At 57.0% G+C, this 57,671-nt stretch carries 38 protein-coding genes and 3 pseudogenes (2 of these 41 only partly in view); 24 read left to right on the top strand and 17 right to left on the bottom strand.

Annotated elements, in window-relative coordinates; all coding sequences use genetic code 11:
- Positions 1-78: the final stretch of a putative bifunctional diguanylate cyclase/phosphodiesterase gene (locus AC4OR5_RS24950; RefSeq protein ID WP_003121292.1), read on the top strand. The gene continues 1,599 nt to the left of window position 1, outside the view; only the last 78 of its 1,677 coding nucleotides appear in the window; its start codon lies off the left edge, out of view; its stop codon occupies positions 76-78.
- On the opposite strand, the gene AC4OR5_RS24945 is transcribed toward AC4OR5_RS24950, so the two are convergent.
- Positions 1-1,456, bottom strand: partial view of a NorM family multidrug efflux MATE transporter gene (locus tag AC4OR5_RS24945; protein ID WP_058160294.1) — the 5' portion only. It extends 11 nt beyond the left edge of the window; only the first 1,456 of its 1,467 coding nucleotides appear in the window; its start codon is at positions 1,454-1,456; the stop codon falls past the left edge of the window. The two genes, AC4OR5_RS24950 and AC4OR5_RS24945, sit on opposite strands and share 89 nt — an antisense overlap.
- 148 nt (positions 1,457-1,604) lie before the next feature.
- Here AC4OR5_RS24945 and AC4OR5_RS24940 point away from each other — a divergent pair, with 148 nt between their 5' ends.
- A complete protein-coding gene (locus tag AC4OR5_RS24940; protein ID WP_004352313.1) occupies positions 1,605-2,522 on the top strand; it encodes a LysR substrate-binding domain-containing protein in 918 nt (305 codons plus the stop codon).
- A 150-nt stretch (positions 2,523-2,672) separates the two neighbouring features.
- Positions 2,673-3,722, top strand: coding sequence for a phosphorylcholine phosphatase (gene pchP, locus AC4OR5_RS24935; RefSeq protein WP_003110458.1), 1,050 nt, complete (start codon positions 2,673-2,675; stop codon positions 3,720-3,722).
- 42 nt (positions 3,723-3,764) lie between these two features.
- On the opposite strand, the gene betT is transcribed toward pchP, so the two are convergent.
- On the bottom strand, positions 3,765-5,750 hold the full coding sequence (gene betT, locus AC4OR5_RS24930) for a choline BCCT transporter BetT (RefSeq protein WP_058160295.1): 1,986 nt from the start codon (positions 5,748-5,750) through the stop codon (positions 3,765-3,767).
- A 124-nt stretch (positions 5,751-5,874) separates the two neighbouring features.
- Positions 5,875-6,339 (bottom strand): annotated as a pseudogene (locus AC4OR5_RS24925) (magnesium chelatase subunit ChlI family protein); the annotation flags it as partial.
- Between the two features lie 85 nt (positions 6,340-6,424).
- Between AC4OR5_RS24925 and AC4OR5_RS24920 the strand changes: the two are divergent.
- From AC4OR5_RS24920 to AC4OR5_RS24905, 4 genes are all read left to right on the top strand, one after another.
- Positions 6,425-8,521, top strand: a complete 2,097-nt coding sequence (locus AC4OR5_RS24920) for a hypothetical protein (protein WP_034082927.1) — start codon at positions 6,425-6,427, stop codon at positions 8,519-8,521.
- Positions 8,521-10,485, top strand: a complete 1,965-nt coding sequence (locus tag AC4OR5_RS24915; RefSeq protein WP_010794470.1) for a site-specific integrase — start codon at positions 8,521-8,523, stop codon at positions 10,483-10,485. Before AC4OR5_RS24920 ends, AC4OR5_RS24915 begins: the two co-directional genes overlap by 1 nt.
- Positions 10,469-10,978: a hypothetical protein gene (locus tag AC4OR5_RS24910; protein ID WP_124083333.1), complete on the top strand. Its 510-nt coding sequence runs from the start codon at positions 10,469-10,471 to the stop codon at positions 10,976-10,978. The genes AC4OR5_RS24915 and AC4OR5_RS24910 overlap by 17 nt, the downstream gene beginning before the upstream one ends.
- 215 nt (positions 10,979-11,193) lie before the next feature.
- Positions 11,194-12,348: a tyrosine-type recombinase/integrase gene (locus tag AC4OR5_RS24905; protein ID WP_169311248.1), complete on the top strand. Its 1,155-nt coding sequence runs from the start codon at positions 11,194-11,196 to the stop codon at positions 12,346-12,348.
- Between the two features lie 463 nt (positions 12,349-12,811).
- On the opposite strand, the gene AC4OR5_RS24900 is transcribed toward AC4OR5_RS24905, so the two are convergent.
- Positions 12,812-13,723, bottom strand: a complete 912-nt coding sequence (locus AC4OR5_RS24900; RefSeq protein ID WP_023082132.1) for a hypothetical protein — start codon at positions 13,721-13,723, stop codon at positions 12,812-12,814.
- Positions 13,724-13,798: 75 nt separating this feature from the next.
- Between AC4OR5_RS24900 and AC4OR5_RS24895 the strand changes: the two genes are divergently transcribed.
- Positions 13,799-14,347 carry a 3'-5' exonuclease gene (locus AC4OR5_RS24895; protein WP_031300006.1) on the top strand — a complete coding sequence of 183 codons (549 nt, stop codon included), beginning with the start codon at positions 13,799-13,801 and terminating at the stop codon, positions 14,345-14,347.
- Here the strand turns inward: AC4OR5_RS24895 and AC4OR5_RS24890 are convergent.
- The 4 genes from AC4OR5_RS24890 to AC4OR5_RS24875 form a co-directional block, all read right to left on the bottom strand.
- The gene (locus AC4OR5_RS24890) at positions 14,344-14,739 is read right to left on the bottom strand and encodes a Mov34/MPN/PAD-1 family protein (RefSeq protein ID WP_223719956.1); all 396 of its coding nucleotides are present in this window, start codon (positions 14,737-14,739) and stop codon (positions 14,344-14,346) included. The two genes, AC4OR5_RS24895 and AC4OR5_RS24890, sit on opposite strands and share 4 nt — an antisense overlap.
- Before the next feature lie 92 nt (positions 14,740-14,831).
- Positions 14,832-15,650, bottom strand: coding sequence for a ThiF family adenylyltransferase (locus AC4OR5_RS24885; RefSeq protein WP_224429319.1), 819 nt, complete (start codon positions 15,648-15,650; stop codon positions 14,832-14,834).
- A 949-nt stretch (positions 15,651-16,599) separates the two neighbouring features.
- Positions 16,600-17,850, bottom strand: coding sequence for a nucleotidyltransferase domain-containing protein (locus tag AC4OR5_RS24880; RefSeq protein WP_031656629.1), 1,251 nt, complete (start codon positions 17,848-17,850; stop codon positions 16,600-16,602).
- Complete coding sequence (locus AC4OR5_RS24875) at positions 17,850-19,025, bottom strand: SAVED domain-containing protein (protein WP_023082129.1); 1,176 nt, start codon at positions 19,023-19,025, stop codon at positions 17,850-17,852. Before AC4OR5_RS24875 ends, AC4OR5_RS24880 begins: the two co-directional genes overlap by 1 nt.
- Before the next feature lie 491 nt (positions 19,026-19,516).
- Between AC4OR5_RS24875 and AC4OR5_RS24870 the strand changes: the two genes are divergently transcribed.
- Positions 19,517-19,696: a hypothetical protein gene (locus tag AC4OR5_RS24870; protein WP_021263336.1), complete on the top strand. Its 180-nt coding sequence runs from the start codon at positions 19,517-19,519 to the stop codon at positions 19,694-19,696.
- 179 nt (positions 19,697-19,875) lie between these two features.
- Here AC4OR5_RS24870 and AC4OR5_RS24865 read toward each other — a convergent pair.
- Positions 19,876-20,730: pseudogene (locus AC4OR5_RS24865) on the bottom strand (transposase).
- A 132-nt stretch (positions 20,731-20,862) separates the two neighbouring features.
- Here AC4OR5_RS24865 and AC4OR5_RS24860 point away from each other — a divergent pair.
- The 4 genes from AC4OR5_RS24860 to AC4OR5_RS24845 are packed head-to-tail and all read left to right on the top strand — an operon-like array spanning position 20,863 to position 27,638.
- A complete protein-coding gene (locus AC4OR5_RS24860) occupies positions 20,863-22,317 on the top strand; it encodes a DUF3375 domain-containing protein (protein ID WP_021263338.1) in 1,455 nt (484 codons plus the stop codon).
- Positions 22,314-23,069 carry a DUF4194 domain-containing protein gene (locus AC4OR5_RS24855; RefSeq protein ID WP_033987070.1) on the top strand — a complete coding sequence of 252 codons (756 nt, stop codon included), beginning with the start codon at positions 22,314-22,316 and terminating at the stop codon, positions 23,067-23,069. The genes AC4OR5_RS24860 and AC4OR5_RS24855 overlap by 4 nt, the downstream gene beginning before the upstream one ends.
- A complete protein-coding gene (locus AC4OR5_RS24850) occupies positions 23,062-26,448 on the top strand; it encodes an ATP-binding protein (protein ID WP_033987074.1) in 3,387 nt (1,128 codons plus the stop codon). The genes AC4OR5_RS24855 and AC4OR5_RS24850 overlap by 8 nt, the downstream gene beginning before the upstream one ends.
- Positions 26,445-27,638, top strand: coding sequence for a DUF3322 domain-containing protein (locus tag AC4OR5_RS24845; RefSeq protein WP_023082125.1), 1,194 nt, complete (start codon positions 26,445-26,447; stop codon positions 27,636-27,638). The genes AC4OR5_RS24850 and AC4OR5_RS24845 overlap by 4 nt, the downstream gene beginning before the upstream one ends.
- 145 nt (positions 27,639-27,783) lie before the next feature.
- On the opposite strand, the gene AC4OR5_RS24840 is transcribed toward AC4OR5_RS24845, so the two are convergent.
- The 8 genes and pseudogenes from AC4OR5_RS24840 to AC4OR5_RS24805 form a co-directional block, all read right to left on the bottom strand.
- Complete coding sequence (locus AC4OR5_RS24840; protein WP_023082124.1) at positions 27,784-28,878, bottom strand: hypothetical protein; 1,095 nt, start codon at positions 28,876-28,878, stop codon at positions 27,784-27,786.
- A gap of 141 nt (positions 28,879-29,019) precedes the next feature.
- Complete coding sequence (locus tag AC4OR5_RS24835; protein ID WP_158147701.1) at positions 29,020-30,480, bottom strand: UvrD-helicase domain-containing protein; 1,461 nt, start codon at positions 30,478-30,480, stop codon at positions 29,020-29,022.
- Positions 30,416-30,652, bottom strand: a pseudogene (locus AC4OR5_RS24830) (YfjT/YkfB family phage-associated protein); the annotation flags it as partial. The pseudogene AC4OR5_RS24830 and the gene AC4OR5_RS24835, both read right to left, overlap by 65 nt.
- A 737-nt stretch (positions 30,653-31,389) precedes the next feature.
- Entirely contained in the window at positions 31,390-33,480 is a 2,091-nt protein-coding gene (locus AC4OR5_RS24825; protein ID WP_012077906.1) for a dynamin family protein, read from the bottom strand.
- Positions 33,477-35,720: a dynamin family protein gene (locus AC4OR5_RS24820; protein WP_012077905.1), complete on the bottom strand. Its 2,244-nt coding sequence runs from the start codon at positions 35,718-35,720 to the stop codon at positions 33,477-33,479. The genes AC4OR5_RS24825 and AC4OR5_RS24820 overlap by 4 nt, the downstream gene beginning before the upstream one ends.
- A gap of 13 nt (positions 35,721-35,733) precedes the next feature.
- Positions 35,734-37,446 carry a dynamin family protein gene (locus AC4OR5_RS24815; RefSeq protein WP_012077904.1) on the bottom strand — a complete coding sequence of 571 codons (1,713 nt, stop codon included), beginning with the start codon at positions 37,444-37,446 and terminating at the stop codon, positions 35,734-35,736.
- A 58-nt stretch (positions 37,447-37,504) separates the two neighbouring features.
- Positions 37,505-38,521, bottom strand: coding sequence for a helix-turn-helix transcriptional regulator (locus AC4OR5_RS24810; RefSeq protein ID WP_012077903.1), 1,017 nt, complete (start codon positions 38,519-38,521; stop codon positions 37,505-37,507).
- Between the two features lie 741 nt (positions 38,522-39,262).
- Entirely contained in the window at positions 39,263-40,105 is an 843-nt protein-coding gene (locus AC4OR5_RS24805) for a plasmid pRiA4b ORF-3 family protein (protein WP_079281389.1), read from the bottom strand.
- Positions 40,106-40,301: 196 nt separating this feature from the next.
- On the opposite strand from AC4OR5_RS24805, the gene AC4OR5_RS24800 reads away from it, so the two are divergent.
- The 11 genes from AC4OR5_RS24800 (at position 40,302) to AC4OR5_RS24750 (ending at position 57,553) form a co-directional block, all read left to right on the top strand.
- Positions 40,302-40,523 (top strand): hypothetical protein, encoded by a 222-nt coding sequence (locus tag AC4OR5_RS24800; protein WP_223696373.1) that lies wholly within the window; start codon positions 40,302-40,304, stop codon positions 40,521-40,523.
- 65 nt (positions 40,524-40,588) lie between these two features.
- The gene (locus AC4OR5_RS24795; protein ID WP_012077900.1) at positions 40,589-41,236 is read left to right on the top strand and encodes a hypothetical protein; all 648 of its coding nucleotides are present in this window, start codon (positions 40,589-40,591) and stop codon (positions 41,234-41,236) included.
- Positions 41,237-41,628: 392 nt separating this feature from the next.
- A complete protein-coding gene (gene hsdR, locus AC4OR5_RS24790) occupies positions 41,629-43,995 on the top strand; it encodes an EcoAI/FtnUII family type I restriction enzme subunit R (RefSeq protein ID WP_012077898.1) in 2,367 nt (788 codons plus the stop codon).
- Positions 43,996-44,033: 38 nt separating this feature from the next.
- Positions 44,034-45,353 carry an HNH endonuclease gene (locus AC4OR5_RS24785; RefSeq protein ID WP_223865783.1) on the top strand — a complete coding sequence of 440 codons (1,320 nt, stop codon included), beginning with the start codon at positions 44,034-44,036 and terminating at the stop codon, positions 45,351-45,353.
- 2 nt (positions 45,354-45,355) lie between these two features.
- Positions 45,356-46,825, top strand: coding sequence for a type I restriction-modification system subunit M (locus AC4OR5_RS24780; protein WP_012077896.1), 1,470 nt, complete (start codon positions 45,356-45,358; stop codon positions 46,823-46,825).
- Positions 46,822-48,465, top strand: a complete 1,644-nt coding sequence (locus AC4OR5_RS24775; protein ID WP_116271283.1) for a restriction endonuclease subunit S — start codon at positions 46,822-46,824, stop codon at positions 48,463-48,465. Before AC4OR5_RS24780 ends, AC4OR5_RS24775 begins: the two co-directional genes overlap by 4 nt.
- Before the next feature lie 17 nt (positions 48,466-48,482).
- On the top strand, positions 48,483-49,559 hold the full coding sequence (locus tag AC4OR5_RS24770; protein WP_012077894.1) for an endonuclease NucS domain-containing protein: 1,077 nt from the start codon (positions 48,483-48,485) through the stop codon (positions 49,557-49,559).
- A gap of 52 nt (positions 49,560-49,611) precedes the next feature.
- A complete protein-coding gene (gene zorA, locus AC4OR5_RS24765) occupies positions 49,612-51,738 on the top strand; it encodes an anti-phage ZorAB system protein ZorA (RefSeq protein WP_012077893.1) in 2,127 nt (708 codons plus the stop codon).
- Positions 51,738-52,502, top strand: a complete 765-nt coding sequence (locus AC4OR5_RS24760; RefSeq protein ID WP_012077892.1) for an OmpA/MotB family protein — start codon at positions 51,738-51,740, stop codon at positions 52,500-52,502. Before zorA ends, AC4OR5_RS24760 begins: the two co-directional genes overlap by 1 nt.
- On the top strand, positions 52,499-54,511 hold the full coding sequence (locus AC4OR5_RS24755; protein WP_023096322.1) for an EH signature domain-containing protein: 2,013 nt from the start codon (positions 52,499-52,501) through the stop codon (positions 54,509-54,511). Before AC4OR5_RS24760 ends, AC4OR5_RS24755 begins: the two co-directional genes overlap by 4 nt.
- Positions 54,512-57,553, top strand: coding sequence for a DEAD/DEAH box helicase (locus AC4OR5_RS24750; RefSeq protein WP_021263740.1), 3,042 nt, complete (start codon positions 54,512-54,514; stop codon positions 57,551-57,553). It abuts the gene before it with no gap.
- Positions 57,554-57,671 lie beyond the last annotated feature (118 nt).

The raw sequence follows: 57,671 nt of genomic DNA, 5'->3' as shown, positions 1-57,671 counted from the left end.
CTGCCGCTGGCGGAACTGGCGCGTTTCCTGGGCATCGGCGAACGCTCGGCGCACCGCGGCCAGCCGCTCGGCAATTGAGCGCCGACGTCTCGCTGGCCGTGGCTTTCGGCAGCAACCGCGCGGTCTTCCACTCGAAGGCCAGGGTCAGGCCGATGGCTGCGCAGGCCAGGCCGCCGGCCAGCCCCCACCAGACGCCCGCGGCGCCCCAGCCGGCCGCGAACGCCAGCAGGCAGGCCAGCGGCACGCCGACCAGCCAGTAGCAGGCCAGGCCGACCAGGAAGGTGGTGCGGGCGTCCTTGAGACCGCGGATCGCGCCCATGGCGACGTTCTGGGTGCCGTCGAACAGCTCGAACCAGGCGGCGATCGCCAGCAGCGAGACGGCCATCGCGGCCACCTCCCGGTTGGCCGGGGCGTCGCGGTCGAGGAACAGGCCGATGATCGCCTCCGGCATCCACCAGAAGAGCCCGGCGAAGAGCAGCATGCACAGCGCGCCGAAGCCGATGCCGACGCGCCCGGCGCGGCGTGCTTCGAGCAGGCGGCCGGCGCCGAAATGCTGGCCGATGCGGTAGGTGGTGGCGTACGACAACCCCACCGGCACCATGAACGCTACGTATACCGCCTGGATGGCGATCTGGTGCGCGGCCAGGGCGTGATCGCCGATGATGCCCATGCACAGGGTGGCGACCGTGAACATCCCCGACTCCACCGCGTAGGTGCCGCCGATGGGCAGCCCCAGGCGCAGGATCTCCTCGACCATCGCCCGCTGCGGCCGTCCCAGTCCGCGCAGCAGCGAGTACTCGGCATAGGCCGGCTGCCGGCGGATATACAGGGCCAGCAGCAGCGGCATGCAGTTCATGACGAGGGCGGTGACCAGGCCGATACCGGCCAGGTCCAGGCGCGGCAGGCCGAACAGGCCTTCTATGAAGGAATAGTTGAGAGCCAGGTTGGCCAGCGCGCCGAGCACGCTGATCGCCATCACCGGTCCGGCGCGGTCAATGGCGCTGGTGAAGCCGCGCAGGACCATGAAGGCCATGTAGCCGGGCAGGGCGAATGTCAGGCTGTGGAGGAACTGCATGGCGCCGTCCACCGTCTGCGGCGCCTGGCCGAAGAGCAGCAGCAGCGGCCGCAGGTTCCATAGCAGCAGGCCGGCGGCCAGGGCCAGCGCGGCGCCGACCCAGAGTCCGGAGCGAGCGGCCGCGGCGGCGCCAGCGGCGTCGTCGCAGCCGTGACGGATCGCCACCAGGTTGCCGACCGCTGCCACCACGCCGACACAGAACGTCGAGACGAAGGCGTAGCTGACCGCGCCCAGGCCGCCGGCGGCCAGCGCGTCGGGGCCGAGCTTGCCCATCATCACGGTGTCGGTGAAGACCATGGCGACATAGGCCAGCTGGGCGGCGATCAACGGGCCCGCCAGGCGCAGGATGGCTTTGAGTTCGACGAGGGATGGCGAGGACATGGATGAGTAAGGCTCAGGAGGAGATGGTTGCCGCGATGGCCTGTCGGCGTTGAGAATGCGGCTATTCTCGGTGCGACTGGCATGGCTCCACAAAAGGAAAAACAAGATGCCAGGCATGAGTAAAAGTCATGAAAGAGGTAATTCCCCAATGACCCGTCGCCTGCCCCCGCTGTATGCCCTGCGCGCCTTCGAGGCTGCCGCCCGGCACGCCTCTTTCACCCGCGCCGGCGAGGAACTGGCGATAACCCAGAGCGCGGTGAGCCGGCACATCCGTACCCTGGAGGAGCACTTCGGTTGTCGTCTGTTCGAGCGCCATGGCCGCCAGTTGCAGCTGACCGAGCCGGCACGCCTGCTACTGCCTGGGCTGCGCGACGGCTTCGATGCGCTGGAACGGGCCTGCACCGCCCTGCGCGTGGACGACGCCACCCTGCGCCTGAAGGCGCCTTCCACCCTTACCCTGCGCTGGCTGCTACCGCGCCTGAGCCGCTTCCGCCACCTGAACCCGGATATCGAGGTGCAGCTCACCAGTGCCTGGATGGATGTGGACTCGGTGGATTTCCAGCGCGAGCCTTTCGACTGCGCGGTGTTGCTGGGCAGCGGCCAGTTCAGCCCGGAATGGGAAACGGCAGCGCTGTTCGCCGAATGGCTGGTGCCGGTCTGCGATCCCGACGAGGCCGTGGAGCCCTGGACCCTCCAACGCTTGCGTGACAGCGAGTTGCTGCATCCCACGCCGGATCGTCGCGACTGGCGACGCTGGCTGCAGCGGACCGGGCTGGGGGACGAGGTGTCGCTCAAGGGCGGCCAGGTGTTCGACACGCTGGAACTGGGCATCGTCGCCGCCGCACGAGGCTATGGCGTGTCCATCGGCGACCTGGTGATGGTCGCCGAGGATGTTGCCCAGGGCCGCATCGGCCTGCCCTGGCCGGTGGCGGTGGCCAGCGGCGAAAGCTATCACCTGGTCTGGCCTCGCGCCCGCAGGGGACAGGAACGCTTCCAGCGATTGCGCGACTTCCTCCTCGCGGAGGTGGCGGCGATGCGTCTGCCCGTCGTCGAGCGGCTGGCGTGACGCCGCCGGACAACTCCTGGCGCTGACGCGACGTTACAGGTCGCTGCCGTCGCTGGGCCGGGCGCAGGGTTTGCGCTAGGGTCGTTGGTCGTTGCCTGTCGGGAGCGACAGGGGACGGAGCTTCCTTCCAACCGCCCAAAGGAACCCGCCATGACCTTCGCCAAAGGAATACTCGCCGCGCTGGCGCTCGCCGCCGCAGTCGGCCAGGCCAGCGCCACCGAACTCGAGCACTGGCCGGCCCCCGCCGCCAGGCAACTGAATGCGCTGATCGAGGCCAACGCGAACAAGGGCGCCTACGCCGTGTTCGACATGGACAACACCAGCTATCGCTACGACCTGGAAGAATCGCTGCTGCCCTATCTGGAAATGAAGGGCGTGCTGACCCGCGACAGGCTCGACCCTTCGCTGAAACTGATCCCGTTCAAGGACCAGGCCGGGCACAAGGAGAGCCTGTTCAGCTACTACTACCGGCTTTGCGAGATCGACGACATGGTCTGCTATCCCTGGGTCGCCCAGGTGTTCTCAGGCTTCACCCTCAGGGAGCTGAAGGGCTATGTCGACGAACTGATGGCCTACGGCAAGCCGATCCCCGCCACCTATTACGACGGCGACAAGCTCGCCACGCTCGACGTCGAGCCGCCGCGCGTGTTCAGCGGCCAGCGCGAGCTGTACAACAAGCTGATGGAAAACGGCATCGAGGTCTACGTGATCAGCGCGGCCCACGAGGAACTGGTGCGGATGGTCGCGGCGGACCCCAGGTATGGCTACAACGCCAAGCCGGAGAACGTCATCGGCGTCACCACCCTGCTGAAGAACCGCAAGACCGGCGAGCTGACCACCGCGCGCAAGCAGATCGCCGAGGGCAAGTACGATCCCAAGGCCAACCTCGACCTGGAGGTGACCCCCTACCTGTGGACCCCGGCGACCTGGATGGCTGGCAAGCAGGCTGCGATCCTCACCTACATCGACCGCTGGAAGCGGCCGATCCTGGTCGCCGGCGATACCCCGGACAGCGACGGTTACATGCTGTTCAACGGCACCGCGGAAAACGGCGTGCACCTGTGGGTCAACCGCAAGGCCAAGTACATGGAGCAGATCAACGGCATGATCAAGCAGCATTCCGCCGCCCAGGCCAAGGCCGGCCTGCCGGTGACGGCGGACAGGAACTGGGTGATCGTCACCCCGGAGCAGATCCAGTAGGCGAAACGGCGAGGGGCCGGCATTGGCCGGCCCCCGCATCCCTCAGCGCACCACGTGCAGGAAGTGCATGTGCCGCTCGTACTGGTCGAGGATGTCGCCGATCACGCCGTCGCGGCTCCAGCCCATGATGTCGTAGTCCTGGCCGCCTTCCTGGAGATGGACCTCGGCGCGGAAATACTTGCGCGACTCGCTGCTGTCCTCGGTGTCGCGCATCACGAAGCTCGGCGTGGTGAAGGCGCGCGGACGCACCTCGTAGATGAAATCGACCTCGCCGCCGTGGCTGACTTCCAGCCGAACCCGGCCGTCCTCGCCGTCCTGCACCTGGACTTCGTAGCCCTGCTTGCGCAGTTCGGCGGCGACGTCCTCGCAGGCCGGTCGCGCCACATCGGTGATGAAGCGGTTGACGTGGCTGCGCCTTGGGAACATGGCGATGTTGCGCAGGCGGCGCTGCCAACCGTCGCCCTCGCTTGCGCCGCTGCGCGTGGTGGGGCGGGAGAAGGACAGCGCCTGGTAGCGGATGCCGCGCTTGGTGGCATCCAGGTGCAGCGCCTTGAACAGGCCCCAGATCGACGCCAGGAGCACGATGGAGAATGGCAGCGCGCTGGCGATGGTCGCGGTTTGCAGCGCCTTGAGGCCATCGGCGAGGAGCAGGGCGATGGCCACCACGCCCATCAGCACCGACCAGAATATCCGCTGCCAGAGCGGCGAGTGGTCCTTGCCGCTGGAGGCCAGCATGTCCACCACCAGAGCGCCGGAGTCGGCCGAGGTGATGAAGAACACCACCACCATCAGCACCGCCACCAGCGAGATCACGCTGCCCAGCGGGAAGTGCTCGAGGAAGGCGAACAGCGCCACCGAACTGTCCTGGTTGACCACTTCGGCCAACTGGGTGAAGCCCTCCTGCAGGATCATGTGGATGGCGGTATCGCCGAACACCGTCATCCACAGCAGGGTGAAGCCGGCCGGGACGAACAGCACGCCGCAGACGAACTCGCGGATCGTGCGGCCGCGCGAGATACGGGCGATGAACAGGCCGACGAAGGGCGACCAGGACAGCCACCAGCCCCAGTACAGCAGGGTCCAGCCGCCGATCCAGTCGGTGGGCTCGTAGGCGTACAGGTTGAAGGTCTTGTTGACGATGTCGGACAGGTAGGCCCCGGTGTTCTGCACGTAGGTCTGCAGGAGGAACACGGTCGGCCCGAGGACCAGCACGAAGAGCAGCAGGATCACCGCCAGGCTCAGATTCAGTTCGGACAGGATGCGGATGCCGCGGTCCAGTCCGCTGGCCACCGATAGCGTGGCGAGGCCGCAGGTGGCGGCGATCAGGGCGATCTGCACGGTCTGGTTCACCGGCCAGCCGAACAGGTGGTGCAGGCCGCTGTTGATCTGCAGCACGCCGTAGCCGAGCGAAGTCGCCACACCGAACACGGTGCCGATGATCGCGAAGATATCCACCGCGTGGCCGATGGGGCCGTAGATACGTTCGCCGATCAGCGGATACAGCGCCGAGCGCAGGGTCAGCGGCAGGCCGTGGCGATAGCTGAAGAAGGCCAGGATCAGCGCGACGATGGCGTAGATCGCCCAGGCATGCAGGCCCCAGTGGAAGAAGGTCAGCTTCATCGCTTCCTTCGCCGCCTGCACGGTGTTCGGCTCGCCTACCGGTGGGGTGGTGAAGTGCATCACCGGTTCGGCAACGCCGAAGAACATCAGGCCGATGCCCATGCCGGCGGAGAACAGCATGGCGAACCAGGTGGTGTTGCGGTAGTCGGGACGACTGTGGTCGGGGCCGAGCTTGATGTCGCCGTAGCGGCTGACGGCGAGGAACACCACGCTGATCAGGATCAGCGCCACGGCCAGTACGTAGAACCAGCTGGCGTTGGTGATGATCCATTGCTGGACGTGGTTGAACAGCGATTGCGCTTCTTCCTGGAGGAGCACGGTGAACAGCACCAGGGCCAGGATCAGGGCGGCGGAGGTATAGAAGACCGGAGGATTCAGGGTGCTCCGGGGGGTAGTGGGTGTCTCCATGTAAGCTAGCTCTCCTTGTGATCGGATTGCCCGCCGAAGGCGGAAGACGAAACAGCTTAACACATCGTGATAGCTAATTTGATTCGGAAAGCCTTAATCGATAGCTTTGCTGAATTATTACGCTTCACGTGGAGGTCGTTGCCCGATACTGCAGGGCTTCCGCCAGGTGCCGGCGTTCGATGGCATCGATGCGCTCCAGGTCGGCCAGCGTCCGGGCCACCTTGAGTATGCGATGCAAGGCGCGCAAGGAAAGTTCCAGGCGCTCGCCGGCCGCTTCCAGCCAGCGGCGGTCCGCTTCGGCGAGTGCACAATTGCGGTGCATCGCCTGGAGATCGAGATGGGCATTGGCGCAGCCCTGGCGGGCCAGTTGCCGTTGCCGTGCGGCGCCAACCCGTTCGCTGACCTCGGCGGTAGCGGTTTCGCCGTGTCCTGGCTGCAGGCTGGTGCTTTCGCGGAGCACGCTGACGTGCAGGTCGATGCGATCGAGCAGCGGTCCGGACAGCTTGCCCCGGTAGCGCTGGACCTGTTCCGGGGTGCAGCGGCAGCGGCCGCTGGGATCGCCGAGGTAGCCACAGGGACAGGGATTCATCTGGAGCTTTTGTTAGCAAGCCCTGTTGAGGGAAATAGAACCGTCGTGGAGCATGCGCCCGAAACTCAGCTGCTAGAGAGCAAAAATGGTTAGGCACGCACGCTCCACCAAGGGAAAAGCTTCATCAGGGAAAAAGAAGTCTGGGCTAGAACTGAAGGTCAGGAACGATGGCCGCCAGTCAGGATGTACGGTCGTCAGCTTTGACTTCCTGACTGATTGGTTGGGTGAGGATGCAGAAGACTTTTTGAAAGGCATTTCGCGCTTCTCTAGACGCTACACAAGTGCGGCCCCTACATACGCTATACGGCGTATTCTCCAGTATTGGGCAATGATGCATAGAAAGAGAGGCTGGAAAAAACCTAAGGACACAGATGCGAATAACTTCAAACTTCAACTATCTGAGCTTCGGAGAAGCTTTTATACCGATGAGACAGAAAAAGGGTTGGCCCTCATAACGACCTCAAATAAGTGGATGTCTTTCGTAAGGCTAATTGAGGTTCTAGTAGTTGCAGAAGTTATCCCAAAGATCACTATAGGTGCATACGTTCGAGCTCCAGGAAAATCAGAAATAATAACTGAAAGGCAATCAGTGGTTGATGGTGCCGCGGTTGTTTCGGTACCAAAATCATTTAGACCGGATAAGAACTCATACAATGACGATCTTTTTGAGTCAATATCTTTAACTGCTTCTGATGAAAAGTACCTGACCGAGTACACTGCTAGAATAAATCGTGTGCTGGATACAATTAAGTCGTGCGCGCTAGAAGACTTTAATCTACTAAAATCGAAACAGGCAGAGGGAGATGCGCTGATAAAGAATACCGGCTGTGGTTATCTGACGGATATGAAAGAGAACCCTTGGCTTATGAGGTATTTTGATTTTTCCACTAGGCGCCATTACTTTGAGGCAGACGGTGGACATCCTAACTTGCTTGGAAACCTACTTTCTGTTGTTCATCATGAGATGGGGGGGATCCCTAAGCCTCATCGAAAATTCAAGTCGAGTGACAGAAGGCCGGTATCGAACAGCGGAAATTCTCATTGGCAATATGTTGCTAGATACGGAAAGAATAAGCTCATCCCGTATTTAGGATTAATGAATAGCGAGGCTGCGGCAGTTTGCATGCTCTTGATAATGATAGAGCACCCAAGGTTCAATTCGACTTCATTGTACAGAGCTAAAATTGAAGATGCGGATGGATTCGCAATCCTCCTGTCGTCTGCTGATGGAAATAATTTGCGCCTTACGGTTAAAAAGCCGAGAGCTAGGGAGCAGAAATCAGAAGTATTGAGTGACTTGGCGAGAGACGTTATTTCGAAAGTAATGGAGTGGACTGCCCCTATCCGGGAAGAGTTGAGAAAGCAGGGGCGAAACGAGGAGGCCTCAAACCTTTGGGTGGGAATAAGCTCTTTGAACTATGACTTGAAGTCCTTTTCTGAGAAGGCGTTGGTAGGAGCGCTTTATATGAATCCAATTTGGCGTTCGACAGGTAAGGAAGAGTTTAGTACAAGGGCGTGTTCATTTGTAGATAGACACCCGGTACTCATGCCGTGGAGAGATAAGATCAACTTTAAGGCAATTCGTGTCAATGTGGGTGTGGCAACATATCTTAATACGGATGGCGACTTGGTTGCTACAGCTAAAGCATTTGGCCACAAGCACATTAGAACCACTATTAATAATTATATTCCGCTTGCGCTGCAGCGTGCAATTTTTGAGCGGCAGATCCGTAGGCATCAGAATCTACTAATTACTTCAGCGATGAATGAAGAAAGCGAAATGCTGAAGATATCGGACTTTAGAACAGTGGAGCAATTACATGAGTTTCTTAAGTCCATCGATAATTATTTGTTTGAAAGTGAGTTGGAAGCGCAAAGAAGGGAAACATCCGAAAAAATAACCATTGATATTGCCACCTTGTCCAGGCTCGTCATATCTAATGATCCTGAAGCGCTTGCGGTTGCAATGCTTTATCGGGATGCTCTCGACAAAGCAACCCCAACCTTCCTAAATAGGCCAGACAGTCTTACTGGAGTCACGCCAAAATTTTGGATGGACTTCATTGACGCAGTTATGGCACCTCTTCCGTTGTCAATGAGCGATTTAAGTAATCTTGTTAAGAAGGCGCTTTTGAAGAAAGAAGCGATGTCGGCTATGGTTGTCCTACCAGAGGTGGGGTGATGAGTCGACACAAATTACCGATCGGGGTCATTGACTTTTTTGAGCGAACAACTAGAAAAATAAATCATATATACAGACCTGCATGGCTTCTTAATGAGTTGGAAAGTTCTACATGGATCGTAGACTCAGGGGTGGTTGTTCGGAATGTAGACGGCACCCTTAAAGGTGGCGTTCGTCTAAATTGGGACAGGCTTTTGCCAAGCGGAAGCTTCACAAGCCCTGTTTATGCGGTTCCTTTGGAACAGGCAAAAATGATAGTGGTGTGCGCCTATGATGGAGCTCTTAAAGTCGCTAGATCGTTAAGAGGCATTCTTCACTTTCATCTATATCTGTTGTGGCTAGCTGAGTTTCTTGCTGTTCGATATGGAGACAAGTTTTCTGAAGAGGGTTTTTCTATTTTTGGGGTGGATGACGTAGTTGAGTTTCTTGGAGCGGCAGAGGTAGGAGGTGTTAGTGGAACAGCGGCTTTCATACAACGCTGGGAAGATTATCTATCAAATTCCAAGGATGGAATTGAGCCAATACCACTTTCCGAGCATCTGGGAAAACTAGGAGCACTGGATGGTGACGGTAATCTAAATCTGCGCTTCGCTGCGGCTGCTTTGGGGGTTGACTACAAGCGGTTATCTCAATCTACCGAGTTCAGAAGATACTTGACGCATGGGTTTGATTGTGAGGCTGGAGGTAAGTCCAGCGAGAGCGGGGTATCAAGAGCCACAACTGCTCTGTCAAATTGGATGGTTAATTTCTGTGAGCTGCTATCCTCTCTGCCTATACAATCGCATGTAGAGATAGGTAATCCTTACTTAATATCGGATATTGTGCGGCCTTTCCGCATCGGAGGAAACGGTAGAACAAGAACTTTGCCTCTTTCTACGGGAAGAAGACTTATGTTCGGTTGCGGCAAATGGATGATTGATACGTATCCGGTGCTCAGCTATTACTGCAATGAAATTATTCCTCTTTCACGATCGATAATGAATGAGTCGAATGTTTCAGTATTTACGGCGTTATCCATATCAGAAGAAACTGTTCCGATACCAGATGGACTGGTCTCTGCTTTTGATGTTTACAGACGAATGCAGGTGGATCCTCTTATCTCTGAGGCAAAAATTAGAACTCAGTTTCCATTCTCGATTTTCTTGTTGAGGCTTCATACGGCTGTCTGCTTCTGCTTGATCGGTGTCCTGACTAGTTGTCGCAGAAGTGAGCTGGTTGATCTGGATGGAAGCGCTAGCTATGAGGTTGACGGTAGATTCTATCTTTCTGTTTTACTGAGGAAAACTGGGTTTGATAATATTCGTGAACCGATGGAAAAGCCGGTTCCGCGCCTTGTTTATGAGTGTTTATTATCTTTGAATGCGCTAAAAGAACTTTGGCAAATCATAGTGCCTTCAAGTGATGTTTTATTTAAGTCGCAGGCGTTTTTTAAAGTTAACGTCAGAGGTGCCTATCCACTAAGTGTGGCTGATGCTTATGTTTTTCTAAAGGAACTTAGTGAGTTCCTAAAACTGGTTGATAACTCGGGAGAACGATGGGTGGTGCTCCCACACCAACTTCGCCGCTATTTTGCTGTGACATTTTTTCACTTCGGAGGATTGGAGAATTCCTTGCCGGCGCTTTCTTGGTTTATGGGGCATGAAGATGTTGGGGAAACCTGGCGCTACATTAAAGAAAGCTTAACAGGAAAAGAACTCAGTGCATCCGAAGCTGCTTTGGCTACTTCTGCAGTTTGCTCAGATGATCAATCTCATGGCGTGCAGCAACTCAGGAATATCCTTGTTAAGCATTTCGGCACTGAAAAAATCAACGTCATGCATGAGGATGAGTTAAGAGATTACCTAGAGTTACTGTCGGAAAAAGGTGTATACACCGCTACCCCGATTCAGATTAATGTTGGAAAAAGAAAGAGGTATACGGTAGCAATTTCAGTTAGGGAGGGTGCCGATGCCTCGACTTGGTAAAGGCCAAATTGCACCAAGCATCAAAGTGCTATCTGAAGCTGCCGCTAGGAGTGCTGCTTGTAGAATCTCTGAGTTTGACAGAATTAGAACATCTCCTTCCCCTTCTAAGAGTGAGTTATCAGCTTTCATCTCTGTTTCAAAACTAGCTGCTTGGGATGATGAGTCTCTTGGAATTACCCCTTTAAGTCATAAAACGTTACGAAAATATGTGAATGGGCTGTATGAAGGTGGACTCTCCCAGCTTCTACGTGATGCTGCTTTGGTCATTGGTGATACCCGAAAGCTGATTCGAAAAAAGCCTTCTGATGATGTTGATGCTTGGAGGTTAAGTTCTCAGTTAGCGGTAGATGCTGCGCTAGACATGAGCGCTAGATACTTGGATCTGCTTGAACGGCTGAAGAGATTATCGTTGCGGTCAGATATAGCAGAGTCTGAGTTACAGCGGCATTATCGGCGATATGAGAAAAATCCGCACATTAAGGTTGTGAAATGACTTCAGTTGGTCGGCTTTGGCGCACTTCCTCTAAAGAATTTTATTTGCCTGGATATGATAAGTTTAGGAGGTCGGAGCGATGGGCGGCCCCCGAAATGAGGGTGATGTATTGGCCAGATGGTTGTATCTGTTGGCAGCTTAATGTTTATTTCCTTCATCTTAGGCGCTCAAATAGCGCTATTTCCACAATTAACACTTATGCATCGGAGCTATCCTTGTTTGTACGTTTTTTATTTGAGTCTAAGGTGGTGATTGAGGACGTGTGTGATGATGTGCTGGTTTCATTTTCAGACTGGTTAGTTAATCGCAAAAAATCCTCTGGGAACCACATAAATAGAATCTTGTTGCGGGTTATATCGTTCTTAGAGTGGTATCAAACTTTGTTGGTTGGAAGGCGTCTAGTGGGTTCATTAGGGCAGGGGGCTCAAGTAACAATTTCTTTGCGTTCGTTGAAGAGTAAGCAAGGTGTTGTAAGGGTTCGAACCCAGCATCATGCGATGGTGCCTGCAAGCATTCCTCGTACAGTTCGCCCTATTTCTTCTAATATCGTATCCGCTCTGCTGGATTCTTGTGAATGGGCTGCCAAAACTAATTTTCGTCGCAGCCGTGATCGATGTATGCTTGTTCTCCTTGCAGATACGGGCATACGCAGAGAAGAGCTAACTTGGATCCGAGTTTCGGATGTTGTAGGGGCATCTGCTGACCGAAAACTGCCCGTAAGGACATCTAAAAGAAAAGGCAATCCTTACAGATTAATACCTATCTCAGACGAAACGTTCAGAATGCTCTTGGAGTATATCGATGTTACTCGCTCTATTCAGGTTAGGAGATTAAATAGGAGGAAGATTGGTTTCAAAGATCAGGGCTGGCTGTTTTGCACCAGAGAGGGGTTCAAGATGGCGCCCTCAACAGTGTCACAGTTGTTTTGTGATCTCCGGGCAGAGGCGGGTCTTACTGAGCGGATATCTGCTCACATGCTTAGGCACCGATATATTACATTGCAGGTCATGGCTAGGCTTCGATCTTTGAGCCGCCGGGGTTCAATTGGCGTTGAGGCACTTACTACTGTTCTCTCAAAAATTGCGAGTCTCAGTGGTCACTCTTCGCTTGATAGCATGTGGCGCTATGTAGATTGGGCATACGAAGAGCTTGAGGCTGAGTACAAGGATTCCGCAAACGTCGCAGACGAGGCGTTAAGTGTTATTGAAGCTTTGATGGGTGAAGCGAAGAGTAGTGAAAATAGGGCTCTAGCAGAGTCACTTTTAATTGTGAGAGAGGCTGTTTCGCAACTAAGAACGAAGAGTTATGAGTTGCCAAGTGTGGTGGCCCATTCCCTTCGTAGCTCCGCCGCTCAGTCTCGACATGGATAGTCTTGCCTGCGTCGTTTCGGCTTTCTTATTTGCAAGTGGTCACAATAACCTGATTCTTTCTGTTGTTACTGAGCTCGCTTTATGACCGCTTCAGTCCTTCTGAGCAGCAGCGAAATGCTCCTGCATCAAGGCACTGCGGACCGCTTCTTCAGCCCCTTGTACCCACTTGGGCACGCCACAGGTTGCCCAGGTGGGTGCGCAGTACCAACCTTGATGAAGAAGTCGTAAGTAGCGGGCATCCGTTGCTACTTGCCTCAAGGCTTCCGCGGTGGAGGATGCCAACAGGCCACGCAGATGTAGCCAGTCCACCGACGGGGCACCCGTGAATTGTAGTTGTTGCCGAAACTCTGAGATCCGTTGAACTTCGCTGACAATCAACTGGCGCTTGGCACTGCGGATCTTTCCTGTGGAAAGAAAACCGCTAAGAACACCTGCCAGGTCAAGCTCCGTCTGAGGTGTGAGCTTACCTCCGCGCCGTCCGCGAATATGCGGGGAACACGAGTTCGTCGTGTAAGGTGCAAATAAGCCTATGGTCCTGCACATGGAACAGTGCAGGTTTTTTTGCGTCTTGATTGCCAATGAAGAAGAGAAAGCTGCGAGATGCCTGCTTCGCTTTTTTGGCTTCCATCCCCTCCTTTCGGGCTACTTCCAGCTCATTCTTGAGCCGGCCGCGTGCAACCGCTGACCATTCTAACCAGTGGACGATCACTTGGTAGGGCGTAAGCTTTTCATCTTTCCACTCTCCCGCATTGAGCGAAATGGTCAGGTATTCGGACGACTCTACGGCCTGAGACCATGCCAGCTCTCCATAGAACACACGCGCTTGAGCGAACTGCCCCAACCCATCCGAACGAAGTTTCTTGAAGGCCGTTTGATACGTATTTGGAGCAACGCCGGGGACCTCGAGCGAGAGGTGCCGATCGTAGGGAAAGCGCAAAAATGCACGGCAAATCGGGCGAATACTATTTGCAGCGCGCCGTCCTTCTCTGCGTGCTGTGTTGCCCATAGTGTCCTGCCGACCAATGCTCTGTGTATGTTGCTCTGTGCGAGGCAAGGCGGGGTCGACGATTGTTCGAGTATTAATCAGTTGCAAGCGGGCAGGCGATAAACCGGGGGAGGTCTCTAGCTCCTTCTGTACACTGCCGCGCTTGCCCTGAGCTATAACTTTGCTCTCTTTCTCCGTCTCACAATCTGGGCTATGAGGGTCGCGGATCTGAAAGTGAGCGCGCAATAGGTTTTCCGGGCGGTAGGAGCGCGGGAAAGCCTGAGTTTCACAGCCGGTGCACTGGTAGCCATAGGTGTCCACCACTGCCAACAGCTTGAGGTCTTCGGCCTCAACAATTTCCTTGGTCACACAGTCACGAGCGTTATCCACGACGACTTCTCCATCGAGTTGGGGGTGTTAGCCTTGTTCAACTCCCAGCATACTGTTCGAAATATAGGGAGCAAGATGATGAGTGATGAGCTTTATGTTTCCGTCGATGTCGAGACTTCGGGACCGGTGCCGGGCATCTATAGCCTGCTTTCCATCGGCGCTTGCGTCGTCTCAGAGCCCGCTCAGTCAATCTATCTCGAGCTCCAGCCAGACGGCCTACAACACGATCCGGAGGCTGTCGCCGTAACTGGCCTTGACCTCGCCAAGCTCAAAAACGAAGGGCTAGCCCCACAGACGGCGATGCTCAAGCTGGAGCAATGGTTGAAGCAGGTATGTTCGGCAGATCAGAAAGTCGTTTTCGTGGGGCTGAATGCCCCGTTTGACTGGTCGTTCATCAACTACTACTTCCACAAGTATTCTGGGGCGAACCCCTTTGGGTTCACCGCACTCGACATGAAGGCGTATTACATGGGGGTTACCGGATGCCGCTGGAAGGAAACTAAGTCCTCTCAAATGACCGCTCGTTTCAACCCCCAAAGCGCACCCAATCATAACGCGTTGGACGACGCACGGTTCCAGGGGGAACTTTTCGCTCTCATGCTGGCAGAAGCACGTAACCGCTAACCTGGCCAACGGCTCCAGGTTGCTTCAACATAATGCTCATCCCTGAAGGACCAAGCCTTTATGCCTTCGTGGCTGCTGGAGTTGCCCACGATGATTGCCAACGGGTACGGCAGCTCTTGCGTATAGTGCGCGGCGAATCTGGAGAAACTCCCGATATCAGTGGGGGAGATCATAGGAATGCTTTGCGGGTGCGTATGCCAGTACCCCACTAGGCGGAGGCCTGCAGCATTGGCTAGCTCAATTTCCTTTCGGCAGCGACGAGCATTCAAATCCAGCCAAGTCCTGCCAGCCCGGTCATCTTTATGAGGGGGAGTCGCCAAGGCGAGTACCAATCCGGCATCGCTTGAGGGGTCGACGAATAGCTGGCCCCCACGTTCTACATCAAAGCGCATTTGCCTATACCCCTCCAGCAGGCTCGCGACCTCCTGCGATACCAATAGAGGAGTGTTCAGCCCGGGCCAGCTCCATTGCCAGGCGATCGCCGTCATTTACTTCTCTCCAATGTTTCCGGCCAATCGCGCTCCAGCTGGGCCTGTTGCATTCCGGCAGGTAGCTCAGGCCCGAGGTAATTACCTCCCAGCGTAACCACGTCATCAGGTCTATTGATGCTGCTGACCCAGCTCGGGCTGCCGATGTTGCCGCTCAACACTCGTAATGCAGCTTGAGAAACCATCGAAGCAATGTTCACCATCCCGAGTGAGCCTCCTGGGATGAAACTCTCCCCGCAGGCGGGAAGGGCGACGACCCCACCTTCCGGCCACTCGGTGAACTTGTGCTTAAAATCACCGTTGTCTGTGAATAGGCTTCGAGCATCAAAAGCACCAGATGGCGCTAGGAGCACATGCCCCACTTGTGTATGAGGCTCACTCCAGGCCTGGAGTAAACCCCAGGAGGTGCCATTCGACTTGGCCCCCCACAGCGCCACCTCCGACTGCCAGTCCGCGGTAGTAACTACTACCAGATCCGCTTTATCAAAAACCTCGGGATTCTTGTACATCACCACTTCGGCGAAGGTGGCGAACGCCGCGACTTCAGTAGTGGGCAGGTCTTTGCGAATTTTTTCCTGAAGCGCTTCGGCCTTGGGGAGGCCGAGGTCATCGGCACCGAGCACATGTCTGCCAAGATTTGCCGAGACCAAGTGGTCCGGGTCAATGAGTGTCAGATGACCAACACCCGAACGCGCCAACTGTAGGGCAACGGTGCTACCCAATGAGCCTACCCCAACGCAAACGACGCGAGCCCCTTCTAGTTTCTGCGCCACGCCACTGAGATCACGGGATAAAATCTCTGTCCGATCAAGCACATCCAGCGTCGTTGCTCGGATCAGAACTGGGGGATGATTGACTGCAACTGCAGGCCGGCGCCGCGCTGATCGCAGGTAAAATCTTGATCCTCGATCCAGCTGTGGGCCATATGCGCGAACGTTCAAGCAGTAGATTGGGGCGCTGGCATCCCCGGGGAGCTCTAAAGCGATCCAGCGGTTGGGCAGTGAGCCACGCTCATTGAACCAAGCTAACAACTGAGCGCTGTCGTCAGGAGCAAGGTGTGGCATGAGCCATGTAAGCAGCAGCTCAGGGGCTGGAAGGCGAAGGTCCGGATAACTCTGAAGCTTCGCGTAAAATCCGGGGGTCTCCGGGGCACGCATCCTTGGAGAACGTCCAATCGTGCGCCTGTAGTGGCTTTTGAGTGATGACAGATCTGTTGCGAGCCAGACTGTCTCCTGGCCAGACGGCAATGCTTGCCTAGGGTCGCTTAGGGCAAACAGCTTCGAGGCGGCCTGGGGGCGATCGAGAAGAATTAGGTTCTGTAATGACAGCCCCTGCTGCCTAGACCAGTAGGATGTGATTTCGCGCCGAAATTCGGAGTTCCGAGTAGCTGCGCATGATCCCATACGGGACAGATCAACGATCTTGCGTAACCGAGCAAGGCTGTCCGATACAACATATTCAGGGGTGCCCATCACTGGACGCTCCTGGAAGCCATGAAGGCAAAGCCCGGCTTCCATGGCGTGGGGCCATATAAGCCATGGCGAAGGCTCGACAGTAAGCCTGAGCCCGCTGCGGGGGAAATTCCTCGGAAAGCCGATGCGTAGGCGCCGCTCCGTGCCCGTATAGTCCACTGGCAACGGAAAATAGTAACTCGCAGCTTCGTCAGGCCGTGTGGCCACAGGCCGAAGCAGTGCTAGTGCGGCATCTTCGCCAAGAGCGCCTCGCAGCGCGGCTATACCGCGCTGCAGAGACGGATCGGTGTGATCAACCAAGACGCCCAACTGGCTTCACATCCTCTTGAGAGCTCGCTGTTCCGCTGAAACCACCAAACAGTGCTCCCATCGACGTGGAGTTTCGGGTGGTTCCGTCCGGGCGGCCAGGCATCGTCCAATTGGAAGGGATTTCGCTATTCACTGTCGAAATGAACGTAGGGCCCATGCCAAAGTTTTCCTTCACTGCTTTGGCAAAAGCCTCTGCGGATTCGAAGCTTTCAAGCCCCAGTGACACTGATGCGCTGGCATTCTCATGCCACTCCTCGAATGCGCGGCGGTAACGGTGCCCGTCAAGCGGCCTATTCCATTTCTCAGCGAAGTTTTCGCCGTTATCCGCCGGGTTGCAAACCAGGCATTCATTCCCCTGGCGTTTGACGTGATCCGGCATCCGCCGGACGATTTCGAGGATGGCGTCCAGCGGCTTTAGCGGCGCCGTCTGAGACTCTTTCGCCACTTCAAGGTAGGCATGGGTAGCGAGTGTGGTGATGACTGCCGAAATCGGGCGATGGTCTGCATTTTTGGTACGGATGGCCCACTCATCTCGATGTCGCTTCAGCAGCTTAATCGTTGCCCGAAGTGGGTCTTGATCGAGGTAGTCTTCATACTGCGGCAGGGGATCCTGAGTGGCAGCATCAAAGGCACGCTGACTTTTTGCGACGGCCAGATGCTCCAACGAAATCGTCTGTTTTGAAGCCACTTGCAGCCAGTTGGAGTAGGGGATCGGGCTGCTCGCCTTCCAGCCAGTTACCCGATCTGGCACTTCCAGCTTACCTTCGCCATTGCCCTGAGAATTCCCATTGATGGCACGCGCCGGTGTGACATCGATGTGGAATCCGGGGTTTTCATCGGCATAGATGATCCGGATGCCCCGGCGTAGCTGCTTGATTTCTTCCTGGACGCGGCTGCCAGCTTTGAAGCGTTCCTCAATGGCATCCAGAACTTCTTGAGCTCCAGCCCCTTGTGCATGAGGGAGCCAAATAATGGCGTCCGCATCGATGGTGTCCAGATCCTCTGGAGCGCCAGAAACGGGTTTGATTGTCGTCTTCAGGCGCATGGAGCCTTGGACAAAAATATGCGCCTCCGCCAGTAGTGGATTGTCGGAGGCGTTGAGGATTTGCTCGAGCTGGGAGTATCGATCGTTGATCTTCTCGTACTGTGCTTCCGACAGTGAGATCTCCCTCGCGGCGCGGAGCAGAAAGTGCTCCCAGCTCCCGCGCTTGGTCTGTTCATTGCTCATGGACATCAACGAACCTCCTGGGCTTGGTGACCCAACTGTAGTGTTGGCGTGAACCTGTTTTGGTTGTCTTTATCTCGATCAAAAATCAGATAGGCGTGTTGGTGTTGTGTGGTGAGCAAGGCACCGAACTCAATTGCCAAAGCAGCGGGAATCGCCGCAAACACATGGATTGTGTCTGCAGTCATGGCTTCAAGCCGGCTCAAGTGTGTTTGTAGAGCGTCGCGAAACGCGTGTATCACGCGACGGTTCTGAACCATCGCATAGCTGGGCACTGGGATGGTCAGCTCTGCGATACGTGCGCCAGGTAATGCATCTTCGACATCGCGAGTGGGAACTTGCGCGGAGATAGACAACACGAGAGCAAGCGGACCGTCACCATCCGCGGGCGGGGTGAATGCAAATTCCGGAGGCTCGGCTGACTGGTCAGGCCAACGTAGTTGGTGCTCGCGATTGAACGAGAAAAGCAGGCGCTTGGAACGATCACCTAAAGACTGCCCTAGCATGATCAGCGCGGGGATATCTGCCACGCCCACTACGGCCAGCGCAGGAACATCACCATAGGATCCTCCGCGGCGCTTTAGCTGCTGCTCTAACTCGTGCTGAATATTGTCTTGAATACTCTGCCAATAGTGGGCATCCCTGCCACGATGGCTCGGGGGCGGAAAAGTGATCTTGATGGGATGATCGAATGCAGTCAGTCCCTCTGAGGACATCGCCACCAACAGATCACGAACGGGTATGTCGTTGTTCGTCGCGAAATGCTGGCTTTGGACAATTACTGGAATCGCTCTTCCACCGTCAGGAGTTGTTGCCGCCAGCCGGACTCGTTCTAGGTAAGCTTGGTGCAGGCCGCTCAGATCGCTTTCCGGATATCCATCAGCATCCCGATCGATTTTGTCATGGCAGCCGGGGCAGAGGAGCATGAGATTGGCTGGGTCGTTCGTAAGCGACGCGGCCTTGCCCTCGTCATGGTCAGACCGACCCCGTGGCCCCTTTGGACTAGCTGGCAGGATGTGGGCTACCTCGCCCCAATTCATGGGCTTACCTGCACGGTAGTCGTACATGAGGTCGGTACCGCACAACTCACAATGGCCTGCAGCCTGAGTCCACACGACACGCTTCGTCACGTCGTCGGTGTTGTAGCGACCGGTGGCAACATTGGCTTTTTCTTGTTTTCCCACGAGGCCTCCTTGAGACATCAGGAACACTGATGCGTAATGGCTCTTTGAAATCAGATAGGGGCGCTAAGTCGGAATTCAAGGCCGGGGAAGCGAAGAGGCTAAAATATATCTTCGACGCCACCCAGCCGTTGGTTGCGAGCTGCTACCGCATGCGCATGAGTCGCCATCTCCAAGATTTCGCTCGGTTCAGCAACTAGTGTCTGGACAGATGCCATGATGACCGAGGAAGTGAGTCCACCCTCTGCCGTAGTGACCTGCAAGCCTCACCGGCGGTATTTGGTCGCTAGCTGCCCCAGGAGGCGCCGGCCCGAAGCCCGGCGCCAACGAGGGAACATGGTTAAACCTCTGTCTGCTCCGCCATCTCCAGAGCGTCGTCGACCTCGATACCCAGATACCTAACAGTGCTCTCCAGCTTCGTATGGCCGAGCAGCAACTGCACTGCTCTTAGGTTCTTCGTTCTGCGATAGATCACCGCGCAGAATTCCAACTATGTGGGCTATCCCAACGGCAACAAGGACGCCACCGCCCTGATCGACGCCCCTCTGCGCGACAACCCGGCGCTCTACCCGTCCAAAGAGATCATGAGCCCCCTCTATCCGCTGGAAACCCTGCCCCTGCGGCTTGAACGCGTGCGTACGCGCAGCTGGACCAAGATCAAGACCGGCACCTGATCGGCCTGGAGTCAAAGCAAAAGAGGTCGATTTCTGCTGGTTGTTGCCGGCAGGAATCGGCCCAGGCTGTGTGAAAACAGCAAAGGGCTTACACCAGAGGTGCATTTGGAATTGAGCCCCGAAGGTGCATGCGACGATATCGACCACAGGCTGTTAGCCGCTGCCAGAGTCTTCTGGGGCTATCTACGGCAGTTTGTGGTGGAGAGCCGCAGGAAAATGGCAGGCCTCAGGCCCCGCAGTGCCTCTATCGCACCGGCAACGCCGAAGATGTTCACCAGCCGTTTGAGGTTGTAGGCCAGCACATGCAGGCTCATTTCCGTGCTGACTCGGGGCAGCGTTCGGGTCAGGAAGTGTGTCGCGCCCATCCAATGTTTGAGCGTGCCAAGCGGGTGCTCCACGGTCTGTCGGCGCACGCTCATCATCTCTGGTTCGCGATCAAGCCGTTGCTGCATGGCTTCCAGGATTGCTTCGTGCCGCCAACGCTTGAGTCGACGGTAACTGCTCGTGGTGCAGCTGCTGCGTATCGGGCAGCTCGGGCAGGCAGAACTCTAGTAAGCATCCAGCTCGAGGCCATCTTCCACCGTCGAGAAGCGCTTGATTGCACGCTGTCCAGCAGGACATTGGTACTCATCATCAGCGGCTATGTAGACGAAGTCCTGCTTACCAAAACGCCCTTCCGCCTTGCTGCTGGAGGTCATCGGCTTGGGCACGAAGGGGGTAATGCCCGCCTGCTCGCACGCCAGGATTTCCACCCCGCTGAAGTAGCCTCGGTCGGCAACGATGCTAAGGCGTTCAGATCCGGTGGCTTCGCGAGCCTGCTCGGCCATCGTGGCGAGCGCTGCACGGTCATGGCCGACGTTGGTGACTTCGTGCGCAACGATCAGGTGATGCCGGGTATCGACCGTCGTCTGCACGTTGTAGCCGACTATGCCGGTGCCCTTCCCGAATTGTCGCGGCGCGCCTCTCACCGGTCGCGTGGAGGTCCCTGGTCGACTGGCTGCTGGCCGAAGTTTATGGCACGGATGGTGCTGGATCTAGTCGGTAGGATAGGCCATGGTGTGGCTATCTGACCTGCTGAAACCCAGCATGTTTCGAGATATGGTGTAAAGAGCCGGGACGTCTCAAAGACCCGCACCTGACGTAATTCGATACACAAGGAGGTGTCGATGAGCTTGCACGAGCAGCAGGCGCGTTTTAGGCGATTGCTCTCCGAGCATGCAGCTTGGCGTCTGCTACGCGCTGAGAATGCGTCCATCGTTCTTGCCTTCATCAATGATCTATTCGCTCAAGACAGCGAAGTGCCGTTTGGGAAAGCACGTGTCGCGCTGGAGGCCGAGCTGCTGATCTGGCAGGAGGTCTATGGCCTGCACGATAACGCGGGCACCTATCTGCGCCAATGGATCCAGGCGGGCTGGTTGCGTGAGCTTGATGACAAGCTCACGCGAACCGATGCCTTCGAGTTAGCACTGCGCTTTGCCCAGAGCCTGGATCAGCGAGACAGTAACGCCACGGCCTCGCACCTGCGCATTGTGCAAGACGCCGTACGAGACTTGGCTGTCGCCCTGAGCCCAAACCCTGAAGAGCGAATCACTCTGCTGACTGCCCGCCGGCAGGAACTTGATCTGGAGATTGAGCGCTTGCAGATGGGCGAGGTGCCAGAGCTGAGCGCGCCGGAGCAGCGAGAGCGCATCCGGGGACTGTATCAGTTGACGTCAGTGCTCACGGGCGACTTTCGCCGGCTGGAGGACGAAATTCGCCAACTCGATCAGCGCATGCGGATCCGCATGATCGAGTCGGAGTCTGGGCGCGGTGAAGTGGTGAAGGCGCTGATAGAGCATGAAGGTGAACTGCTCCAGACCGATGCCGGACAGGCCTTCGACGGCTTCTATCAGTTGCTCTGTGATCAGAATCGAATCACTGAGTTCCGTGAGCAAATCCGGTCGATCTTGGCACGTCCGGCATCCCAGTATCTGAAGTCAGACGAACTGCGTTACCTATCCCATCTGGTCCGCGAGTTGGGCAAGGAAAGTGAGCGGGTATTCCAGGTTCGGCGCCGGACCGAGGAGAGCCTGCGGGCTTTTGTAGAAAGCGGCGTTCAGCAAGAGCGTCGTGCGGTCGAACGACTGCTTCGCCAACTGGAGCGGCTGGCGGTGAATTTCAAGGACCAGGAGTTGAGCCTGCGCGAGCCGGTGGTTGTGGACGTCCCCACGGGCAGTCTGCGCGTGCGTTCTCCGTCCAGTATTCACCTACGACTACCTGAAGAACGCCTGGATACCCGGCAGGTGGCCGCAAATACCAATAGTCACGTCGCCAGTCTCGGCATGCTGGATCACCTCAACACGGTCAAGGTGCTGGAAGTAGCCCAGGATGTGAAGCAGTTGCTCACTGAGCACGGCCCGATGACGGTGGCGAGCATCGTTAGTCACCGCCCCATCACCGGAGGATTGGAAGAACTGGTGGCGCACGTGCGGATCGCCAAAGCAGTCAGCGCTGTGGTGTTGGAACACCCAGAAAGTCTGGTGGTAGTGGATCGGACCGGCAATTGGATTCGGGCCAATATTCCCTCTTTGCTGATGTCCGCCGAGCAGTTTCCAACGGATTTGGAGGAACTCGCCTTATGAACGAAGAAGAGCAGCATTCCCAACAGGCCCCTGCCCTGTTCGACCAGTATCGAACGAATCGGCCTGAAACGCCGTCAATCAGCGGCGAGGTGGAGACGTTTGAGGATGCTCCCGTTGAGCGGCCCGTCGTTGGGGGGGCTGAAGTCGGCATGCCACTGGAAGCCCGGCGCGCTCTGGTGCTGTTACTTCGCCAAGGGGTGGTGATGGCCGAAAGCAAACGTCTGGCGTTCGAAGCGCTGTGCCGGCACGAGGTCCTCATCGCAGAGCACTTGGGCAACATGTTCATGCGCATGTTGCTGGACATGAAGGCCGGTATCGCCATCCTGCTCCAGCAGGAGGTGGCAGAGCAGGACGAGGAGACTGACGAAGCGTCACGCTTGATCAACAAACGCACGCTCAGCCTCTATGACACGCTGCTGTTGCTGGTGCTGCGTAAGTACTACCAGGAGCGAGAAACAGCGGGCGAACAGAAGATCATCATTGATATCGAGCGGATCGAGGCATTGATGACGCCCTTTTTGCCGCTGACCTACAGCTCCCGCTCCGAGCGGAGGACGCTCAACGGATCGCTTGCCTTGTTGAAAGATAAGCGTCTCATCAGTGCGGTTCGTGGGGATGACGAGCGGTTTGAGATCACCTCTGTGATCCGCTATGTCGTCAATGCCGATTTTCTTGAACGTCTGTTGAAAGAGTACGAACGCCTAGCCGGTAATGCGGGCGTCAAAACGGGCGACGAGGTGCAGGATGCTTGAGGCTAGCGAGGTAAGTCTGAGTGAGTTGTTCAGCACCGGTCAGATCCGTCTAGCCGAGCTGTCGGTATACAACTGGGGCTCCTTCCATGGCCTGCACTCCGCGAAGATAGACCCCGAGGGCACCCTCATTACCGGTGACAACGGTGCCGGTAAGTCGACACTCATTGATGGGTTGATGGCGCTGTTGCTGCCCTCCAGCAAGGCGTCGTTCAACATCGCGGCTGCTCAAGGGGACCGTACGGATCGTACCTTGATGTCCTATGTGCGAGGAAACTATGGCAAGGCCCATGATGGCAGCGAGACGGCTACGCTGCTGAAACGCTCAGGGGCGACCGCAACGGGGCTTCGGGCACTGTACCAAGCGGACGATGGTTCGAAGATCACCTTGGCGGCCCTTTTCTGGATTACCCAGGCCAGCAACTCGCTCAACGACCTCAAACGCCTTTTTGTGGTGGGTAAGCGCGATGTGGGCTTGGATGAGCTGTTGCATCTCTTCGGTGAGGGCAATGCCCGTGTGCTGAAACAGCACCTCAAAGAGGACCCGCTGGTCGAGGCATTCGATTCGTTTACCGAGTATCAAGAGACCTATGTGCGACTCCTGTGCATGGAGAACCGTAACGCTCCAGCCCTGCTCTCCCGGGCGCTGGGTTTGAAGAAGATTGATGACCTCACCAGCTTGATTCGAGATCTGGTCCTGGAGCCCAGTCAGGTCAAGGAGCATGCCCGGCTTGCGGTCAGTGAATTCGATGACTTGGTCAGCGTCCATAGCGAACTCGATGATGCTCGGCGACAGCGGGATGCCCTGATTGAGTTGCCAGAGACCAGCCAAGCGCTAAATCAGGCCAGGGAGGAGATGCGGCGGATCTCAGTTGAGCTAGCCGGCCTGCCGGTCTACTTTGGCGAACAGTGCTCTCGACTGTGGCAAATGCGCCTGAAGAAATATGAGGCGGAACTGCTTCAGTTGGCAGAGGAAATGACCCGCCTTGGCGCTTTGGAGGAGCAAGCAACGGAACGGGTACAGGCATTGTTCCATGCCTACCAGTCGCAAGGTGGTGAGCGACTGGAGGGGCTGCGGAAGGACTTGAAAGCGGCAACGCAGGTGCATCACGACAGCGTGCGCGATGCGCGCCTGTATCAGATGGATGTACGAGACCTTAGTCTGCCCGACACGCTGTCGCTCGACGTATTCAAGCAAAATCAGGTGAGAGCGCAAACGGAACTGGCGGATATGCCGGCGTTACGTCAAGCGCGCCAGGATCAGTTCGCTTCGTCGGCAGCGAACCTCTCCCGTGAGCAAACACAGCTCAAGGAGCTGGTAGGTGAAATCGAAGACATGGAGTCGCGACCGGACTCCAACATTGAACCTTCCTATCAGAAGCTCCGCGACCAACTGGTAGAGAGCTTGTCGCTAGATCCTGCGGAGGTTGTTTTCGTTGGCGAGCTGATCGATGTCCTGGAGGCGCATCGACCTTGGCAAGGCGCCATTGAACGGGCGCTGGGAGGGCATCGCACCACACTGCTGGTGCCTGATGAGCGATATCGCCTGGTGACCAAGTGGCTGAACACTCGCCACACGGGTCTCCATGTCAGGGTGCAGGTTGTTCGACTGAACCAGCATCCGCAGGTTGCTGAGTTCCTACAGGATGGCTTTCTAAAAATGTTGGATTGGAAGCCGCACCCCTATCGTGATTGGCTGAAAAAGCACCTCTCACGCTTCGACCTGCACTGTGTGGAATCGACTGAAATACTGGACCAGACCGACTTCTCGATGACCATCCAGGGCCTGGTGCACCTGGATAAAGGGCGATTTGAGAAGAAGGACCAGCAGCGCATTGATAACCCACGTTTCTGGTGTTTGGGATTCAGTAACAAGGGGCGTCTAGCGGCGTTAAGGAAGGATCGTGTCGAGTTGGAGGCAGAGGTCAAGAAGTTGGCCCAGCTTACAGCAGATGCGCGCATGGCCATGGATGACCTCGAGAAGCACACTCGGGTGTGGGAGCGCATCGCCCAGCTCACCTGGGCGGCAATTGATGTCCAGTCAGCGCAAGATCGGATGCAGTCGCTGAGGGCGGATCTAGAGGCGCTTGAACGGCCTGATAGTGAATTGGGAGTGGCGAAGGCTCGGTGGGAGCAGGCAGGTGCTGAGCTGAAGGAAGTACAAGGCAAGAAAGAACTGGTCAGCAAAAAAGTCGGGGGGCTGGAGAGCGACAAGCTCAAGGCGAACCAACAACTGGAGCTGGCGTTAGATGCCGCCCGGACCGGTTTGGTGGATGAGGTCAGGGAGTTGCTTTCTAAGCGTGTGGGACAGCTAGACCTTGACGATTTGGAGATGGTTTCAGAACTCGAAAATCGCCATCGATCAGCGCTGGAAGAGGCCCGTAAGGGGGCCCACAACCGAGAGTTTCGAGCATCGAACAAGGCTAGCGGGATTGTCTCCGAGTTCAAAACAAAATGGCCGCTCATCGCCAATGATTGGCTCGCCGGCGTGGATGCCCTAGAAGAGTACGTCGATCACCTGGCCCATTTGGAGCAGGAAGGATTGCCAGACCTGGTCGAGCGTTTCCGAGAGCGCTTGAACCGCAACGCAACACAGTCGCTTGCTCGAATCAGCCAAACCATCCAGGCCGAACGTGAGGACATCCAGGACCGAATCGAAACGATCAACGATGTTCTGGAACGCACGGAGTTTCGGCAGGGAACCTACCTTCGTCTGGGAAGTCGGCCAGAAATCTTCGAACACGTGAAAGCATTCAATGCACAGTTGATGCGCGTGCTGGCGCGAGCTGGAAGTGACGATCATGAGGCTCGCTTTGTCGAGCTGAAGGAGCTGATCGAGAAACTGGAGAAAGCCACCAATCCTGCAACCTCGGGCAATCTAGAGAGTCTGCGACTGTTGGACTCGCGCTACCAGCTGTCCTTCTTCGCCGAGGAAGTAGAGAAAGGCAGCAAAAAGGTACGCGATGTGCTGGAGTCTTCCAGCGGTAAGTCAGGCGGGGAAAAGGAGTCGTTTGCCGGCACGATAGTAGCCGCCAGCTTGGCTTACGTGCTGACGCCCGACGGCAGCGACCGTCCGCTCTACTGCACCGTGTTCCTGGATGAGGCGTTCTCCAATACCGCCGAGGCGGTGAGTCGCCGGGTGCTCAAAGTCTTCCGGGAATTGAAGATCCACGTGAACCTGATCACTCCATACAAGAACCTCAACCTTGCACGTGAATCGGCGCGCTCGCTGTTGATCGCAGAGCGTGACCAGGACAAGCATGAGAGTCGGCTCTGTGAGGTCACCTGGGAGGAAATTGACGAGCAGTTGGCGCGTCATGAACAGCAGGGGCTGCAAAAGGCAGCCAGTTCACTGGGGATCGAAGTGGAGCCAGATCTGTGAGGGATTGGGGACGGCTTCCAGATGACGTTGTTGAGGAGCTGCGCCGACTGGAGTGGGACCATACAGGCCGGCTGCGGGAGCGACTCTTGGGTACGCGTCCTTTCCCTATTCCTTGCTTGCTGAAGCCGCCAACCGGTAGCCAGGCGCTTGAGGATCTTGACCATTTCCATGGCTATATCGCGGCCTGGCGGAAATGGCCGTGGCCACATCAAGTGGCATGGGTGACGAAGCGATTTCGGCAACTGGGTGAATGCGAAGTTCCGATAAGGTTGGAGATCGAATCAACGCAAGCCCTCATCGCTGCGCTGGGGGCTGAGGCTGTTGAACGAAGCAGAGGCTGGGCGGAGCGAATGGAGCCGTTGCTCTCGTTGGATAAAGCTTTGTTCACTACCCTTATCAAGCAGCTTGGAGAGCTGGAGAAGCTCTCCATGACTGACATACATTTGCTGGCGTGCCTGCTGCCGCAACTCCAGTGTGGAATGGGCCAGCGTCGATACTTGCGGGCCCTGCCACTACAGAAGGTGGATACAAAGTTCGTGGAGTTGAACCAGAGCCTAATTGCCGCTCTGTTGGATTCGATGCACGACCAAGAGGTTTCCGCTCATGGCGGGTTAGAGGCTTGGTTAGGCTGCCGCGCCACACCATCCAACTGGCTTCACGTGAAACCACTTTGCCCTGACGTGAAAGGTCGCCTTGCTGGGCTTGATCTCGTTCGGCTGTCCTTTGAGCAACTGATGACCTATCCGTTACCCGCTCGGAGTGTGCTGGTGATCGAGAACCTCCAGGCTGGCTACGGACTTCCCGAGCTACCAGGCACCATTGCAGTGTTCGGAGGAGGCGCAAATACCGCCTGGCTACAAGCCGAGTGGCTGAAGGACAGAAGGGTAGGTTACTGGGGGGATCTCGATACATGGGGGCTGAAATTCCTCGCCGATGCACGGTTGAGGCAGCCCCATGTTGAGGCTGTGATGATGGATCGCGACACGCTGATCGCCCATGTTGAGCGCGGGGTGTGCGAAGAGCGACCAGCCGAGCTACCGGACTATGGCTTGACTCTTACTGAGCGCTCTCTTTTTGAGGAGCTGCGCTCTGGTCGACACGGAGTTGGTCGACTAGAACAGGAGCGGTTGTCTCAAGACTACGTAGAGCAGCAACTTGACGTCTGGCTTCATGCCATCGCTACGATATAGATGCACTTAGCCATTCACTCAATCCCCCAACCGGGGTTGTGAGCGTCAGATTCCACTGCGGGTAGTCCAAAGCGTAGGCCGGGAATGTCTATCGTACCGGGGGTAGTCCAGTAGTGGTCAGGCTATGTTCTGGAGGCTTGGGGAGTCAGGTAATGGTGACAAGGCGAAGGATGCGGTCGACCGGGCGGTACTCCAGGGCCACAACTACACGTTCCGGGTGGCCGCCAACTCGCGGGAACTCAAGCAGGATGTTGAATTTGCTGAGCTGGTGGGTCGGTTGGCTCACCCACTCGAGGTTGTACAGGTAGTTCGTCCGCAGCTTGCCTCGGATTGCGGTCTCAAGCTCGGCCTTGGTCAGTTCTGCCAGGCCGGCCTTTTGCAGTTTTCCTAACTTCGTGATCTGAAGGTACTTTTCGAACTTGGCATCCTCAATGAGAACCGTGAACTCTGCCAGCGGTGCTACAGCAGGCGACATGGCCCTGACCGCGATCTCCAGGTCGTCGTCGATGAGATCGAGCAGCAGGCGTTCAGGCTTGTATGAGAGGAATGTGCCGAAGTAGATCGACTGAATGCTCCTGAGTCGGAAACCCTGTGTCACGTAGTCATGCTGGTGGAGGTTGAAATCCTGCGTGTTCGGTCGATCATCTTCGTGCCCCATGATGACTGTGCCGCCATGCTTGATCACATAATTCATCAGGTTCAGCGAGGTGAAGGTTTTGGCTGCGCTTGAGTAAGTGCACGGCAAGTAGCCTACGTAGGCAGGAAGCTGCTGGAGTTTGGAGTCGACGGCAGCAATAGCACCTGCGGACAGATTGTTCACGTACAGGACGAAGCACGTATCGGGCAGATGAAAACTCGGTTTTGTGCTGACCACTGCGGGATCCAGCAGCTTGCGCGCAAGCTGATCGCTCGAGCCGAAAAGTTCTCCACCCAGGATGCTGTGTGTCGTTTGGGCATCCAGCGCGCTAAATAGCGTTTCGGCGCACTCCACTCCAGGCGCGAAGCTCCGGGCACAAAGATCCGTATCGAAAAGGAACGCCGCCTCGTGCTTTGTTGGTTGCGGGGTCAGGGCTGTCCTGAGCAAGGCGTAGTCGATCCCCTTGGCTTTAAGGATGCCGACGCACTCACCATGAAGATTCTGTATTTCAGCAAAGGTACGTGCATCGCTGAGGGAAAAGCACTCACGCATTACAGGGAGCAGAAAGTTGCCGCGAGCGTTCAGGGTATGAATTGAGGGCATATCGTAGTACCTACAGTGCGAGTGCGTAAGCATACGCTTTCAGGCATCCCATTCCGGAAGCTTGCTCCCGTTACGAACAGGCAGCTATTGGCCGACTTCTGCCTGACGCGACAGGCTCAAAGTGGCCACAAGCGGTCACCCTCACAATCTGTGTTCCGACATGATGGGGCATGCCGGAAATGTCGGTTCGAGCATCAGAACGTAGCGCCGCGCGCGAGTGATTCCAACGCGAAGAATTTTCCGACTGCGATCATAGGGCGCTTCATCCCCACGCCAGACAAAGGAGGAGCGAAACACGTTCGCTCCCAGCCTAATGCTTTCCCGAACAAGGATCACGGCATCGAACTGCTTCCCCTTGGATTTGTGGATTGTCATGACGTGTATGCCTTGGGTGTCGTTTCCGTCAGCGAGCAGTTGATCCTGAACCAGTGCGTTATCAAGCCCCTGACGCGCGCTGGTATATGCACCTGTTGTCATCCACATTTCCGACAAATTCGCGCTGATCCGCTTGCCACGATTGAAAGCAATCAGATAGTCGAGGGCCTCCGCGACCTGCTTGAACTCAGTTACACCGGTCCGATAGAGCAGCGTTTTGATCTGAATCCAATCCCTGCCAGGGTCCCCGGTAAGCACCAGATCCGCAGCGCCATTAATGAGTGCTTCAGCACTTCTCGCTAATTTGGTCTTCGGGGGCTTACCAGCAGCGATACTGGCACTCCATGTCAGATAGGTTGCTGCATCCTTGATCGCTGTCGCGCTACCGGACGCACGCCTTATCGAGGCAAGTAATTCAAGACAGGTTGCGATATCAGCTGCACGTCGTTCTGGAAGCTTGGGTTCCAGTAGGAATGCTGCCAATCGAGCCGAAAGCAGAACTCCGGCCTCGTCGAACAACACCTTATGAGGAATAGGCTTCGCCCCACCGTTCAAAGCGGCAGAGATTTTGGCGACACCGCGGCCAGTGGTTGCAAGGATCGCGATGTTTTCCAATTCCAGACCGTTAGCTTTAGCACTAACGAAAAATCGACCAAGCGCCATACGCATCCACTGGACCGGCTCCTGTCTGGAGTCATACAAAATGCGACCAACTCCGGCATATGGGGCTCTTCTCGGTGTTTTCTCCAAGATGTCATTGCCGAAAACAGCGATTTCAGTGCCTGGGCTGCGGTTATTGTCGGAGCCCAGGTCTACAAAAACGGGATCTAAGGCATCTTTGATATGCTCGATTCGCTCCGGACCAACGCCCTCCAGGTGGTCAAAAATCTGCTGATCAAGATCAGCCAAGCAGATGATCTGGCAGAGGCCTGCCAGCTTCTCAATACAGCTCCAAGCCGCATCCCCAGTATCTTGGGCTTCATCAACAATGACTACAGGATGAGTGTCTGCGACCAGCTCCCGGAGCATCTGACACCTTCCCAGTAGCTCACTGGATTTAGGAGCAAACAGGTCGAAACAGATTTGGCCCTCTTCCGCGAAAAGTCGCTCCCTCTCGACCTGCCACTCGAGCCACTTGGCTGTTGCCTTCTCACCCTTCTCCGTCGAAGCCGCTGCCCTCTTCGGAGCTGTACTGCCGGCCACCGATGCTGGCGTAGGCGCGGACATAGCCATCTTCCTCGTAGTCCGGGCAGGAGATGATCAACTCGTTGCCGTTACCGTCGTCCACCAGATGTTCACTGACGCCCATACCCCAGCCGGGCGTCCATTCATAGGTGCCGGCCTGGGCGCTGGTGCAGGTAAGCAGGCTGCAGAGCAGCAGCATTTTGGTTTTGTGCATGATGATTTTCCCTGTCATGTAGTTCTGGTCCGTGGCTAGCGAAAGAACTGTGCCAGCCGCTCTCGCATGATTTCCGCGCGGCTGGCCGGGCGTGACTCCAACTCGGTATGCTGGCAGTGGGGGCAGCGGCAGAACCAATCGACATTCAGTCGGAGGACGTCGCTGGCTGGAATGCTGGTGCGCTGCCAGCCGCAGTTTGGGCATATGGTGGTGTGCGGCGGGGGTGGTATTGGCATGTATGGTCTCTCCGTTGTGCTTGAAGAGACTGTGCCTGCGTAGCGCGACAGATTGTGTCGCGATACTGCGATACGGTGATGCTCTGTTGGGGGCGGAGCTCATTCAAGGAGTGAGCCATTGAAGCAACGTCAGCGCTAGGGGCTGCCCAACAGCCCGATCTGGGGCTGTATGACCATCGTGCCCTAAGCTGGCTTGACCGCGCTGAGCAGGCGGCCGAGATCGACTAACTCCAGCGGCTGTCTGAGCAAGAGATCATCAAGGCTTTTCTTGAAGGCTCTGCTCTCTGCGCGAGGGTAAGCGCATCGATGCGTTGGTCTGGCAGGGTTCTTCCGGCAGCATTCGAGTGCATTTGGATACCCCGTACGTGTTCCAGAACTTCTGGGATCATCAGAGCACTAAGATCGACGAAAGCACTTGGAAATTCCGCTTCGCCAGTTGCACGCGTGCTGCCCAACTGGCTTTGACGGGCGGTAACACGGCAGCGTTGCTCGGTGTGTTTTTCAACCGCCCCATAGTCGCTTGGCTAACCCTAACCAGTTGTCAATTCCCGTTATTTTAGCGCTGATGGTTTCGCTATAAGGCTCTTGGACCAGCAAGGCTTTTTGAGCTGCGATCTTGAGTGCGCGACGCAGGTTTTCACATTCCTGCTCCAGTTTTTTCTGCACTGATGTATCAAGTATCTGTTTCGATAGAGGAAATGCTTTGTCTATCCGGTCAAAGAGCTCAGTGCCTCCTATCTCCAGAGCATCGAGCTTGAACGCATTGAACTCGTCCTGGCGTTTTTCCAGCTCCGCGATGTCGGCCTCGATGGCCTTTTTGTAGGAATCGAACACTGCATTGATTTTGCGATTCACCTTATCAACCACGTCCACCTTGTGGTTGATCGAACGCAGGAACTGATCGAGGCTGATGCCGCTGCTGGGGTAAGTCCTGCGGCGGGTGGAGGAGTAGGCGCTTATGCCTGCATAGTCGATACCCGCAAATTCCAGATCCAAGGCCACCTGATTGATGATCTGCCGGATATCTTCTTCAGATTTCACATCAGCCTTGTTCAACACGATGTAGAGCGACTCATCGCGAAATGGTGAGGACTGAATGAATTCGATATCGGATTGATCGATGGTACCTGCCGGGTCGAGACCGATGACCCAGATCATCGCTGAGGCCTGGTTGATCAGTGACGCAGCGGTAACACGATCCGAGGCTTGCGCTCCTAACGAGTTGCCCGGGTTGTAGCCCGGCGTGTCGATGATGCACAGATTGCCGAACAGGTCCGGATCCATCGGCACCTTGACGCTGATGAACGGTAGAATGCGCCGCAGATCGAAGCCGAAGGCCTGGACGTACTCGTGGCTCATGGAGGCATACAGCGACGGTTCCAGATCTAGGGCGCCGCCATTGTAGGAATAGCCCTTTATCTGGGTTTCCTCGGAACACACCACGTAGCTGGGTATCACAGTTACCGGGTTGATCCCCGTCGCCAGCTCGACACTCGGGTCTTTGATGAAGCTGTTGACGAAGGCCGATTTTCCACTGCTGAAGCCACCGGCAATGCTGAGGATGGTCTTGCCGGCGATGCTCGGGAAATTGTTGAGCATGTGCATCTCGGCAAGAATCGCCTGCATCTTGAGTACCGCTTGGGCTTCATCGGCCAATGATGACTCGCGGTTGGCAAAGTCCATGTAGTCATTGTTGATCAGCTCGGCGAAGCGCTCCAGTCCGGGATTGCTGGGTGGTTGCTGGGCCAGCACTCTACTTACCAGAGAAAACTTTTCGATAAGGGACAGGTGCTGTTTGTTAATGTCGGCGTAGTTGTTCTCCAGATGCTGGTGTGAGGCCTTGAGCTGCTCGGTCATGCTTTCCAGCAGGCAGACGCTCTGCTCCTTGGATAACAGCTGGTTGCGGTTATCCTCCAGAAATGCTTCGAGTTCAGTTATCTGTGCCAGCGCCTGGCTCTTGCGTTCTTCCAGTATCGCAGTGTTGGCCTGTTCCACCTGCAACTGCGAGGCGAGCTCCTGGCTGCGCACCTCCAGCGTTTGGATCTGCGTGGCCTGATCGGTGCATTGCTCGGTCAGTTGGCGCTTGTAGAGGCGCAGCGCGTCAAGCTGTTGCCGTACTTCGGTCAGAGTCTGCTGAAGCTCGTCTATGAACTGTGCTTTTTCGCTGAGCTGCGTTTGCTGATCTGTCAGCTGTTGCTCAAGCTCAGCGATGCGGGTGAGGGCTTGGGATTCGCGCAGTCTCGCATCGTGGAACTGGGTATTGGCTTGGGCCAGTGCTTGCAAAGCCTCGTGCAGCTTACTCTTTTCCAGGTCAAGCGCTTTGGCTGTGGAAGCCAGCCTGACGCTTTCAGCTTGCAACTGCTCGGCAAGCGAGTTACTGCGTGACTGCAGCTGCGCAATTTCGTCTTGCTGCAGCGCACGCTGGGCACTGACCTGCTGATTGGCGGCGTACAGCTCGTCCATTTGTTGCTGGGCGTCGTTTAGATAGCCCAGCAGGTCTGCGGCCAGCTTCTTGCGTTTGAACTGCCAGAAACGGGAGAGCGCCTTGAGCGTCGGCAATGCCTGTTCATCGAGGCGTGGTGGCGTGGTCACAGGTTAATTCCTTCGGCCTTGCGTGCCAGGCGCTCGAGTCTGTCGATGGTTTGCTCGGCGTTGTCGACTTGCTCCTTGAGCTGATTGATCCGGCGCTGGATTTCGTCGACGAAGGCGTCGGAAATGGTGGGCGGTGTGTTTGTCTCCACTTCCTTGATGAATGCGCTGATCTTGCTCTTGATCTTGGTGCCCAACGAACCGATGAAGTCGTCTGCGTCGTCCTTGAATTGTTCGGCTTCGTAGCCTTTCAGCGTACCCCGGCTTTTCAGGTTGTCGGGCAATGGGATGTTCAGCGCAAAGTCAGGCTCTGGAAGAGCGTTAATGGTCGATGTGATCGCCTGCCTGATCATTTGTGCATTGGTGTCCTTCTGGAGTACCTCGCGGATTTTGGGCGTAAGAATTTTCCCAAGTTCCTGATCCAGCCAGCGATGGGAGTTCTCAACTTTGATATCCAGCTCATCCTGAACTTCGTTCATGAAAGCGTTGATGTTGCCGACCACCTGGCTACTGATGACTTTGGTGCGAACGACCGTTCTTTCCTCGCTTCCTCCTCCCCAGATTTTTCGTGCAAGCCAGTTACCAAATCCTGATTTTTGGACGGTGATGGTTTCGCTATAGGAGTGTTGCGCCTGCTCGATGCCGGTTTCGGTTTCGTGCAGCAGCTCGGCGGCCTTCTTTCGCATGTTGTCGCGCAACTTGTGCCGGTAATCCGCAATGGCGTACTTGAAGCTGACATCCAGCTCCAGCGATAGCTCCAGTCTTTTCGATTCCAGCAAGGTCATCTGCTCATCCAATTGCTGGGTATCGGCATTGCGGATTTGCATAACCTGGTTGCGCGCCAGGTTGATGATCAGGGCCTTGAACGCTTCCAGGTTTTTCTGCTTGCGCTCCAGCATGCTGGTGATCGTCTTGCTAGTAATCTCGGCTTTTTTCTCGCGAACCTTGGCCAGGACTCTCTTGATCTCCTCGATGTTCGCCAGGTTGTCCAGGCTGCGCAACGACAGTTCGCGGTTATCGCGGGTGAAGTAATCCGGATAGTCGGTGCTAAGGTTTTCCCACGTCACTCGTTCGTTGGAGTCCCAGCGCTCGGGCAGATCGAAACGTCGGTTGAGGCTGTGGCACAAACCGGAACTGTGCAGCAGGTTGCGGTGCACTGAGGCGATCAGGTTGTCGAATACCGCACCGACTTCCGGGCTGCTCAGCTTGAGGTTGGTCAGAGCGCTTTGCGCACGGATCGACAATTGCTGGCGAATGGCGTCAACCGCATCGCTCAGGCGTGTGCGCTTTTCGCTGCCGTACAACTGCGTGTCAATCTGGCTGGCGACGAGCACCAGCTCCTGAACACCTTCCTTCTGTGTGATGCGGCCCATGACTTCGAGGTCCTGCTCATTGAGGAACTGGCCGGCCGGACTGACGATGAATACCACATCGCAGATCTTAAGCAGCTCGACCGTACGCTCTTCGCGCGACTGCACCGGGTCGTTCATCCCGGGAGTGTCGATGATGCAGATATCTCGCAGCGCTTCGAGTGGCATCGCCACATGTACGGTCTTGGTGAACGGCATGAACCGCCCATTAGCACCGACGTAGTCATGCAAGCGCTCGGCCAGATCCTGGGGAGTGCTGGCCTGGATTTCGCTGTGTGCTTTCAGGGTGGACGCGTCGAGGCCAGATTTCTCCATGCGTTGGAACTGATCGTGTGCCGCGAACAGCCCCTCCTCGCGTTGCAGCTCACTGAGTGCCCGCTTTTCGGCCATGAGCGTGAGTTGCTGCATGTCTATCGGCGCGCCACTGGTCTGGCTGCCACGACGCTTGACCAGTTCGTCCAGGCATTCGAGCTTGCGCGCAGCCAGCCTTGTTTCGAACTGGCTGGCCTTGAACCGGATCGAATTGATGTCGTCGGGACCGTAGAACTCCACCTTGGCCTGGAACACTTCTCCCCAGGTAATGGTGGTGAGCGCGGCGGTCATGGGGGTAGCGGCCTTGGGCAGGATCGGCTCGCCATCGAAGACCAGCGCATTGAGCAAGGACGATTTGCCGGCCTTGACTCTACCGACGATGCCGATGTTCATCAGTCGGTTTTCATTCTGAAGGTCCTGACAGGCCTGGGCGAGCTGGTGCGGCTCGTCGATGCCGTTCATCCGCCTGAACTGGGCGATTTCCTGGGCGAGCAGGTCCTGGTTGCTGTTTGCCAGATCGTGCAGGCCCTCGCTGAAGGCAACGAGTCTCTGATAGTTCATGACGCCGTTGGCCCTAGCGGTACAGGTGTTCGTTGGCAGCGGCTTTCAGTGCGCTGGCGAGGTGTTCCAAATTGGCGGTCTTTTCACCAATTTCTGCTTCACGCTCGAGCTTTTCCTGGGTGATCGAGTCGATCACCTGTTTTTGCCGGGTGATCTGTTCTTCAAAGCCGTCGCCGATTTTCTTCAGCATGGCATTGAGCTGTTCGTCGATGATCGCCGGTATCTTTCCACGCAGTTCTGCCTTGATGTTGGGGAAAACCTCGGCGGTCAGCTTCTGGCGAAGTTTCTCGCGCTCGTTGCCGGGGCTGTTGAACATCCTGATGATCTCGGGAAGGAAGATTATGGCCAGTTCCACTAGTGGGTTGACCACGCTGGTGGTAACCGCAAGCACCGTCGACAGGCTGCGATAGAGTGCGACGTTTCCATCCTTGTCAGTCTTTTCGCTGGCGTGGTTGCTCAAGCGCGCCGACCAATCGCTGAGCATTTCAGTGGTGCGCTCCAGCGACAGCTTGACCTTTCCGGCCAGCTCGTAGTTCCAGTTGCCACCGATATCCAGCACAGCCATCTGGCTACTGGCGGAGCCGAGGTTGCCGGCAATCCGGTCGACCATGCTGGTGGATATGTCTTGGACTTCAGACTTGATGGTGTTGGCGAGGCTGCCACGGATGATTTCGGAGAGGGCGTTGGAGAGCGCACTTGGGTTTTTCCCGTTGCCGAGGGCAGCCAGCTCTTCCACCGATTCATTGAGCGCGTTGTCCAAGCTGCGCAGGGTGCGATCAAGCATTTTCCCCGAATAGCGCTCCTTCAGATCCGACTCGACATCCTTGCGTTGTTCCAGCAGTTGGGCCAGGGCCTGTTCGAGCGCGCGTGTGGCCTGCTCGCTTTCGGTCTTGTCCTTTTTCAGCACGCTCAGTGCCAGGTTGATCTGCGCCAGTAGGTCGAAACTCTGATCCTTGAGGATGTCGATAAACAGGCGCGAGAAGAGGGCATCGGGCTGCAAGGTAGCCAGAGCACGGCTCAGTTCTTCACCGCCACGGTTGCCGAGGGTGATGCTGCGGCACTGGTTGCCGAAATACACGCCCAACTGGTCGTCGACATACGCTTGGACTTCTTCCACCTGATCGGGGGCGCGCAGGTTGCACTTGCTCAGCATGAAGGTAAAGTCAGTGTTGTAGGTTTTCAGTTCGTCGAGCTTGCGCAACATCGATTGGGTGATGTTGCCATCCTCGACGCTGGTCAGGACAACGAAGTGCACGCCACGAGGTAGGTAGTAGGCAATTGCCTTGTTGTGGTTTTCCAACGACGAACCGAACCCAGGCATGTCGACCAGAACCAGCGGTGCAAGGGCTTTCAATGCTTCGCTGTTGAGGTACAGACGCAGGTGGGAAAACTCGCTGGAACGCCGGTTGATCGTACCCAGGGCGTCGATAGGCAGGCGTTCTTGTTCTCCGTCCGGCTTTATTGCCAGCAGATAGGGTTCGGAGGAATAGCGCAGCTCGGTCGCCAGCTCGGTTTCCGGAGCGATGCCCACGGGCAGGATGTCCTTGCCCATCAATGCATTCAACAGCGAGCTCTTGCCGGCGCTGAAGGCCCCGACCACTGGTACCACCAACTCGGTTTCCATCACTTTTTCAAGCAATGTTTGATCGTATGAGAATGGTTGCCCGTTAAGCAGGCTCGCCATTTTTCTCAAATAAGTGGCGAACTCTTTTTGACTTTCAAGCATGCTAGTAATCCTTTAATAGAAATAGCTCTTATACGAGCTGAGAAGTAGATCTGTAGCTTCAGGGAAGCTCTATCTCTGTATATAAGGCCTCCAATGCGGCCGCTTTTTCTCTGATTACCTGTACCCAGTTCTTCGGCTCCAACACCTTCACATTCTCCCCCAGCCCAAACACCCACCACAGCGTTTCACGATCATCTGGTACTACTGCGCACAGCCGTTGCCAGTCGCTATCGGGTAGCGGCTTCAGACTTTGCTTACTGCTCAATGGCGTCTCGCCGAGCAGCCAGGCGATCGGCGGTGATACGTCGGCAACCAGCTCCACCTGCTCAATGGGCGTATCTGTGTTGAGATCCTGGCGAATGTAGCGCTCGATCTCGAAGTCGTCACGGACTTGGGCTGGGGCTTCCAGGCACTCGGCCTGGTGAATGCGGTGCAGGGCGAATTGGCGAAGGTCGTCGTATCCCTCGACGCTGCCGATTAGGTAGCTGATGGCGTGGCGGGAAACTAAGCCAGCGGGGTGAATCAGCAGTTGCTTCAGTTCGCTCTTGCTACGACTTAGGTAGCTGATCTGCAACTGTTTACGCTCCAGCAGGGCAGTGGAAGTTTGATCCCAGACGCATGGGGCGATCTGCGCGGGTTGCAGGGACTTGCCGTTGGGGATCGCCCGAACTTTGTGCGCCCAGCGCGCCAGACCATTGTTTTCCAAATTGTCTATGTAGTCGCGGGCCATGCGGAATTGGGGGCCGAGTTGATCCAGCACACTCTGAGGGAGCAGTGTCTGCAGGTGGCTTTCCGCGAGGTAGAGCGCCAGTGCCGTGGGAGTATCCATGGCCGACAAATCGATAGGCGCATTCTCCGACAGGCTCCAGCGAAATGACGGGGAGCTCTCGTCACGTTGTAAGGCGAACGGAATAGAGAGTCGGTCAAGGTCGCGCTGAACTGTGCGCAGGCTCACCGAGAAACCATCTTCCTTGAGCTTTTCCAGCAGGGTCGTGGTCGCTATACGGCCAGGTGCTCGCGGGATAAGGCGCAGCAGGGCGATAAGCCTTAGGAGAGTGTCCTTAGCTTCGGACATAGTTACTTCCCTGTCGTATCGAAATGGGGGCGCTTTGTTGACGCCACTTATGTGGCGAATCTAACCCTTTCGGTGGCAATTTGCCATGCTGGCGATAAGCAACGCTGCCCGGCCGGGCGGTACTGGCTGCTAGAGACTTTAGGCGGGTTGCCCTTTGAATAAGCGGGCCAGGCGAGCGACACCAAGGGCAGTGATCGAAGCCCTCGCCCTCCCCATTGTTGAGGATCAACGTCTGCTGCCATTCACAGTGGTGGCAGCAGTGGGGCAGTGCTGCTCTCATTCGCCGAGTCTCCTTTTGCGTGGCGTTTGCAGAAGACAATACCCAGCCGTAGCGACAAATCCTGTCGCGCTATCTCGCTGAAACACTGCGGTCTGCCGCGAACCAAGCACGTGTCGCTCTTGTTGAATCCATAGCCGATTGAAGCCGTTGTCCCAATTGCTCGTTGGGTTTCGTCTTCAATCAACGAACCGCTGTCCGCTCAGGACAAGGCTGTCTGCCTTGACGTTCATTCAATCTTCGTTATACAAAAATAATTGATTTTCCTATTGCAATAGCTTTTGCTCATTAAGCATGCTGGTTATGTGCGAGATCGTTCGTACACATAAAAAGAAGAATCAGCATGAACACCCTTAGCGATCTTTTGCCGCTGGCGCTGGTGCTGCCCGCACTGATCGGGCTGGCCAAGCTGGCCTATGGCGGTGCTGCGAATTAAACGCTAGCCGCGCTTGGCAGCGCTGGCCTCAGCCCCAGAAGTTATTGCAGATCCGCTGCACCGCCGCGTTGGCGGCGCGTCGGTCAAACAGCTCGGGATCAAAGCTGCCGCCTGAAGCCAGGAAGTCCAGGTAACCCGGCACGCCACCCACATCTTCCGGCGGGCAGGCGCGGGCTCCATCGAGTACCTCACACCAGGTGCCGGTGAAGTCGCAGGGCTCGATGCTCTCCACGGCAATCACGTGCTGCCAGCTGTCGCCGAAGTCGTAGAGATAGCGCAGCCGGTCCGCCTCCTTGAGTACGCGGCGCAGTTTGCTCTTACGGTCATCCAGCGCATCGTCGTACATGTACATCAGCTCGGCATCCAGCGGCAGGTAGCGATGGATGTGCGGGGCAATCAAGCGAGTTTCAACTTCCGGCGTGGTGAAGGACACATACTCGCATTCCAGTCGCAACCCTTCTCGACAAGCTTTGAGCAGAGGGCGCAACACTTCTGGGCGAACTGAGCGATCTGGTACGCCCAGTACTTCGGTGTGGGCATAGGCCAAGGCCAGCCCGTCGATATGCGGTGCCCGCTCGTAATTTTGACTGAGCAGATGCAGGTAGGCGCTGGCGCTGTCGTCAATGAACAGTGGCTTGAAGTGGCGGCTCGGTACATACCCCTTCAAATGCTTGTCGTATTCCAGGTTCTTCGGCGCGTAGTCGGTGATGTATGAATTGATGTCCTTCGACGCCTGCTGCCGGCTGATGCCAAAGCTCTGCATCAGGTGGTTCGTGGTCAGCCGGCCTTCCCACCAGACTACGGTTTCGATCAAGCGGTAACGCAGTGCCAGATCCCAGCGCACCGATTCGATTTCTTGTTTGCGTTTCATGGCCTCTCCACCTGCTCGAAAACTTTACCTGTACAGGTAAACACTCTAGATGCGTCGCTTAAAGCTACATATCGTGGTGCTGTCATTCAAGTTCGCCGTAACATGGCGGGCCAGCAAGGGAGAGCGAAGCGTGTTTGGACTTGGGTTATCGTGGCTTGTCATAGGTGTTTGCTTGCTGCTTGTCCACGGTGCTGGAGTGGCACTGTACTGGCAGATTCTTAAGCAGCGCGAAGCACGTGCCAACTTGCATGCCTCACAGACCAAGCTGGAGTACCTTCAGATGCGGGTGCATCAGCAAGAGGACGAAATACGTGAGCTGACGGCCGGCCTGCGAGCCGAAAGGGCGCATGTCGAGCAGTTGAAGCGTCAGCTTGAGTTTGCTCAGGGGCAAGCTATGCAGATGCGGCACGACAGCTGATGATCTACAGGTAGCGTTGATTTACCGGAAGCAATGGATATTGAGTCGCAGCGGAGCACATTAGGATGAATAAGCCATCATCGGTACAGGCCCTAGAAGAGCTGGGGCGCGTCCGGCTATCCAAGCACTTTTTCATGCGCGATTTCCTCTACTCGGAAATCAGCCAGATCGAGGGCATCCCCAACATTCCGGATTATCCGGATCGCGCCATTGAAGCCGGGCGAGGGCTTTGCGAACAGCTGTTGGAGCCACTTCAGGAGCGCTTTGGGCGGATCGTCATTCGCTCGGCTTACAGGGCTCCGGCAGTCAACGCTAAAGGGGCCGAGAACAACAACCAGTACAGCTGTGCCGCCAACGAAAAAAACTACGCGGAGCACATATGGGATTATCCGGACCCTGAAGGGCATCTGGGCGCGACTGCCTGCATCGTGGTGCCGGCATTGCTGCCCTGGTATGAGGAGCGCAAGGACTGGACGCCGTTGGCCTGGTGGATTCACGACAACCTGCCATACGCCAGTCAGTTCTGGTTTCCCAGGCTGGCGGCATTCAACCTGCGTTGGAGTGCAAACCCGAATACGCTACCGAGCATCGGCACTTACGTTACCAACCCACATACGGGGGACAGGAAGGCATTGGTAAAAGACGGGGTGGCCACACTCAGTCTGGATGAGCGCAAGGTGATCGTTCGCCCATGGCTGGAGAGCCTGGCATGAGCCGTGATGCTGGTAAGTTGAAACATGGCGGATGCGGTGTGCCATCTTGCCGAAACGGAACCTCGCGTGAAGGAACAGCCTGCAGATGTGATCTACAGGAGCATTTCCCGTAAGGGTGCCTGCGCGACAGATTGCATTAGGGGAACTGAGTATTTCAGCTGCTGATGTGAGTCAGCTCGGTGGTTGGCATATTGCTTTTAATCTTTATCCGGTAGTGGCAGATGGATATTGTGACGGGCATCGCACCAGGGCAGGCCGAAGTACCTCAAGGAAGGTCATTTATAACGGTTGCATACGTTTTGAAGTCCTCCGACGCCTATCACTGCCATCTGGTTCGATCACCTGATGCTCATGATTTGAGCATGCGCATTGGTTTCGTTTAAGGCCGGAGCATGGACAAGAAATCGCTTTCCGAGCGTGATATCTGCAGCAAATTCATTTCCCCTGCCATTGGTAACGCTGGCTGGGATTTGCATAAGCAGGTACGTGAGGAAGTCAGCTTCACCAAGGGACGCATTATCGTGCGCGGCAAAATGCACAGCCGTGGCGAGTCGCGTCGAGCTGACTACATCCTCTATCACCAGCAGAACCTGCCCATTGCCGTCATCGAGGCGAAGGACAACAAGCACTCGCTCGGCTCCGGCATGCAACAGGCCCTCGGCTATGCCGAAGCGCTCGACGTGCCGTTCGTGTTTTCCAGCAATGGCGATGGCTTTCTGTTCCATGATCGCAGCGGCACCGGCACGCAGGTTGAAACCGAGCTAGGGCTCGACCAGTTTCCCAGCCCGGACGAGCTCTGGCAGCGGTATTGCCAATGGAAAGGCCTGGATGGCGCCGCTCGGCAAAAGATCGAGGCGCCTTACTACGACGACGGTTCCGGGCGCATGCCGCGCTACTACCAGATGAATGCCATCAACCGCACGGTTGAGGCCGTAGCACGTGGCCAGGATCGCGTGCTGCTGGTGATGGCCACCGGCACCGGCAAGACCTACACCGCGTTTCAGATCATCTGGCGGCTGTGGAAGTCGAAGCAGAAGAAACGCATCCTCTTCCTTGCCGATCGCAATATTCTGGTCGACCAGACCAAGAACAACGACTTCAAGCCCTTCGGCCAGGCGATGACCAAGATCGCCAAGCGCCAGATCGAGAAGTCCTACGAGATCTACCTGTCGCTCTACCAGGCAGTAACTGGCTCTGAAGAAGAAAAGAACGTCTACAAGCAGTTCTCCCCGGATTTCTTTGATCTGGTGGTGATTGACGAATGCCACCGTGGCAGCGCTGCGGAAGATTCCGCCTGGCGCGAGATCCTCGAATATTTTTCCAGCGCCACTCACGTCGGCCTGACCGCCACGCCAAAGGAAACCAAGGACGTTTCCAGCATCACCTATTTCGGTGAGCCGGTGTACAGCTACACCTTGAAGCAAGGCATCGAGGACGGCTTCCTCGCCCCCTATAAAGTGGTGCGCATCGATTTCGACAAGGACCTGCAGGGCTGGCGCCCTCCCAAGGGCATGCTCGACAAGAACGGCGAGCTGATCGAGGACCGCATCTACGACCTCAAGGATATGGACCGCCATTTGGTCATCGAAGCGCGTACCCAGATGGTGGCGCAGAAGGTCACCGAGTTCCTCAAGGCCACCGACCCGTTCCAGAAGACCATCATCTTCTGCGATGACATCAACCACGCCGAGCGCATGCGCCAGGCCCTGGTCAACCTCAATCCTGAGCGCATCGCTGAGAATCGCAAGTACGTCATGCGCATCACCGGCGACGACCAGGAAGGCAAGGCCGAGCTGGACAACTTCATCAACCCGGAAGCGCGCTATCCGGTCATCGCCACCACCAGCAAGCTGATGACCACTGGCGTCGATGCCCAGACCTGCAAGCTCGTGGTGCTCGACCAGCACATCAAGTCGATGACCGAGTTCAAGCAGATCATCGGGCGCGGCACGCGCATCAACGAGGACTACGGCAAGTTCTGGTTCACCATCATGGACTTCAAGAAAGCCACCGAGCTGTTCGCCGATCCAGCCTTCGATGGCGAACCCGTGGTGATCTACAGCCCTGAAGGCGATGACTCGCCCGTGCCGCCAGATAGTCCTCTGGCGGATGAGGAAGGCATCGTCGACGGTGGCGATTGGCTGCCCGAGGGCGACGAAACCGATGGCGGCGAAGAGGGCAAAAAGCGTATCAAGTACGTGATCGACAACGTGCCGATCCACGTTATTGCAGAGCGCGTGCAGTACTACGGGCCGGACGGCAAGCTGATCACCGAATCGCTGCGCGACTACACCCGCAGCTGCGTGAAAAAGCAGTTTGCCTCGCTGGATGACTTCCTGCGCCGCTGGACGGATGCCGAGCAGAAGAAGGCCATCATCGACGAGCTCGCCGCTCAAGGTGTGATGTGGGAAGCCCTGGACGAGGAAGTACAGGCCAAGCGCGGCCAGCCGCTCGACCCCTTCGACCTGATCTGCCATATCGCCTTCGACCAACCGCCGCTGACCCGCAAGGAGCGCGCCGAACAGGTGAAAAAACGCAACTACTTCGCCAAATACTCCGGCGCCGCCCGCCAGGTGCTGGAGGCCTTGTTGGACAAGTACGCCGACACCGGCATCGAGCACATCGAAGACATAAAGATTCTCCAGCTCGATCCTTTCAGCCAGATCGGTGCGCCAGTTGAGTTGGTCAGGGCGTTTGGCGGTAAGCCTGGTTATCAGCAGGCGATTCAGGAGTTGGAGAGTGAGCTCTATGCATCCTGATAGGCGGCCGGCTCATCCGTGTGTTTTAAGGACCGAGTATGGAGCTTAAGGACAAGGGGCAGTGGCGTACTTTCCTGGCCTCAGCCATGGACAGCGCACCGACAGTTACGCCTGCTCGGGCTATCAGGCCGGTAAGCACTGACGAATACCGGCAGGCATTGCAGAGCTTGGCGCCCGTAATCACTGAGAAGCAGCGGCGCATGCTCATCGGGCATGCCCAGGCTCCGGGCCACGCAATCACCATGTCCGAACTCGCTGCTTTGGTGGGGTTCCCGGGTTACAGCGCTGCAAATTTGCAGTACGGCCTTTTGGCCGGAAAGTTGGCTGATGCCCTGGGCGTCCCGCGTCCGAGCTTTCTGGTGTACGTCCTTGCCAGTTTTGATGACGATCCAGGTACGTCTCACAGCCGAGCTCATATGTACCCCGAGCTCGTCGAGGCGCTGCAGCAACTGGGTTGGGCTGAGAGTGAGCCTATGAATTGGGACGAGGGTGCGACCACAGATGTGGGCGGTGACTCGCTGACAATTCAGCAACTGGTGATGACGCTAGAGCGCCAGGGGTTCACTAGACCCGTGCAATCAGGCCTGAAAGTGCTGCGTATGGAACATCCGTTGCTGCCTCAGCCGTTATTCGTCAAACAAAGCACCAGCGCTCAAGCACGGCCAAAGACACCGTTGGTATTGCATCCGGATTACGAAAGCCAGCTACCTGAGCTGCTAGCCATCAGCGGTGTTGAGCGCAGCGATGGGCGTTACTACCACAACAGCAACCTGCGGGGCTTTCCCAAGCGCCGCAATGGTGGGGCTACGGATATCGCCTATGGCTTGGATCTTGGCTTTCGGCATGTCGCCGCCCTGGAGCAGTTATTGGCGCATCTTCTGGGTAAGGCGTCAGATACCGCGACTCAGGAGCCCAGCCATACCAACGTGCTCTTGCCGAATGACTGTGGCTTGCAAGACCAGGCAGTAACCGACACCGAGCGTGACGCCCTGATCAAGGCCCGCGTCGGTCAGAGTGGTTATCGCGATGATCTGTTGGCCTACTGGGGTGGCTGTGCGGTGACCGATTGCAGCGTACCGGAGCTGCTGCGCGCCTCGCATATCAAACCCTGGCGCGCTGCCAGCCCAGCCGAGCGGCTCGATCCATTCAATGGCCTGCTGCTCACACCCAACCTCGATCTTGCCTTCGATCAGGGCCTGATCAGTTTCGACGACCAGGGGCAGATTCTGATAGGTGAGGATCTCGACCCCGACAGCGCCCGTGCGCTCAACATCACCCCCGAACTTCGCCTGCGCCAGATCGAGCCGCGTCACCGCCCCTATCTGGCCTGGCACCGTGAACACCTGTTTAGGAAGTAAGCATGTCCATCAGCAGCACCATCAAATCCATCCAGGACATCATGCGCAAGGATGTCGGCGTCGACGGCGACGCCCAGCGCATCGGCCAGCTCGTGTGGATGCTGTTCCTCAAGATCTTCGATGACCGCGAGCAGGAGTGGGAACTGCTGGATGACGCCTATCGCTCGCCGATTCCGGAAAGCTGCCGCTGGCGCACCTGGGCGGCCGACCCGGAAGGCATTACTGGTGACGAGCTGAAGAACTTCATCGACAACAACCTGTTCCCGCAGCTGCAGAACCTCCACGAATACAGCACCACTCCAGCCGCCTACGTGGTGCGTGGCGTATTCGAGGATGCCTACAACTACATGAAATCCGGCCAGCTTATCCGCCAGGTGATCAACAAGATCCAGGAGGGCGTGGACTTCAACAAGGCGCAAGAGCGTCATGCCTTCGGCGACATGTACGAGCAGTTGCTGCGCGACCTGCAGAATGCCGGCAACGCCGGTGAGTTCTACACGCCGCGCCCGGTCACCGAATTTATGGTGCGCATGGTCGACCCCAAGCTGGACGAGAAGGTCATGGACCCGGCCTGCGGCACTGGCGGCTTCCTTACCTGCACCATCGAGCACAAGCGCAGCCGCTATGTGAAAACTGCCGAGGACGAGCGCGTACTGCAGGCCAGCATCTTCGGCGTTGAGAAAAAGCCGCTGCCGCACCTGCTGGCCACCACCAACATGATCCTGCACGGCATCGAGGTGCCCAGCCAGATCAAACACGACAACACCCTGAGCCGCCCGCTGATCAGCTGGGGGCCGGGCGAGCGGGTCGACTGCATCGTCGCCAACCCGCCGTTCGGCGGCATGGAGGAAGATGGTATCGAAACCAACTTCCCCGCCGCCTTCCGCACCCGGGAAACCGCCGATTTGTTCCTGGTGCTGATCATGCACCTGCTCAAGGACGGTGGCCGCGCCGCCGTGGTCCTGCCGGATGGCTTCCTGTTCGGCGAAGGCATCAAGAGCCGCATCAAGGAAAAGCTACTCACCGAGTGCAACCTGCACACCATCGTTCGCCTGCCCAACGGCGTGTTCAACCCCTACACCGGCATCAAGACCAACCTGCTGTTCTTTACCAAGGGCTCGCCGACCAAGGAGGTGTGGTTCTACGAGCACCAGTACCCGGCCGGCTACAAGAGCTACTCCAAGACCAAGCCCATGCGCATCGAGGAGTTCGCGGTCGAGGAAGCCTGGTGGGGCAGCGAGGCCGATGGCTTTGCCGCGCGGGTGGAAAACGAGTTCGCCTGGAAGGTCAGCCTCGACGAGCTGAGGGCGCGCAACTGGAACCTGGACTGTAAGAACCCGCATGTGGGCGAGCAGATCAGCCACGATCCGGAGGAGCTGTTGCGTAACTACGCGCAACTGCAAGGCGAGATCGGCGAGTTGCGCGCCCAGCTTAAGGCTATGCTGGCCGAGGCTTTGGAGCGCCAGGTATGACGGCGTTGCTCACCGATAACCTGCCACTGCTGGCGGGAGCACCCAATGGCACCAAAAAGCTACGTGAGCTGATTCTGGAGCTGACGGTGCGCGGCAAGCTGGTGCCGCAAGATCCGAATGATGAGCCGGCCAGTGAGCTACTTAAGCGGATTGCCGAGGAAAAGGCGCGACTGGTCTCTGAGGGGAAAGTTAGGAAGCAGAAGCCGCTGGCGGAGATTGGCGCAGAAGAGAAACCGTTTGACGTACCTACCAACTGGGAGTGGGTTCGCGTAGCCGCTGTTGGCCACGATTGGGGGCAGAAAACCCCAGACAAAGCATTCACGTATATCGACGTTGGGGCTGTTGATAATGCTGCTGGTAGGATTAGCGCACCCCAGGTTCTTATGGCTGAGGACGCGCCATCGCGAGCCCGGAAAGTGGTTAGGCCAGGAACGGTAATTTACTCAACCATTCGACCGTACCTTCTTAATGTTGCTGTCATTGAAGAGGCATACGAGCAGGAACCAATTGCCAGCACTGCGTTCGCGATCATCCATCCCTACCTAGAGATGCCTGCGAGGTATTTTCTCTGTTATTTGAGAAGCCCTGTTTTTGTTAGATACGTTGAGTCTGTTCAGATGGGTATCGCTTACCCAGCGATCAATGACGGTCAGTTTTTCAGCGGGCTAATTCCGTTACCGCCGCTCGCCGAACAACACCGCATCGTCGCCAAAGTCGATGAGCTGATGGCCCTGTGCGACCGGCTGGAAGCCCGTCAGGCCGATGCCGACAGCGCCCATGCCCAACTGGTGCAAGCGCTGCTGGGCAGCCTGACGCAGGCCAGCGATGCCGCAGATTTTGCGCAAAGCTGGCAGCGCCTGGCCGAGCACTTCCATACCCTGTTCACCACCGAATCCAGCATCGACGCCCTCAAGCAAACCCTGCTGCAACTGGCGGTGATGGGCAAGCTGGTGCCGCAAGATCCTAACGATGAACCGGCCAGTGAGTTGCTTAAGCGGATTGCCGATGCAAAGGAGCAGGCAGCCTCGCAGGGCCGTGTGCGAAAAGTAAAGACAGCAACTGATTATCGTGCCTCAGATACCGAGGTAACTGTGCCTGCTGGTTGGTCTCTCTCAACAGTTGGAGAGGTAACGATTTGTCGGGATGGGGAGCGGATTCCTGTTTCTCAAGCTGAACGTGAAGGGCGAGCGAAAACATACGACTACTACGGTGCTTCCGGGGTTATCGACAAAATTGACGGGTATTTGTTCGATAAGCCTCTTCTGCTGGTTGGTGAGGACGGAGCAAATCTAATCAATCGCAGCACACCAATCGCTTTCATGGCACGCGGAAAGTACTGGGTTAATAACCACGCTCACGTATTAGATGGAGTGAGCGAAGCGCTGCTGTTGTACGTCCAGCTTTACTTCAACGCCATTGACTTGAAGCCTTATGTGACTGGTACCGCTCAGCCCAAAATGAATCAGGCGAAGATGAATAGCATTGTTTTGCTATTGCCTCCTGAAGCCGAACAACACCGCATAGTCGCCAAAGTCGATCAACTGATGGCCCTCTGCGACCAACTCAAAGCCCGCCTTAACCAGGCACGGCAGGTGCACGAGCATCTGGCCAGTGCGTTGGTCGAGCAGGCCGTGGCCTAAGCAACAGGAGCGCAGGGATGCCCATTCGCACCCAGATCTGGACAGTCGGCGCGCAGCCCGCGCCGCTGAAAAATGCCGTGCTGGCCAGCGAGCAGTTTCTCGAGGACATGATCGTCAGCGCCCCGGCGCTACTCTCCGAGGACTGGCTGCTGATCGGCCGCCAGGAAAGCACCGGCCAGGGCGGGCGCATCGACCTGCTGGCGCTGGCGCCGGATGCCTCGCTGGTGCTGATCGAACTCAAGCGTGAGCGTACCCCGCGCGAGGTGGTGGCGCAGGCGCTGGACTATGCGGTGTGGGTCGAGCGCTTACAGACCAACGATATCGAGGCCATCTACCAGCGCTTCAAGCCGGGTGCCGACCTGGCGGCGGACTTCCAGGCACGCTTTGGCGCGCCGTTGGAGGCCGAGGCGCTGAACCAGAGCCACCAGATCGTCATCGTCGCCGCCGAGCTGGATGCCAGCAGCGAGCGCATCGTCGGCTACCTGAGCGAGCGCGACATCGCCATCAACGTGCTGTGCTTCCAGGTATTCCAGTTGGGCGAACAACAACTGATCAGCCGCGCCTGGCTGCTCGACCCAACCGAGGCGCCCCAGGCCAGCAGTGCCAGCAAGCCCGGCATGCCGGCGGAGCCCTGGAACGGCGAGTTCTATGGCTCGTTCGGCCATAGCAGTACGCGCGACTGGGCCGAGGCGCGGCACTTCGGTTTCATCTGCGGCGGTGGCGGCAGCTGGTACAGCAACAGCCTGAAGATGCTCGCCCCCGGCGACCGCGTATGGGTCAACGTGCCCGGCGCCGGTTACGTCGGTGTGGCCAAGGTCACCGGCCACGCTACCCCCGCCAGGGACTTCTGCCTGCTGCACAACGGCGAGGAACGCCCAGCGCTGGATGTGCTGCAAGCGGACTACCACCGCGAGTTCGTCGACGACCCCGAGCGCTGCGAATACTTCGTGCCGGTGCAGTGGCTGCACAGCCTGCCGCTGAACGAGGCGGTGAAGGAAGTCGGCCTGTTCGGCAACCAGAACACCATCTGCCGCCCGACTACGCCGAAATGGCGGTGGACGGTGGAACGCTTGAAGGAGCGCTTCGCGCTCTGAATGCTTCGTTGAGATTTATTCCGTAACCGATGCAGTGATTGGAAGCTTTGCCATGATGGATCTGCTGAAACACCTGATCCCCGACTTCGCCCATATGTTCAGTGCCAATCCCAACGGCATCAGTGCCTGGTTTTGGTCTGCGACGGCACTGATTTTCGGCTTGTCGCTTTACTTCCTGTTTGTGCACTTCCGCCGTTTTCGTACCCGGCTGCGTGCCCTGCGTTCTTTGCTTGAAGGGCAAAGCAAGGAAACCCTGGCACTGAGCAGGCGCGAAACCATGCAAAAGGCGCAGGGTTTGGATGCGCCCAATGTCGGCATGCTGTGGCGTGAGTTCGACGAAAGTCTGGTGCTGTCGTCCGATCAGAAGCATCTGTTCAATACGCTGGATGCCGAGCATTTCTTCAATGCCAGAACCTTGGCTCCCGGCCTGACAGCTAGCCGCTTGCTGGCTGCTGCACCGAGCTTCTTGGTGGCTATCGGTGTGCTCGGCACATTCGTGGGCCTGACGGTGGGGCTGGAAGGATTGGTCGGCACCTCGGATGAGATCGAGGCACTCAAGGGCGGCATCAACAAGCTGATTTCCGGTGCTGCCGTAGCTTTCATGACGTCGGTATGGGGGGTGTTCTTCAGCCTATTACTGAACTTTGTCGAAAAGATGTTCGAGCGTTCAGCGCTGGGCCAGATCCAACAGCTGCAGCACGATATCGACTTCCTCTACCCACGCATCCCCGCCGAGCAGTCGCTGGTGCATATCGCCGAGTACGGCAAGGAGAGCAAGGAAGCGCTGCAGGAGCTGCACGAGCGTATTGGCGATCGTCTGCAGGAAACGCTCAATGGCATGAGCGAAGCGATGCAGACGGCGCTGACCGATGCCCTGAACAACATAATGGCGCCAGCCATTCAGACCCTGGTCAGCACCACCAGCCAGCAGTCCACGCAGGTGCTGGAAAAGCTGGTGGGTAATTTCATGGACGGCATGACCTCTGTGGGCCGTGAGCAGGGCTTGCAGATGCAGCAGGCGGCGGCTGACGTGAACGCTGCCGTCAGTGGCATGAGTGAGCGCTTGAACCAACTGTTCAGCAGCCTGAATGAACAGCAGGGTCGACAGATGGAAGTGGCTCAGCAACAGAGTGCGGCCTTCGAGACGCAGCTGCAGCGCATCAGTGGTTCTGCCGAAGAGCGCCAGGCACAGATGGAGCAACGCTTTGCTGAGTTGATGTCGGGGCTGACGAACCAGTTGCAGACCCAGTTGGGTACCGCCCAGCAGCGCGACGAGGAGCGCCAGGTGCTGTTCGAGCGCCTGCTTGGCCAGGCTAGCAGCAGCCAGACGGCAATGTTGGAGCAATTTTCCAGCTCAACCCGCGAGCAGATGCAAGCGATGGCTGAGGCGGGCAACGAGCGCCACAGCAATCTGGAGAAGGTGTTCTCTCGTTTGATGATGAACCTCAACACCCAGCTCGATTCGCAAATGGGCGCGGCAGAGCAGCGTGAGCAGGCACGCCAACAGCGCTTCCAGGAGCAGCTCGATCAGGTGTCGACCCATCAACAGGAGCTGCTCTCCGGTCTGGCCAGCGCTGTGCAGGCGACCCAGCAGCAAAGCCGCCTAATGGCGGATCAGCATCAACAGTTGCTGGGCCAGCTCAAGCAGGTCTCGGACGCAACTGCGCAGAGCAGCAAGCATATGGACAGCAGTGCGAATCAGCTTGGGCTGTTGTCCGCGAATCTGCGTCAGGCCGCTGATTCCTTGGGCCAACGGCTTGAGGCGGTTAGTCATAGTATTGAAAGAGCTGGCCAGCAGAACGCCGAGCTCGCGACGCAGTTGCAAAGCCAGGCCGCTACCTTGGCGCAGCTGCAGGCCACCTTGCTGGAGGGTGCCCAGCGCTTTGAGCAAGCAGCCGGCGAGGCGCGTAACGGCTTTGGCGAGATGAAATCCGCTCAGCAGGAATTTCTCTCTAGTGTGCGCCATGAATTCACCGCGCTGGGAGAAAAGTTGCGTGAGCAGGTCGAGGCGGTAGAGAAGCAAGCCGAGGAATGGCTGCGCAGTTATGCCGGCGAGGTGCGTGTGCAGACTGATGAGCGAATGAACCAGTGGAATGAGGTATCGCTGAAGTATGCCGATCAGATGCACCGCGTCGTGCAGAACATGAGCAGTATTCTGGATGAACTGGAGGCACGCTGATGCGCCTGGGTAAATCCAAGGAAGTGAGCGTCGACGAAGAGAACCCTTACTGGATGTCATTCTCAGACATCATGTCGGCGCTATTGGTGATCTTCATCCTGGCTTCGGTGATTCTGATCCTGCAGTTGATGGAAATTCAGAAGGAGTTGAAAGAGCGCCAGGTGCAGTTTGAGCAAGAGCTGGTCGAGCTGAAGAAAGCAGAGCAGGTGCGCCGCACCATTCTTGATGAGGCCGTGGAGGCCCTGCGCAAACGCGGCATCAAGGTCGAGGTGAGCGAGAACCATACGGTCCTGAGTATTCCCAACGATCTGCTGGGTTTCGACACAGGTGCCTATGACATTCATGCCGCCTATCAGGCGCGTGCGCTGGAGATTGGTAAGGTCATCAATGAGGTGATCTCGCGAGAGGATCGAGTCGAGTTCCTCGATACGATCTTCATCGAGGGGCATACGGACAATCGTCCGCTCCAGGGCTTTATGGGCAAAGGCAACTGGGGGCTGTCGACCTTTCGTGCCATTTCTCTCTGGCAGTTCTGGGGGAGCGCGCTGTCCCCCGATGAGCAACTGGCAAGGCTGAAGAACAAGGATGGTAAGCCGCTGTTCTCGGTCAGCGGTTACGGCGAAACCCGCCCCGTGTTGGTTGACCAGCAGACTGAGGACGACTTCAAGCGCAATCGACGCATCGATATCCGTTTCACCATTCGTCGTCCCGACAGCGCTCAGTACGAGCAGGTTCGTGAGCGTCTGGAGGAGCTCAAGCCGTGAAGCTGCCTCCTGTTCACATGCCGGTCGCTGAATGGGCGCCCGTGGTGCGGGAGCGATGGACGGTGCTGGTCGAAAAGGTCGCTCGAATGAAGGCCGCAAGTGGCAAGAGTGACGCCTTTGAAGCCATGTTGGCACGATTGCGTGACATGGCGAGTACAGGGCGTTTTGACGGCCTGCCTGAGCTGCTAAAACGTCGTCTTACTGCGCGTGCGTTGACCTGGTTGTGGCTCAACGACGAGACCATGGGTAGGCGTTTGCTTAGTTCGCGTCTGCTTTCGGTGCTGGTCGATGCTCAGCAGCCGAGGCTGACGCGTATCACCTTACAGCAGTTGGCTCAGTTCTACTTTCGTCGCTTCGACAAGCTGGATGAGCACGATGGGCTGCGTAAGCAGCTTGAGCAGATTTTGCTCCAGCAACTGCATTTACTGCCCGAACCCAAAGTAAGTGGCCCCCAGGCTGATCCGCTGGTAACGCTCAAGCGTGATGCTCATTGGTTGTTGCCGCCTGACGGGCCAGTCCAACTGGTTGAGCGGGTACGCGACAGTGGCCATGAGCTGGGCGAGACCTTTGAGGTCATGGGATTGCAGGGCTTTGATGACGGGCGTTATGGCGATATCTGCCGGGCCCACTTCTACCTGGAAACCCTACGAGGGCTTGCGCCCGGTGAGTACGACCCCGTGCTGGATGAGCTGCAGAAGCCCGCTGTGTCCAAGGCTCCGTACGAGGGCGAGCGTCGTATCGGCCATGTTGCGCTGGAGATTCTGATCGATCGTGCTGGACAGGAGCCGGGTGAGGTCTGGCAGAACTTTATTCTGAATCTGGCGGGGGATCCGCGGATCTCACGTAACTCCCCCAATTACCGCGAGTGGTGGCAGTTCCTCGGTGAGGAGCGGGTGCAGAAGGTTCGGGGCTGGTTGTCCAAGGAAGATTTGCGGCTGTTTTTGCAGGCGGTGGAACAGTTTGGAATCGAAACGCAGAACGACGATCTGCAGCGCATGTTCCCTGCACGCAAGCAGTTCCTAGAGGGGCTGTTTAAGCTCAAACTGATCCGCAATACCCGCTTGCTGCTTGGCGGGCGGGCACAGCATTCGGTAAAGCGCATTCTCGGTAAAGATGTGCAAACCAGTTTTGCCAGCATGGACGGGCAGATGAATGACAAGGCGGTCATCTATCTCGATTGCGGAGACTTTCATCTGGTCGAGGGTTCCCACAGTTTTAAAATCTGGGTCTATCTCGCCGCGCCGGGAGAGGCTTTGCGTTCCTACGAGCGCTCCAGCTTCAGTCATTCCGATCTGACTACGGCTGTTCCTAAGGCCTACAAGCGACTGTATCCTGAGTTGCCCTATGATGCCTTCACGCATCACCCCCCTCTTTCCTGGCAGAACCGGGTATTCAGCTTCCTGGCTGATAACGGCATCGCTCTAGATATCGAGCAGTTGCTCAATCGCAGTGACTACCAGCCTTACCTTCGTAAATTTGGTATGCCTGTGGTCAATGCCAAGCGAACACCCGTGCCGCCTCCAAGTCAGACAGATTTTCCCGCAGAGCCGGCGCGTTCACGTGTTGGCAAGACTGGCGCGACAACGATGTCAGCGCCTCAGGGGCGTAAGCCTGCAGAGATGATTGCGAGGGACTCCAGAGCTATTCCTAGAGAAGAGGCGGCCACAGTACGGCGAAGCAACCAGCAGCATGATCCGGTAGTGTCGCACTCCGTCAGTTCACCTGATGCGGCTGCTCCTGCAACGGCACGTCCGTCTCTGGTAGGTGAAGGATTATTGACAGGCTTGAAACCCTCTGCACTGAAGATACTGCGCTACTTCGTGGACAACCCCGGTGACAAAGTCCGATATGCAGCGAATGTTTTCGGTGTGGACTCGCGTGAAATCAATCAGATTTTGTATGGCCCGTTGAAGGACATGTGCACGCGTGATGAGCAGTTCGGCTGGACGGTGAATGAGGCGGCACGTCTCGCGCTTGAGGCGTTGGATGAACAGGACAGGGCTGAATAAATGAGCTTGATGGATATTTTTCGGTCGCTGATTGGTGAGCGAGACGGGGCGCTCAGTACTCAGCAAGGCTTTCAGTCTCAGCCTGATTCCAATGGCTTGAATTTCTACCTGCCCTTGCCGGCCTTCAAGGCGCTGCAAACCGGGCAGGGCAGTGCTTTAGAAAAGATTCAGCTGATCGTGCTCAACATGCTGGTTGAGCAAGGGATTGCCGAAAACACGGCCAACGGTTTTCACATCGGTGCCGAAGATATTGCGGGGATGGATCTTGAGCAGGCGGAAATCTTGCGTTTGCCGAGACGCTTGCCAGGGCACTTTCTAACCTCAATCAGTGGGCGCACGGGCAACAGTGGTTTTCGTGTGGCGATCACGCTGGAAATGCCAGACGGCCCTGCCAGCTTCAGTCGCAAAGGCCCCTATCTGTACCTGACCAGCAGTGAGTGCTATTGGCTGACGCCGGCTGAAATTATGGGGTTGCAGGCTTGGGAACTGCATGAGTCTTTAGGCCCAGAACAGCGAGGAGAGGCGGCTAATCTGCGCCTGATGGCCGAGCTGCAGACCGCTGCGCGCAGCGGGATGCGTATTGATCTTAGCCACTTTGAGCGGCTAGATGTGGTGGTGCCTCAGAACATCGGAGTTATCGCTACGCGTTTACCAGATGGCAGCCTCCAACTCTGCCCGAGCCTTGGGGATGGCTCCAGTGCTGACCAGCTGGAAAAACGCTGGTCGCAGTTGGATATGACCGCCGATGGTGGTGTGCTGCGCATCGACAATCGTGTGTTGCTGCTGGATCAGGCGCGGATGGATGGCATCCGCAATGTGCTGGCCAACAAACGTATCCCGGCTGATCAGGTCAACGAGTTTATTGCCACGCCAACGGCGTTTCTCGATGCTGCGCTGGTCAATCTTGAGGTGGGCTTTTCTGCCCGGGTTGCGGGTATAGGCAAACTTCAGCACATGGATTTCGGTGTCCTGGATGCAACCAAGAATGACTGGTTTGCGCTTGATAAGCGCCCGGCACCTGCAGCGATCCTGAGCAAGCTGATTCAGTCTCCTGAGGATTTGCAGCGCTTCGAGGAGGTACTGCAGGCGGCTAATGAACAGGGCGCGACGAGTCTGTCGTTTGCTGGCGAGGTGATCGATATCTCTGACGCGCCGACTGTTCAGCAAGAGCTGGCCAGGGCTCGCCAGAACATGGCTCATGTGAGCGATAGCGAGCCGCACAGCGAGGAGGGTGTTCTCCCTGGGGAGGACAAGGAGAAAGTCGGGGTCATTCTGAAGGATGCCGACGAGATTAATTCTGCGCTGTTGCGTAAGGCTGCTGCTGCGAAGCCGCTGGTGGTGCCAGATTGGTCGGCCTATGCCCGGGAGCCGTTCCCTCATCAGCGTGAGGGGATCGAGTGGATGCTGAAGCTGATGGGCGCAGCGTTGCAGGATGAAACTGATGATCTCTATCGCCTGCAGGGTGGTTTGCTTGCAGATGACATGGGTCTCGGCAAGACATACATGTCGCTGGTCGCAGTCGGGGAGTATCTGGCCAGTCAGCGCGCGGCTGACAAGCCGCAGAAGCCGGTTCTGGTGGTGGCGCCACTGAGTCTGCTGGAAAACTGGGAGGATGAAGTCGGTAAGACCTTCGCCAGCATCCCGTTCCGCGATGTGGTGGTGCTGCAGTCGGGGCGGAGTCTGCGTGACTATCGCGTCAAAGGTGCTGAGCGTGAATCGGTGCAGTTGGCGTCGATGATTGATGACAGCAGCGGCATGATGGATGAGCAGAGCATTCGCTATGCACTGCATGTGGGGCCGGAAGCAGGCGTGCATCGTCTGGACATGGACCGTCGCTTAGTGCTCACGACCTATCAGACCCTGCGTGATTATCAGTTCTCCCTGTGCCGAATCGACTGGGGCATGGTCATCTTCGACGAGGCGCAGAACATCAAGAATCCCAATGCACTGCAGACTATTGCCGCTAAAGGGCTCAAGGCGGATTTCAAACTGTTGGCGACTGGCACACCGGTAGAAAATAGCCTGGGCGATTTCTGGTGCCTGATGCATACGGTGCAGCCTGGCTTACTTGGTGGCTGGGAAAGCTTCCGCGATACCTGGATCAAGCCAATTCTGGCTGCAAGCGATGAAGAGCGTGATGAGGTACGGGCGCGTTTGGGCGAGCAGCTGCGGCGTGCTGTAGGCATATTCATGTTGCGGCGGGTTAAAGAAGATCAGCTCAAAGGCCTACCAGCCAAGACTATTCTCAGTGGTGTCGAGCAAGCCGATCATGGCCTGCAACGGTATGCAGCGCAGTTGGGTGTGGTGATGAAAGGCATCCAGTTGCAGGCCTACGACGAAGTCCTCGACAGCTATCGGGCTCGTCGTGCAAGCGCTGAGGATATGCGTGGTACCGCACTGGCGGCTTTGACTCAGCTTCGCTCCATTTCCCTGCACCCACGGCTGGAGAATGAGTCGGCGCTGTACTGCGAGGATGGCAAGCACGCGCGACAACTGATGATGGAGTCCGGCAAGCTGGCGGTGCTGCTGCAGTTACTCGATGAGATCCGTAGCAAGGGTGAAAAGGTCATCCTGTTCATGATGACCAAGCGCCTGCAACGAGTCCTCAAGCTCTGGCTGGATCAGATCTATGACCTGAATGTAGCGGTGATCAATGGTGACACCCAGGCTGTGGCGACTCGCGCCGAGGATATGACGCGCAAGAAGCTAATTGCCGAGTTTGAAGCGAAAAGTGGCTTCAACATCCTGATCATGTCGCCAGTAGCCGCTGGTGTCGGTTTGACGGTGATTGGGGCCAACCATGTGGTGCATTTAGAGCGTCATTGGAACCCGGCTAAAGAAGCGCAAGCGTCTGATCGGGTTTACCGGATCGGCCAAACCAAGCCCGTGTTCATCCATCTGCCTGCCGTCACTCACCCCCAGTTTGATTCCTTCGATGTACACCTTGACCGCTTATTGCGCGGAAAGCTGATGCTTAAAGACGCGGTAGTGACACCAGAGGCGGTTAGTGAAAGTGAGATGATTCAATCGATGGGGCTCTGATGAGGGTGTGCAGAATTTTGTGTAACCGGGGTTAGGGTTACTGCTGCGGCAGGCGGTCTTCGTAGCTGATCGTAAAGCGAGTCAGCGCCGCCTTCCAGTCACGGATCGGCATCGTCCA

It is taken from the genome of Pseudomonas sp. YA1 (genome assembly GCF_058680555.1).
Note: the sequence above shows the minus strand (reverse complement) of the source record. Positions and strands in the feature narration are given on the sequence as shown.

What these genes read in the sequence shown, in the direction of transcription:
- AC4OR5_RS24940 (WP_004352313.1), top strand. Translation starts at nt 1,605, where the DNA reads ATGACCCGTCGCCTGCCCCCGCTGTATGCCCTGCGCGCCTTCGAGGCT.
- pchP (WP_003110458.1), top strand. Translation starts at nt 2,673, where the DNA reads ATGACCTTCGCCAAAGGAATACTCGCCGCGCTGGCGCTCGCCGCCGCA.
- betT (WP_058160295.1), bottom strand. Translation starts at nt 5,750, where the DNA reads ATGGAGACACCCACTACCCCCCGGAGCACCCTGAATCCTCCGGTCTTC.
- AC4OR5_RS24920 (WP_034082927.1), top strand. Translation starts at nt 6,425, where the DNA reads ATGGTTAGGCACGCACGCTCCACCAAGGGAAAAGCTTCATCAGGGAAA.
- AC4OR5_RS24915 (WP_010794470.1), top strand. Translation starts at nt 8,521, where the DNA reads ATGAGTCGACACAAATTACCGATCGGGGTCATTGACTTTTTTGAGCGA.
- AC4OR5_RS24910 (WP_124083333.1), top strand. Translation starts at nt 10,469, where the DNA reads ATGCCTCGACTTGGTAAAGGCCAAATTGCACCAAGCATCAAAGTGCTA.
- AC4OR5_RS24895 (WP_031300006.1), top strand. Translation starts at nt 13,799, where the DNA reads ATGATGAGTGATGAGCTTTATGTTTCCGTCGATGTCGAGACTTCGGGA.
- AC4OR5_RS24890 (WP_223719956.1), bottom strand. Translation starts at nt 14,739, where the DNA reads ATGCGCTTTGATGTAGAACGTGGGGGCCAGCTATTCGTCGACCCCTCA.
- AC4OR5_RS24880 (WP_031656629.1), bottom strand. Translation starts at nt 17,850, where the DNA reads ATGTCCATGAGCAATGAACAGACCAAGCGCGGGAGCTGGGAGCACTTT.
- AC4OR5_RS24860 (WP_021263338.1), top strand. Translation starts at nt 20,863, where the DNA reads ATGAGCTTGCACGAGCAGCAGGCGCGTTTTAGGCGATTGCTCTCCGAG.
- AC4OR5_RS24855 (WP_033987070.1), top strand. Translation starts at nt 22,314, where the DNA reads ATGAACGAAGAAGAGCAGCATTCCCAACAGGCCCCTGCCCTGTTCGAC.
- AC4OR5_RS24850 (WP_033987074.1), top strand. Translation starts at nt 23,062, where the DNA reads ATGCTTGAGGCTAGCGAGGTAAGTCTGAGTGAGTTGTTCAGCACCGGT.
- AC4OR5_RS24840 (WP_023082124.1), bottom strand. Translation starts at nt 28,878, where the DNA reads ATGCCCTCAATTCATACCCTGAACGCTCGCGGCAACTTTCTGCTCCCT.
- AC4OR5_RS24835 (WP_158147701.1), bottom strand. Translation starts at nt 30,480, where the DNA reads ATGTCCGCGCCTACGCCAGCATCGGTGGCCGGCAGTACAGCTCCGAAG.
- AC4OR5_RS24820 (WP_012077905.1), bottom strand. Translation starts at nt 35,720, where the DNA reads ATGAACTATCAGAGACTCGTTGCCTTCAGCGAGGGCCTGCACGATCTG.
- AC4OR5_RS24815 (WP_012077904.1), bottom strand. Translation starts at nt 37,446, where the DNA reads ATGCTTGAAAGTCAAAAAGAGTTCGCCACTTATTTGAGAAAAATGGCG.
- AC4OR5_RS24810 (WP_012077903.1), bottom strand. Translation starts at nt 38,521, where the DNA reads ATGTCCGAAGCTAAGGACACTCTCCTAAGGCTTATCGCCCTGCTGCGC.
- AC4OR5_RS24805 (WP_079281389.1), bottom strand. Translation starts at nt 40,105, where the DNA reads ATGAAACGCAAACAAGAAATCGAATCGGTGCGCTGGGATCTGGCACTG.
- AC4OR5_RS24795 (WP_012077900.1), top strand. Translation starts at nt 40,589, where the DNA reads ATGAATAAGCCATCATCGGTACAGGCCCTAGAAGAGCTGGGGCGCGTC.
- hsdR (WP_012077898.1), top strand. Translation starts at nt 41,629, where the DNA reads ATGGACAAGAAATCGCTTTCCGAGCGTGATATCTGCAGCAAATTCATT.
- AC4OR5_RS24785 (WP_223865783.1), top strand. Translation starts at nt 44,034, where the DNA reads ATGGAGCTTAAGGACAAGGGGCAGTGGCGTACTTTCCTGGCCTCAGCC.
- AC4OR5_RS24780 (WP_012077896.1), top strand. Translation starts at nt 45,356, where the DNA reads ATGTCCATCAGCAGCACCATCAAATCCATCCAGGACATCATGCGCAAG.
- AC4OR5_RS24775 (WP_116271283.1), top strand. Translation starts at nt 46,822, where the DNA reads ATGACGGCGTTGCTCACCGATAACCTGCCACTGCTGGCGGGAGCACCC.
- AC4OR5_RS24770 (WP_012077894.1), top strand. Translation starts at nt 48,483, where the DNA reads ATGCCCATTCGCACCCAGATCTGGACAGTCGGCGCGCAGCCCGCGCCG.
- zorA (WP_012077893.1), top strand. Translation starts at nt 49,612, where the DNA reads ATGATGGATCTGCTGAAACACCTGATCCCCGACTTCGCCCATATGTTC.
- AC4OR5_RS24760 (WP_012077892.1), top strand. Translation starts at nt 51,738, where the DNA reads ATGCGCCTGGGTAAATCCAAGGAAGTGAGCGTCGACGAAGAGAACCCT.
- AC4OR5_RS24750 (WP_021263740.1), top strand. Translation starts at nt 54,512, where the DNA reads ATGAGCTTGATGGATATTTTTCGGTCGCTGATTGGTGAGCGAGACGGG.